Here is a 54,608-nt window from a genome sequence, read left to right as displayed (position 1 = left end):
CCTGGATCGTCCGACGCGCGGTCGCTACCTGCTAGAGGGCCAGGACGTCTCGCGTCTCCCGAACGACGCGCTCGCCGCCATCCGCAACCGCACGCTCGGCTTCGTGTTCCAGAACTTCAACCTGCTCGCGCGCACGAGCGCGCTCGAGAACGTCGAGCTGCCGCTCCTCTACGCCGGCATCTCGACCGCCGAGCGGCACGCGCGCGCGAAGGAGGCGCTCGCGCGCGTGGGGCTCTCCGACCGCGCGGACCACCTGCCGAACCAGCTCTCGGGCGGGCAGCAGCAGCGCGTCGCCATCGCCCGCGCGCTCGTCAACCGTCCGCGCGTGCTGCTCGCCGACGAGCCCACCGGAAACCTCGACTCCCGCACGAGCGTGGAGGTGATGGCGCTCCTGCAGGAGCTCGGGCGCGGCGGGATCACCGTGGTGCTCGTCACGCACGAGCACGACATCGCGGAGTACGCCGCGCGCGTGCTCGTCATGCGCGACGGGCGCGTCCGCTCCGACGAGCGGCGCACTCCGCGCCCGGCGGTGCCGCCGCCGCCGGGCCCGCACGAGGCGGTGGAGGGGAGGGTGGGGCCGTGAACCTCCTGCAGACGATCCGGGTCGCGCTGCGGGCGCTGCGGCGCTCGAAGATGCGCTCGTTCCTGACCACGCTCGGCGTGGTCATCGGCGTGTCCGCGGTCATCGCGATGGTCGCCATCGGCGACGGCGCGAACGCGCGGGTGCAGAAGACCTTCGAGGCGATGGGCTCGAACATGCTCATCATCCTCCCGGGCGCCTCGACCTCCGGCGGCGCGTTCGGCGGGTTCGGCAGCCTGCCCACGATCACCTGGGACGACGTCCGCGCGATCCAGACCGAGGTCCCGGCGGTGCGCGGGGCGGCGCCCATCCTCCGCTCCGTCGCCTCCGTCATCTCCGAGGACCTCAACTGGACCACCGCCGTGAACGGCACGACCCCGGACTACTTCGTCATCCGGAACTGGTCGGCCGTGCGCGGGCAGCTCTTCACCGCCTCGGACGTCGACGCGGGCACCAAGGTGCTCGTGCTCGGGAAGACCGTCGCCGACCGGCTGTTCGGGCCGGGGGCCGATCCGGTCGGCCAGCAGGTCCGCGTGAAGAACGTTCCGTTCCAGGTGGTCGGGGTGCTCGAGGCGAAGGGGCAGTCGGCGGGCGGGCAGGACCTCGACGACGCGGTGTTCCTGCCGTCCTCCACCTACCAGGCGAAGATCCAGGGCGGGCTCAAGAACGTCGTCTCGGGGGTGGTGTTCATCGGCGCGGCGAGCCAGGCCGACACGGTGCGCGCGGAGTCCCAGATCCGGGCGCTGCTGCGCGACCGTCACCGCCTGCAGCCCGGGGCGGACGACGACTTCTCCATCCGCAACCTCGCGGAGGCGGCGAGCGCGCAGCAGGAGGGGGCGCGCACGCTCACGACGCTCCTCGCGGCGATCGCGGCGGTGTCGCTCCTCGTCGGCGGGATCGGGATCATGAACATCATGCTCGTGTCGGTCACCGAGCGGACACGCGAGATCGGCGTGCGGATGGCGGTCGGCGCGCGCGCCCGCGACATCCTCCTGCAGTTCCTCGCCGAGGCGCTCACGCTGTCCATCGCCGGCGGCGTCATCGGCGTCGTGCTGGGGCTCGTCGTGGCGTGGCGGCTCGCGGTCAGCTTCGGCTGGCCGGTGCTCTTCCGCGCCGACATCGTGGTCGTGGCGGTGGCGTTCAGCGGGCTCGTCGGCGTCGGGTTCGGGCTCTATCCGGCGTTCCGCGCGTCGCGGCTCGATCCCATCCAGGCGCTGAGGTTCGAATGAGACCCGCCGCCCTCGCCCCGCTCCTCGCGCTCGTCGCGGCCACCCTGGCTCCTCCTGCGAGCGCTCAGGAGGCGCCCCTCGAGGCGCAGGCGGCCCCCGCCCAGGCGCCATCCGGCGCTCCCGGCGCGGCAGCGGCGCCGCGCGACGTGATCTCGCTCGACGGAGCGGTGCGCGCCGCGCTCGAGCACCAGCCGCGGCTGCGGCAGGCGCTGGCCACGACGGAGGCCGCCGGCGCGCGCACGGATCAGGCGCGCGCGCCGCTCCTGCCGCAGGTCGATCTCGAGGGGCAGGTCGGGCGGCGCGGCGGCAGCACGCGCTCGGCCGTCGGCGGCACCTCCTCGACGAGCGGGCTGGGCCTCTCGACGAGCACGACGACCTGGAGCGCCGGCGCCTCCGCTCGCCAGGCGCTCGTCGACGTGCAGCAGCTCGAGCGCTGGCGATCCGCGGGGGCGAGCGCCGAGGCGCAGCGGGCGACGGCGCGCGCGACGGAGCAGCAGATCGTGGCGCAGGTCCGGACCGCCTGGTTCGCCGCGCGAGCCGCCCGCGATCTGGTCCAGGTCTCCCAGGACTCGCTCGCCAACCAGGAGGCTCACCTCCGGCAGGTGGAGGCGTTCGTCGAGGTCGGCACACGCCCGGCGATCGACCTCGCCCAGGCCCGCGCGGATCGCGCCAACGCCCAGGTGGCGCTCATCCGCGCCGGGAACGACTACGTCGTGACCCGAGCGCAGCTCGTCCAGGCGATGGGGGTCGATCGCGCCGCCGACTTCGACCTCGGCGACGGCGCGCTTTCGCCCGTGCCCGGTGAGGAGGGGCCCGTCGATCCACTGCTCGCCGAGGCGCTCGCGGCGCGGCCGGAGCTCGCGGCCCTGGGGAGCCAGGCGCGCTCGGACGTGCTGTCGCGCGATGCGGCGCGGGCCGGCTGGCTCCCCACGCTGTCCGCGGGCGCCGCCGTGACCGGCGTGGGGCCCGCGGTCAACGAGCTCGACCGGGGCTGGAACGCCACCGTGACGCTCGGGTGGTCCATCTTCCAGGGGGGCCTCACCCGGGCGCAGACGCGCGAGGCCGAGGCGAACCTGGCCGCGACCGAGGCGCAGACCGACGCGCTCCGCCAGCAGGTCCGCGTCGAGGTCGAGCAGGCGCGCGCGGCGGTGCAGGCGGCGCGCGCCGCCCTCGACGCGGCCGGCGAGGCGCTCGTGAACGCGCGCGAGCGACTCAGGCTCGCCGAGGGACGCTACCAGGCCGGCGCGGGGAGCATCATCGAGCTCGGCGACGCGCAGGTGGCTGCGACCTCCGCGGCGGCGCAGCGAGTCCAGGCCGAGCAGTCGGTCTCCAGCGCGCGCGCGCAGCTCCTGCTCGCGCTCGGGCGCGCCGTGCGCTGACGGCGCGGGTCGGCGCCCGTGGCGGCCCGCCTCGCGGCGCGTGACGCGCTAGCTTTGATCGTGACGTCCAGAGCACAGGTGCCCGGCGCGGGGGTGCGAGCGCCCGCGGGGCTGGCGGCGGCCCGCTCGCCGGCGCGTCGCTGCCTCGTCATCCTCAACGCGCGCGCCGGAGGCGCCGGGACGGAGGACGTGGCCGGCCGGGTGCGCGCGGCCCTCGCCGCCGCGGGCGTCGACGCACGGGTCGTCGCGGCGGAGGGCGACATCGGCGCGACCGCCCGTGCCGCCGCCAGCGACGCAGAGGTGGATGCGGTGGTGGCCGCGGGCGGGGACGGCACCGTGAGCGCGGTGGCGGGCGGGCTCGCCGGTACGCCGAAGCCGCTCGGAGTCCTGCCGCTCGGCACCCTGAACCACTTCGCCAAGGATCTCGGGCTCCCGGCGGACCTCGAGGAGGCCGCGCGGGTGATCGCGTCGGGCGCGCAGCGGCGCGTGGACGTCGCCGAGGTGAACGGGCGGGTCTTCGTGAACAACTCGTCGATCGGGATCTACCCGCACGCCGTCCGCGAGCGCGAGCGCACGCGGCGCCGCCTCGGGAAGTGGATCGGCAAGTGGCTGGCGATGGCGTGGGCGGCGCTGCGCGTGCTCGTGAGGCTGCGCCCCCTGTCCGTGCGCATCCGGTGGGACGGCGGCGCGGGCCCGCGCCGCACGACGTTCGTCTTCGTCGGCAACAACCGCTACGACACGGCGCTCGTCGCGACGCAGCGGCGCGCCGCGCTCGATCGGGGGACGCTCGGCGTGTACGTGGCGACCGCGCCCACTCGCCTCGGCCTGCTCCGGCTCGGCGCTCGCGCCCTCGTGGGCCGGGTCGATCCGGGGCGCGACGTCGAGGCGCTCGAGGTCGCGAGCGTCGCGATCGAGTCGCACCACCGGCGGCTCGCCGTCTCGGTGGACGGCGAGGTGATCTCGCAGCGGCCGCCCATCCGCTACCGCATCCGGCCCGGCGCGCTCACTGTCCTCGCTCCGTGAAGACGATCGCCCACCTCTCCGACCTCCACTTCGGGCGCGAGGAGGCGCGCGTCGTAGAGGCGCTCGTCGCCGATCTCGCCGAGCTCCGCCCGACGGTCGTCGCGGTGAGCGGCGACCTCACCCAGCGCGCGCGCTCCGGCCAGTTCCGGGCCGCGCGCGCCTTCCTCGACCGGATCCCCGCGCCGCGGGTGGTGGTGCCCGGGAATCACGACGTGCCGCTCTACGACGTCGCGCGCCGCTTCCTCTCGCCCCTCGGCCGGTACACGCGCATCGTCACTCCGGACCTCTCGCCGGTGTACGCCGACGACGAGCTCTACGTGGCGGGGGTCTCCACGGCGCGGTCGCTCACGTGGAAGGAGGGGCGGATCTCGGTCGCGCAGATCGAGGACCTCCGCCGCCGCTTCTGCGGGGAGGGCGCAGGTCGGATGCACGTGCTCGTGGCCCATCACCCGTTCGCCCCGACGGCGGACCGCCCGCGCCTGCGCGTCGCCGGCCGGAGCGGCCGGGCGCTCCGCGCCCTCGCGGAGTGCCACCTCGAGGTCCTCCTCACCGGTCACCTGCACCGGCTCGCGAACGGCGAGGTCGAGCACCCCGTGGAGCGGCTCGCGCGGTCCATCCTCGCGTTCCACGCCGGGACCGCCACCTCGGTCCGCCTGCGCGACGAGCCCAACTCCTACAACTGGCTCGAGGTGGACGGCCCGCGGATCGTCCTGTCGGTGCGGAGCTTCGACGGCGCCGCCTTCCGTTCGGTCCAGCGGCGCGTGTTCGAGCGCCGCGACGACGGCTGGCGCGCCGCGGACGGCCGCGCCATCGAGACGCCCGCGCCGCTCCCGGCGCCAGCGGATGCGCAGCTCACGTGAGCGCCTAGAACCCGGCGGCCATCTCGCGCGCCTTCTCGCGCGCGAGCGGCAGGGCGGCCTCCACCTCGGGCGACAGCGCCTCGCCGAACGCGAAGTCCCGGCCGGCGATGGTGACGAGCGCGCCGGGCGGCGCGTGGCCGAAGAGCGCGCGGGCGAGGCCCAGGATCTCCTCCGGCGTGAGGGAGTGGAGAATCGCCTCCCGGGCGGGTCGCGGGACGAGCCGGGCGGCGCGCACGTCGCCCGGCGTGCCGGCCACGGACGCGTCGAGGAAGAGCACGCCGTCGACCGTCGCGACGGCCTCCGCGTGCTCGGGGCGGAGCTCCGGCACCTCGAGCACCTCGAGGCCGGGCACGAGCGCGTCGAGCCCGTGCGCAACGGCGAGCCCGGCGCCGTCGTCGGCGCGGATCGCGTGTCCCATCGCGAAGGCCAGGATCCTCACGGCACCCTCTCCAGGAGCGACGAGGTCTAGCACGTCTCCCCCGGACCCGTCGCGTCCGTCGGTCGGGGGGCGCAGGCGGGGGAGCGTCAGAGCGCCGGGTGCTCCCCGCCGAGGTGGAAGTGACACCCCTCGCAGTCCATCTTCGAGCGGGTGTCCTCGAGGGAGCCGTCCTTCTCGTGACACCTGGCGCAGCCCGCGCCCGCGGCGGCGGAGGTCACCGGCAGCGGTCGCTTCGCCGCCTGCGCGTTGAGCAGCTCCGCCGCGCGGCGCGCGACGCTCGCGGTCAGGATCCCGCAACGCTCCTTCCGCTCGTCGCTGAACGACCTCTTCCCTGAGGCCTCGCACCATCGGGACACGGAGGTGTGGCAGAGCGGCGAGCCCGCGATGGACTGCACGTTCGGATGCGCAGCGGCCGTGAGCACGAGATCGGGCAGCGGCTCGCGCTCGTACCAGGCGAACAGGGCGTCCACGAGCGGGCCCGGCTCCTTCGAGAGCAGCTCGAACGCGGCCGCCGATCCGTTCAGCGCGCCGCAGATCGTCGCCCAGCCGTTCACCCCGCCGGCGCCGTACTTCATGACGTCGAACGGGAAGCTCGCGTAGGGATCGCCCAGCGCGTCCGCCACCGAGCCCACGAGCGCGTCGAACGCGCCGAACATGCAGTGGCCCCGCGCGTACGCGGAGAACGCGCGCGAGGCGACGCGGTCCGGGGCGAGCGTGACGTAGGGCCAGGGGACCGTGGCGAGCTTGCGGTGCGCGTCGGCCGTGGCGTGCTTCACCGCCGCGGCGGCGCTCGCGCCTCCGCCGAGGACCGCCGTACCCGCGACGGCGCCGACCAGCGTCGCGAACCGTCTGCGCCCGGTGACCTTGTCGAACATGGCGAGCCTCCGAGGCCCCGCGCCGCGCGCGGTCCGCGCGTTCGCCGGACCTCCGGAAGAGCCTGGGCGTCTGGCCGCGCGCACGCCATCGGGCGGTGCGTCGCAGCCACACGCGGGCGCGGCGGCCCGCGCCAGGTCGCGGAACGCGCGGCGCGTGGCCGCTCCGGGAGCTCAGCGGGGGCGGCCGCCCTGGCCGTCTCGATCGCCCCCCGCGGCGAATGCGCGCGCCGCGGCCGCGAGCTCGGCGAGCCGGGCGGCGACGCGGCCGTTGAACGAATCGTGCGGGAACGCGCCGCTCGCGTCCGGGGCGCCGGCCGGCAGGCCCGAGAGGAGCTCGATGCCCTGGTCGATCGTGGCGACGGGGTACACCCGGAAGCTTCCCTCCTGGATGGCGGCGAGGACCTCGTCGCGGAGGACGAGGTGCGGCACGTTCGAGGCGGGCACGAGGACGCCCTCGTCGCCGCGGAGCCCGCGTGCACGGCACACCTCGAAGAAGCCCTCGACCTTCTCGGTGACGCCCCCGACCGCCTGGACGTTGCCGATCTGGTCCACGGAGCCGGTGACCGCGAGCGACTGGCGCAGCGGGACGCCCGAGATGGCCGAGAGCAGCGCGTACAGCTCCGCCGAGGAGGCGCTGTCGCCCTCGACGCCTCCGTACGACTGCTCGAACACGAGCGTGGCCGCGAGCGCGAGCGGCGCCGCGCTGCAATAGCGCCCGCCCAGGAATCCCGCCAGGATGAGCACGCCCTTCGAGTGGATCGGCCCGCCCAGCTCGACCTCGCGCTCGATGTCCACCACCTCGCCCCGCCCGAGGCGCATCCGCGCCGTGATCCGGCTCGGGCGACCGAAGGCGCGCCGGCCCGTCATCATGACGGAGAGGCCGTTCACCTGCCCGACGCGCGCGCCGGCGGTCTCGACGAGGAGCGTTCCGCGGCGGATCTCCTCGTCCACGCGATCGCGGAGGCGCCCGGCGCGGCGCTCCTGCGCGTCTATCGCGGCGCGCACGTCGCGGGCCGTCACGGTGGCGCGACCCTCGCCGGCTGCGGCGTGCGCCGCCTCGGTCACGAGGTCGTGGATCGCGCCGGCGTCGGCGGTGATCCGGGTCGAGTCGCCCGCGCGGCGCGTCGCCTCTTGCAGGACCCGCTCGACCGCGCCGCGGTCGAACGGCGGCAGCCGCTCGCGCCGGCCGATCGTCGCGACGAGCCGCGCGAAGTCGCGGTCGAGCTCGGGCGTGCGGGGGAGCTCGTCCTCGAAGTCCACCTCGACCTTGAAGAGCTGCGAGAACTCCGGGTCGAGGAGCGAGAGGAGCTGGTAGAGCACGCGATCGCCGAGGAGCACGATCTTCACGTGCAGCGGGATCGGCTCGGGCTCGAGCGTCGAGGTGCCCATCACGCCGAGCAGCCGCTCTGCCGGGTCGATCCGGATCTCGCGCGCCCGGATCGCGCGCTTGAGCGCGTCCCACGCGAACGGCTGCACGAGGAGCTTGCGGGCGTCGAGCACGAGGTAGCCGCCGTTCGCGCGGTGGAGCGCGCCGGCCCGCACGAGCGTGAAGTCGGTGACGAGCGTGCCCATGTGCACGTGGTGCTCCACGTGCCCCGAGAGGTTCGAGAGCGATGAAAGGTCCTCGTGGACGACGGGGGCGCCGCCGTGCGCGGCGTGCTCCACGAGGAGGTTCGCGACGTACCGCCGGAGCACGGGCGTGTCCGCGAGGAGCTTGCGCAGGGCGGCCGGGAGCTCGGCCGCGCCGTCGAGGGCCGCGAACAGCTCGTGCACCCGCTCGACGAGGTCCACCTGGACGGCGTCGAGGTGCTCGAGGACCGCCGGCACGTCCGCGTAGCGGCGCCGGAGCTCGTGGAGGAGCGCACCGGCCGCGCGGACCGTCACGTCGTCGTTCACCTCCTTCACGCGCTCGCGGTGCCGGCGCTCGAGGTCCGGCATCGTCCGGAGCACCTCGGCGAGCTGGTTCTGCAGCTCCCCGATGTCGCGCCGCAGGCGCTCCTGCACCTCCTCGGGCAAGGTCTGGAACGCGTCCGGCCCGATTATCTCGCCCTTGTTCGCGGGCGCGAACGCGAACCCGATCGGCCCGTGCAGCAGCGCGATGCCGCGCTCCTCGGCGCGCCGCCGGATCTCGTCGATCGGCGCCTCTCGCGCCTCGTCCCGCTCCTTCTCGAGGATCTGGACGCGGGCGTGGTAGTCGCGGCTCTCGAACGCGGAGGGCAGGGCGTCGCGGAGCTCCGCGACCAGGCGATCCAGATCGGCGCGCAGCTCGCGCCCGCGCCCGGGCGGCAGCTCGACGCGCCGGGGCCGGCGCGGGTCGGCGAAGCCGTTCAGGTAGCACCAGTCCGAGGGGGTGGGCGCGTCGAGCGCGGCGCGCCCGAGCATGCGCATCACGAACGTGCGCTTCCCCGCGCCGGGCGGGCCCATCACGTAGGCGTTGTAGCCCTCGCCGCCCACCGAGACGGCGAGGCGCAGCGCCTCGGTCGCGCGGGCCTGCCCGAGCGGTCCCTCCAGATCCTCGAGCTCGGCGGTGGTCTCGAACGCCATCTCGCGCGCGAGGCCGCGCGGCCGGAGGGACGCCGCGGACAGGGGGGCGTTCGGCATCACGCCTCCGCCCGGACGCGGAAGCGCTTCTCCAGCTCCCCGAGCTTCTCGACGATCCCCGTGTACTCGAGCTCGGACATCGGCAGCATCGCCGCGCCCACGAACCCCTGGCGGCGGATGCGGATGGCGGCCTCCGCCACCTCGCGGCGCACGGCGTCCCAGAACGGATGCGCGAACGCGTCCACCGGGCCGGCGAGCTTGCCGTTGCGGACCGAGAACGCCGCGCAGGTGACGATCGGCGGCCCGTCGAAGAAGCTCACCGGGGATCCGAGCGTCACGGGCATGAGCGGCATCTGGTGCGAGCCGCGCATCCCGCCCGCCACGAGGTGGCCGAGGTGGAAGGGCGCGAGCACCTCGCCCGTGGCGGGGAAGTCCATCTGGCAGCGGACGAGCATCACCGGGTCGTCCTTGCCCGTGTACTTACCGGCGATGTTGTGGAGCCGCGACGTCGCGACCGCGACCGCCTGCGCCCCGCTCGCCCGCGACCAGATCGACTCGACGACGAACCGCTCCGGGTCGCGGAGCAGCACCGCCAGGTCGTAGAGGTTCTCGGGGGCGTCGAGCTCGATGACGCGGTCCTGCATGGTGTGCTGCACGTCCATCACCACGAACCGGAACCCCTTCGTCATCCGCGGCGCGAGGAGGAGGCCGGGGGTGTTCATCGGGTCGGCGAAGGCGAGGTAGAGCGGGAGATCGAACGCTCCGGGGTCGGTCTTGTCGGCGGCGAAGAGGAGGAACGGCTCCGAGGCGCGCTCCTCGATCTCCAGCTCGGCGACGGCGGGTCCCATCCCGCGCACGTTCCCGCTGAACGAGTCCTTGAGGAGGTCCTGGCCGGCGCCGTAGAGCCCCTGCGCGCGCGCGACCTCGGTGCCCGCCACGAACGCATCCCAGGCCAGCCGGTGGATGCCGGAGTCGCCCGTGCCCTTCCGGTGGGTCATGAGGATCGCGATGTCGTCGCCGGTGTGGCCGACGTGGACGTCGAGGAGGAGCTCTCTCCCGGCCTCGCGGACGTGGCGCTCCACGGCGGCGACGAGCTCGGGCGAGGGCGCGAGGTGGCCTCCGATCGATCCGACGTCCGCCTTGATGACGCTGAGCGTGAGCTTCATGGCGACCTCCCGCGTCGCGTGCCCTGACGCCTTCGAGCCTCCCGCCACGGCGGGGGGCCGGCAATGCCGGACGTTGGGTTCGCCCGCTGGGGGCCGCGCCCTCGGGCGCGGGTGCCCGCCGTCCGCCGCCTCGCCCGCTTGGCGAGCGCGTCGACGGCGACCATCGCGGGGGCGCAGGCGGCGAGCCACGGCCACGCTCGGGCGGGGAGGGGAGCGGTGCCGAACATGGCCTGGAGGGGCGGCGCATACACGATCGCGAGGAGGAGGAGGAGCTCCGCGGCGATCCCGGCGACGAGGAGCGGCCCGGGACGGTGGGCGCGCAGGGCAGGCACCCGCTCGGATCGGCAGGCGAGGACGTTGCCGACCTGGCAGCAGACGATCGCGGCGAACGCGGCGGTGGTCGCGGTCCGCTCGGTGGCCGCGAGCGCGGCGGGCGCCGTGTGGCCGAGGAGCGCGGGCGTCGCCGCCTGGAGCTCGCCCAGCGAGAGGCCCGCGGCGTGCCAGACGGCCGCGAACGCGCCCATGCACGCCGCGGCCTCGGCGAGCCCAAGGACGCCGTAGGCGCGCACGAGGACCGCCGCGTCGAGGAGCCGGCGCGCGCGCGGCCGCGGCGGGACGCGCATGGCACCGGGCTCGGGCGGCTCCGCGCCGAGCGCGAGCGCGGGGAGCATGTCGGTGCCGAGGTCGATCGCGAGGATCTGGAGGATCCCGAGCGCGGGCGGGATGCGCAGCGCGGCCATGGCGAGGAACGGCACGATCTCGGGGACGTTGGAGGTGAGCACGTACGCGAGGAACTTGCGGGCGTTCGCGAAGGTCGCGCGGCCCTCCTCGACGGCCGCCACGATGCTCGAGAAGTCGTCGTCGAGCAGCACCACGTCGGCCGCGGCGCGCGCGACGTCGGTCCCGCCCTGGCCCATCGCCACGCCGACGTGCGCCGCATGGAGCGCAGGCGCGTCGTTCACGCCGTCGCCCGTGACCGCGACCACGCGGCCGAGCCGCTGGTACGCGCGGACGAGGCGCAGCTTCTGCTCCGGGTTCGCGCGCGCGAAGACGAGCGGGTCGCCGGTGGAGAGGAGCGCCTCGACGGCGCGGTCGTCGAGCGCGTCCAGCGCGGGCCCCTCGACGACGCGTGCCCCCTTGCGCCACAGCCCGACCTCCTCGGCGATCGCGCGCGCGGTGAGGGCGTGGTCGCCGGTGACAACGGTGACCGTGACTCCGGCGCGGCGGCACGTGGCGAGCGCCTCACGCACGCCGGGACGCGGTGGATCCTCGACGCGAAGAGGGCGAGGAGGGTGAGGTCCCGCTCGACCTCCTCGAGCGGGAGCGCCGCCAGCTCGGGGCCGCCCGCCCGCAGCGCGACCGCGACGACCCGGAGCCCGCGCGCGGCGAGCGCGTCCTCGGCGCCGACCGCGCGAGCCCGGGCGGCGTCGTCGAGCGGCCGTGCCGCGCCGCCGGCGAGCACGGCGGCGCAGCGCTCGAGCACCGCGCGCGGCGCACCCTTCGTGATCGCGACGCAGGCCGCGCCCGCGGCCGGGCCGAGCGCCGGGCCCGGGCCGGACGAGGACCGTCGCGCGGCGCCGGCTGGCGTCGAACGGCAGCTCCGCGACGCGCGGGCAACCGCGGGCGAGCGCGTCGGGGTCGAGCCCGGCGGCGCGCGCGCCCTCGAGGAGCGCGCGGTCGATCGGGTCGCCGCGGTGCGCGCCCGGTCCGCCCCGCGCGTCGCTCGCGAGCGCGGCCGCCGAGAGCGCGAGCGCCGCGGCGCCCCCGGCGCCGCCTTCGGGGAGCGCGCATGTCCCGTCCCAGGTCCAGAGCTCCCGCGCGGCGAGGACGTTCCGGGTGAGCGTCCCGGTCTTGTCGGTGCACACGACGTCCACCGCGCCGAGCGTCTCGACCGCGGAGAGCCGCCGCACCAGGGCGCGCCGGCGCGCCATCCGCTGGACGTTCGTCGCGAGCGTCACGGTGATGGTCGGCAGGAGCCCCTCCGGCACGTTCGCCACGAGGATGCCGATGGCGAAGAGGAGGCTCTCGCCCGGCGCGGCGCCGAGGAGGGCGAGGAGCGCGAACACGGCGCCCCCCATCCCCACCGCGATCACCGTCACGACGCGGACGAGCCGCGCGACCTGCACCTCGAGGGTGGACGGCTGGCGCCGCGTCGCGGTGGCGAGCCGGGCGAGGCGCCCGAGCTCGGTGCCGGGGCCGGTCGCGAACACCAGCGCTCGCGCCCGGCCGGTCGCGACCGTGGCGCCGGCCGGTGCGAGGCAGGTCGCGCCCGCGATCGACCTTCCGGGCGAGCAGGGCCGTGCGTCGCGCTCCACCGGGAGCGACTCGCCGGTGAGGAGCGAGACGTCCAGGCGCAGGAGCGTCGCCGAGAGGATGCGCGCGTCGGCGGCGATGCGATCCCCCTCCTCGAGGTCGAGGACGTCGCCCGGGACCACGGCCGCGGCCGGGATCTCGACGCGGTGCCCTGCCCGCACCACCCGGGCGCGCCTCGGCACGAGCTTCTCCAGGGCCTCGAGCGCCCGCTCGGCCCGGTGCTCCTGCCAGCCGCCGAACGCGCCGTTGACGAGCACCACCGCGAAGATCGCCCAGCCCAGCTCCGGCAGGCCCGCGAAGAACGAGAGCGCGCCCGCCGCCCAGAGGAGGAGCGCCATGAAGTGGGTGAGCTGCGCGACCATCCGCAGCGAGGCAGGCATCCGAGGCGCCGGCGGCAGCTCGTTCGGCCCGTGTGCGCGCAGGCGGCGCGCCGCCTCCTCCGGGGCGAGGCCGTCCTCGCCGGAGCCGAGCGCGACGGCGGCGTCGGAGGCGACGAGCGCGGCGGCTGCGCCGGCATCCATGCTCCTCTCCCGGCGGAACTCTGCTCCGACCTGCGCGCCCCGGCGCGCGCTCGGGTGGGCCGCGGCGCAGCTTCGCAGCTCCGGCGCGAGCGTGCGGCGCTGCGCGCCGCGGGTAGCCCGTCCCTGCCAGCGGGGCGACCCGACGCGGCGCGCGTGGCTCCGCGCGGGAGGCGTACGATCCCATCGGGTCGTCGTGGCCGACCCCGCCAGGCAGGCGAGGAGGAGGCAGGCGATGAGCGAGTGGAAGAAGATCGGCTGCGCGGTGGACTTTTCGGACCCGTCGCGCCTCGCGCTGGACGAGGCCGTGGAGCAGGCGCGCCGCACCGGCGCGGAGCTCGTGCTGGTCCACGTGCACGTGCCGCCGCCCGCGAACCCGGCCGACGTGATCGTCTCTCCGGCCGAGATCGCGCGGATGTCGGCCGACGAGATGGAGCGCACCCTCGCCGGCTGGCGCGTGGACGCGGAGAAGCTCCTCGGGCGGGCGGTGGGAGCGGCGGCCCTGGTCGGAGACCCGGCGGGAGAGGTCGTCCGCTGGGCTCGCGAGCACGGGCCGGATCTGCTCGTGCTCGGCACGCACGGCCGCACCGGGATTCGCCGGTTCATCCTCGGCTCCGTCGCGGAGCGCGTGCTTCGCGAGGCGCCCTGTCCCGTGCTCGTCGCGCGCGCGAGAGTCCCCGGTGACGCGCGGGACATCGCCGCTGAAGCGGAGATCTACGCGTAGGCCCGGACGCCGGCGCGCGGCGGCCCGGGCGGAGGGAGGTGACGACGATGGCTGCTCGCATCTGCTGCGCCATCGACTTCTCCGAGGCCTCGCTGCTCGCGCTCGTCGAGGCGGCCGAGCTCGCGCGCTGGAGCGGCGCCGAGCTGACGCTCATCCACGTTCATCCGGTCCCCGAGGGGGAGGTGCAGCCGGAGGCGTTCGCGATGGCCTCCGTGGACCTGCACCGCGACATGGGGGTCTGGAGCGCCGAGGCGGAGCGGAGGGTCGGCGCGCCGGTTCGAACGGAGGTGGTGGCGGGCGATCCTGCGACGGAGGTCCTGCGGCTCGCGCGGCGGGGCAGCGGGCTCCTCGTGCTGGGTGCGCGCGGGCGCGCGCCGGGCGGGCGCCGCCTCGGGTCGGTCGCCGCGCGCGTGGCGCGCGAGGCGCCGTGCCCCGTCATCGTCGTCCGCCCCCGCGTGCCGCTGCCGGACGAGGCGGAGACGTATCACGCCGCGTGAGCGGCGCGAGCCGTCACTGCCACGCGCCGCTGCGCGCGTACACGAGCGCGAGCGGGACCTCGTCGAGGTAGGCGCCGGCGGCCGGACGCGCCGTCCGGAACGCCGCCCAGGCCCGGTACTCGTCGTCGCGGCTCGCGCCGTCGAGCGCGACGACGGCGACGTCTGCGTCCTCGGGGCCGTCGGCCCGGCGCAGATCCGGCCGTAGCCGCCCGTCCCGCACCCACGCCTCCACGGCCTCCGGCGCAGTGCTCGGCCACCAGACGCGCGCGCCGGGCCGGGCCCGGGCGTTGAGCGGCTCGAGCACGGAGGCCGCCGCCTCGCCGCCGTCCTGGCGGCGGAGGCCGCGTGACGCGGCGCCGGGTGCGCCGCCCGCGAGCTCGTTCCAGGCGGACGCGCCCGACGGGAACGCGTGGACCGCCTGGCGGAGCGCCGGCCACAGGACGAGCACCGAGAGCGCCGCGAGGAGCGGCGCGCGGCGCGAGGGCCACGCCGACGCAGCGACCGCGACGAGCGCGCGCGCGCCGAGCAGCGCGAGGAACGGCATCGCCGGCAGGAAGGGGCGGACGCCGGGCGCGCCCGGAGCGAGCCCGGCCGCGGCGGCCGCAAACGGCGCGACCGCGCAGAGCACGAGCAGGAGCGCGTCCCGCGCGGCAGAGCCGCCCCCGCGCGCGTCCGGGACCCCGCCGCGGACCGCCTGCGCCGTCGCATGGAGGGCCCCGCCCGCAAAGACCCAGAGGATCGCGGCGGGCACGGTGAGCGCGGTGACGAGGAGCGCGTGGAGGCCCGCGGCGGGAGCGCCGGCGAGGTGCCAGCCGCCGCCCGGCGCGAACGCGGCGGCGAGCCGCCCGTGCAGGTCCGCCCGCAGCCAGGGCCAGGACAGGACGAGGATCGCCGGGCCGAGGAGCACCATCGCGGCGATCGCGAGTGGACCGCCTCGACGCGGAGGGGACGCGTCGAGGGCGACCGGCGCCCCCGGGCGCGGCGTGACCCGGGGCGCGGCGATCGCGTGCAGCGCGAGCGCGGCGAGGAGGATCCACGCGTCCGTGCGCGCGGTGAGCGCCGCGCCGAAGAGGATCCCCGCGGCTGCCGCCGCTCCGCGCCGCTCGGCGCTGCCCGCCGCGCGGTCCGCGCGCCGGTACGCCCATGCCGTCGCGAGCCAGAGGGCCGCCGCCGCGAGGTCGGGCGTGGCGACGAGGCCTGCGTGGAGGTGGCGCGGCGCGAGCCAGAAGAGGAGCGGCGCGAGCACCGCGCCGGACGCGCCCGCGAGGGCGTGACCGGCGAGGGCGAGGAGCGCGGAGAGCACGGCCGCGAAGGCCACCGTCCCGAGCCGGAACGCCCGCAGGTGGGACGCGCCGAGCCGCGAGAAGAGCCCGTGGGCGAGCCCGGCCGCCTCGCGCGCGAGCGGAGGCGACGTGGCCTCGGCCCGAGGCAGCGGCGCGGCCCCGGCGACGCGCTCGGCGGCGCCGAGCACGCGCGCCTCGTCGCGCGAGATCCCCGGGGCCCCCGCGAGCAGGCCGAGCACGGCGGCGGTCGCGACCGCGGCGAGGACGGCGCCCGCTCGCGGGCCGGGCCTGGCGAGGCGGCGCGCCGGGCTCACGGGAGCGTCTCCGCGTCGAGGCACAGGGCGCCCGGGGCGCCCGCCGAGGTGAGGACGAGCGTCACGTCGTGCAGACCGCCGGCGAGGTGACCGGTGCTCAGCTCGAAGGGCGCGAACCCCACCCCCGAGATCTCGGCCGCGCCCACCTCCTCGCCGTCGACCTGCACGGCGACCCGGAGCGGCGCCCCGAGGGCGCGGCTCCCTCCGCCGGCTGCGCCCGCGTGCCCGCGGAGGGCGTGGCCGATGGGGACCCCGGGGAACCGCAGCGCGAGCGGGGCGCCGGGGGGCGCGTCGATCGTGGCCGAGAGGCAGGGACGGGGGACGCCGTCCACCTCGCGCACCGTGCGCTCGACGCTTAACGCGGGGGTCGCCGCGCAGGAGAACGCGTTCCCCTCCGCGGTGCACGGGGCGTTGCCCAGCGAGACCTCGGCCTGGGCGAGGCGGTCCGGCAGGAACGCGAGCGGCAGGGTGGGGGAGGCGAGCTCGTGTCGGGTCACCTCGAGCGCGCCGAGCCGCTGGGCCGCGGTGGAGCGGGCCGCGCGCGAGATGAGGCCGAGCTCGGTCTGCCAGTCGTAGCCGGGCGCCCCGGGCAGCGACAGGAGCCACACGCGCCGGACGCCCGGGAGGTCCTCGCCGCGGCCGGTGCGGGCGAGCACCGGGAGCGCGGGCGGGATGACCTCGCGCGCCCGCTCGGCCCAGGCGGGCGCGAGCGCGACGGCGTCGCCCGGCCGCGCGTCGCGTTCGAGGAGCGCGCGCGCCGCCGCCCAGTCGATGCGCGCGGGCAGCCGCGCGGAGAGCCCGGCCTGGAAGAGGATGCCGTGCGCGCCGAGCGCGGCGGCGCCGGCGGCGAAGAGGATCGCGCCGGTGCGGGCGGGGGCGGGGCGTCGCGCCCAGGCGCGGGCGCCGAAGGCGCGGAGCCGAGCGGAGAGCGCGGCGAAGCTCCGCGCGGCGCTCTGCACGCCGGCGCGCGCGAGGCGGCGCGCGAGGCCGGCGCCGCCGCTGCCCGGCGTGTTCGGGTCCGGGGTCACGCCGGCGCTGGGCTACGTCTTCGCGAGGCGGATGCGGCGCTCGCTCTTCTCGCGGCAGAACGTGTCGAGATCCATCTCGGGGTTCGCCGGCAGCGCGGGCGACCACGACGGGTGCATCGCGCACTTCGCGTCGTAGCAGTGGTGCAGGTCCCAGAGGTGCCCGATGGCGTGGATGGCCTCGCGGGCGAGCCGACGGCGCCACGTCTCGATGGACGCCTCGGTGACGCCGCGCTCGGGCAGCTTGGAGGTGGTGATCACCGCGCGCTCACCGCCGTACTGGGAGAACCCCCAGCACGGGGGCTCGCCGAGCGGACCGGGCGGGAGCGCGAGCGGGGCGCTGGTGATGTACAGCACCTTGTCGTCCGCGAAGGTCCTGACCGGCGCCACGTCCTGCAGGAACTTCACGGCGTCGAGCCGGCCGTCGTCCATCTCGGCGTCGCGCGGCACGGGGCGATCCCCGGCGTGCTCGGTGCCGAGGCCGAAGGCCCGGTAGAGCGTGGCCGTGAGGAACGCCATGTCGGCGGGGTCGATCTTCTCGAGCGTGACGACGCGGATCACTTCTTCTTCCCTCCGCGCTTCGCCGCGGGCTTCGGGGCCGTCTTCTTCGCCGCCGGCTTCTCCGCCTTCTTCGCCGGCGCGGCGGCCTTCCGGGCGGCGGGCTTCTTCGAGGGCTTCTCGGCCTTGGCCGGCTTCTCCGCCTTCCGGCGCGGCTCCTTCGCGGCGGCGCGCTTCGCCTCGCGCTTCTCGGCCTTCGGCGCGGGCACCTTGGGCGCCGCCGCCTTGCGCGCCTTCCTCGGCGCGGCCTCCTCCTCGGTCTCCTCGGCCCCCGGCGTTGCCTCGGCCCCTTCAGCGGCGCCCTCCGCGGGCGCCTCGCCCTCGGCTTCGCCCTCCGCGCCCTCGGCACCTTCGGCGCCTTCGCCCTCGGCGGCCTCGCCCTCCGGGACGGCGGCGAGCGCCTCGCCGAGGTCGAGGTCCCCGAGCCCGAGATCGCCGAGCCCGAGATCCTCGATGCCTTCCTCCTCGGTCGCCGCGGGGCGGCGGCGCTTCGGGCGCGACGGCAGCAGGACCGGCGTGGGCGGCGGCTTCAGGTCGAACTTCACCCCCGCCGGCGGCATGAGGGCGTAGTCGATGTAGTCCTCCGCGAGCGCGGGCGGGACGCCGAGCGAGACGGCGACCTCGTGCACGAGCAGGTGGCGCGCGTTGTCGTACTGCTCGCGCTCCTTGGCGGGCAGGGGGCGGATGCGCGAGAGCGAGTGGAGCCCCTTCACGACCTCGGCCACGCCGAGCACGCCGCCGGCGATGAGCCGGTCCGCGTTGTCCCGATGGCGGACCTTCCAGTCGAGCTCGGGGTCCTCGAACTGCGCGGCCAGGAAGTGAAAGACGCCCTCGATCTGCTCGCCCGTGGCGACGCGGCGAAGCCCGATGGACGGGACCTTGTTCTTCGGGACGAGGACCGCGGCGCCGTCCTCCTCGCGCCGCATCCGCACGAGCTGCAGCTTCTGCCCGGCGATGTCCTTCTCCTCGACGCCCACGACCTCGCAGACCCCCTGGTTCGGGTAGACCACGCGGTTGCCGGGCTGGAGCTCGGCGGCGTCGGCGATCACGCCCTCCACGGCGGGGAGCTGCTCGCGCTGCTCGTCGGGGTGGCGGGGGGGCGGGCCTCTCACGGCTTCCCCTCCTACCATGCGACCCGGGGAGCGGCAATCGCCGCGCAGCGGGCATCCAAGGGTGTGAAATCGGAGGTCGGGCGCATCGAACGTGCGAGCGGCGCGCCTGCGGGCGGCGCCGACTCGTGCAGTCCGATCTTAACGACGCCGCGCGGCGACGGCCGTCAGCGAGGCGGGGGGGCTACCGCGCAGCCTTCTTGCGGCGAGCGCTCTCGAGGCCGAACACGTCGGCCAGCCGGAAGGGCGGCTTCGCGGGGGTGGGGTCCTGCACGCGCAGCGCGTGGTAGATGGACCACGTCCGGCGGATGGCGGTGAGCGTGGTGAGCACCGCGAGCACCGCGAGGGCCAGCGAGACGACCGTCCGGCCGGCGCCGGCGCCGAAGGAGAGGTCGAAGATCGGCGTGAGCGCGCACGGAATGCCGGTGAGCACGATCCGCTCCGGCCGCTGCATCCCGCCCACCTTGACCATGTCGCCGGCGTTCACCGCCTCGCCGCGCGCCCGCGCGTACGAGACGACGGTCGAGGCGCCCGCGGCGAGCAGCGCGGCGAAGAGCACCCAGGAGTCCCGGTAGGCGACCGCGAGGCCCCCGAAGAAGAACAGCTCTCCGACCCGATCGAGCGTGGAGTCGAGGAACGCGCCGGCCCGGCTCACCCGGCCGGTCGCCCGCGCGACGCGCCCGTCGATGAAGTCGAAGCTCGAGCCGAAGAGGAAGACCCAGCCGCCCAGGGAGAAGTGGCCGAACGCGATGAGCACCGCGGAGACGGCCACGACGACCGTGGCCGCGGTGGTGATCGCGTCGGGGGAGATCCGCAGCCGCAGGCAGAACCGCTCGATCGGCGTCCAGAGCCAGATCCACCACTCCTGGAAGAGCTTCGCGAGGATCGTTCGCTCGCGGTTCTCGATGTAGGCCTCGCGCTTGCGCCCGAAGATCGCCGCCTTGATCGAGTAGTAGACGAGCGTGGAGAACAGGAACGCGACGAGCCCCAGGAGCGGAGCGAGGGCCTCTACCGCGGAAGGCGTCACGGGCGACAATTTATCCACTGGAAGGAAACCTGCGTCGAGACCGCGAGGGGCGCGCAGTCTACCTCATTCCGGGTCGAGCTGGGCAGCGCGCATTCGCCGGGCCGCCAGGTCGATGTAGGTCGGGTCGCGCTCCAGGCCGAGAAAGCGGCAACCCGCCTGGACCGCGGCGACGCCGGTGGTGCCCGAGCCCGAGAACGGATCGAGGACCAGATCGCCGGGCGCGGCGCTCGAGGCGAGCACGCGCTCGAGGAGCGTGAGCGGCTTCTGCGTCGGGTGGCGGCCGTGCACCTTCTCGCGCGGGCCCGGCGTGGGGACGCTCCAGACGACCTGCTCGCCCTCGGGCTGCGGCATCTGCCAGAGGTCCCGCATCTGCTTGCCGCCGTTCTCCGCCTTCATGGCCTTGTAGTTGAAGCGGTGGCCGAGCGGGCGCGTCTTCATCGGGCTCGCCCAGAGGAGGATCTCGGTGGAGTGGGTGAAGAAGCGGCAGGCGAGGTTCGGCGAGGCGTTCGGCTTGTACCAGGTGATGGTGTTGAGCAGGTGGTAGCCGATCTCCTGCATCGCGAAGCCGATCGAGAAGATCACGTGCTGCGTGCCCGAGACCCACAGCGTGCCGCTGGGCTTGAGGACGCGGCGCACGGCGGTGAGCCAGCGCGTCTGGAAGGCGTGATCCTCGACGACTCCGCGCGAGGCGTCCCAGCCCCCCTTGTTCACGCTCGTCCGCCGCCCGCTCTGGCAGGTCGTCCCGCCGTTCGAGAGCATGTAGGGCGGATCGGCGAACACGACGTCCACCGAGTGCGGCGGCAGCGCCTCGAGCGCCTCGATGCAGTCCCCCTGCACGAGCGCCCACCCCTTCCCCTGCTCTGCCGTGTTCGGCAGACCGTCCCACGCATGAAGCGCCAGCCGTCGAGCCATATCCACGAATCGTAGGGCCGCCGATCGATATCGCCAGTTTTCGGCCACACCCAGGGTTGATCGGCGCGCGCCGTCACCGCGCCCCGACGTGGACGATCCGCCAGATGGTCCCGTTCCCGTCCTCGCTGACGAGGAGCGCGCCGTCCCGCGCGACCGCCACGCCGACGGGCCTGCCCCACACGCGCGCGTCGTCCACGACGAAGCCGGTGAGGAAGTCCTCGTACTCGCCGGCCGGCACGCCGTCCCGGAGCGGCACCCGCACGACCTTGTAGCCGGTGCGCTCGCGGCGGTTCCACGAACCGTGGAGCGCGACGAAGGCGTCTCCCGTCCACGCGTCCGGGAAGCGCGCCGCCGCGCCCTGCGGCGCCTCGTAGAACGCGAGCCCGAGCGCCGCGGAGTGCGCCTGGAGCAGGACGTCGGGCACCGTCGCCTTGCTCGCCAGGTCGGGGCGCGCGCCGCGGTGGCGCGGGTCCTCGTTCTGGCCGAGGTACAGCCAGGGCCAGCCGTAGAAGGCGCCCTCGCGGACGCGCGTCACGTAGTCGGGGACGAGGTCGTCGCCGAGGCCGTCCCGCTCGTTCACCGTGCACCAGAGATCCCCGGTGCGGGGGTGGACGGCGAGGCCGACGCAGTTGCGCAGCCCGGTCGCGAACGGCCGCCGGTTCCGGCCTTCCGCGTCGAAGGCGAGCACGTCGGCGCGCCACGTCTCCTCTCCCCACGCGGCGCCGAGCCCGTGCTCCGCCTCCCACGCGCGGAGCGCCTCCGGCGTCTTCCTCGGGAGGTCCTCCGCGACGTTCGACGCCGACCCCACGGACACGAACATGCGCCGCCCGTCCGGCGAGAACGCGACGTCGCGCGTCGTGTGCCCACCGTCCGTGTCCGCGAGGCGCGGCACGATGGTCTCCGGCCGGCCGCGCGCCGTGAGGTCGCCGCTCCGGTACGGGAACCGCACGACCGCGTTCTCGGTCGCGACGTACACCCAGCGCGGCTCCGCGCCGGGAGGGTGGAAGGCGATCCCGAAGGGACCGTCGAGATCCGACGCGAACACCTCGACGCGCTCCGGCCGCGCCGCGCCCTGCGCCGCGCGTATGACCCGCACGCGGCCCGCGGCGGTCTCCGCCACGAACAGGTCGCCGTTCGGCGCGACGCGCAGGAGGCGCGGGCCCTCGAGCCCCTCCGCGAACCGCTCCACGGCGAAGCCGGACGGTGCCCGCAGGCGCGCGTCCCGGGGCGGATCGACGACGCGGGGCGGCCGGCGCGCCGACGGGGTCGCGTTCGGGCGCGGCAGGCGGTCGGCCGTGAGGCGATGGCGGACGCCGGGCGCGTCGCCGCGCCAGTCGCCGCTCGGCGCCGCCTGCGGCGTCCGACCGGCGCCCGCGTCCGGAGGCGCTGGCGCGGGCGCGCCCGAGGCGGACTCCGCGGAGGGCGCGGCCCGTTCGCGGCGAGCCGAGAGGGTCGCGAGGTACGCCACGAGGTCGCGCCGGTCGCGCGCGCCCGGCGTCGCGAGCGACATGGTCGTCCCGCCGACGAGCTTTCCCGGCGCGGCGAGGTACCGGTCCAGGGTGCGCGCGCTCCAGGTGAGCCCGCGCGCGCCTGCGTCTCGCAGCCCGTGCGAGAACCCGAACCCGGGCGCGGAGCCCGCGCGGCGCCCGACGACGCCTTCGAGGTCGGGTCCCCGCCCGCCGCCCTCGCCGTGGCAGAGCGCGCAGCGCTCCCGGAAGAGCGTCGCCCCGCGCGCAGCATCCCCGGGCGGGCGCGCGCCGCGCGCCGCGAGCGGCACGGCGAGGAGGACGGCGAGGAGCGGGAGGGCGTGGCCCGGGCGCACGGAGCTCATGCCGAGCGTACTAACGGGAGGAGCAGGGGCGGCCAGGTTCGGGCGGGCCGCGCCGTCGAGGTGCCGATCGCGGAGGCGGCCGCGCGGCTGTCGAATCCGCGCCGTGAACGGGCTAAGAAGGACCCGCGTGAGCGCTCCCCTCGATGCAGCCGCGGTGAAGGAGGCCGCCCGCCGCTGCGGCTTCGCCGCCTGCGGGATCGCGCGCGCGGAGCGGCTCGATCCGGGGCCGCTCGACCGGCTGCTCGCCATGGGGGGCGAGGCCGACATGGCGTGGCTCGGGACGCAGCGGGAGGAGCGGCTCGACCCGTCGCGCCTGCTGCCCGGCGCACGGAGCGTCGTCGCGCTCGCGCTCGGCTACGACGGCGCAGGCGCCGAGCCGCCGCCGGGGGCGGGGGAGGTGGCACGCTACGCGCGCGGCCGCGACTACCACGCCGTCATGAAGAAGAAGCTCAAGCACCTCGTCGCGGAGCTGCGCGCGGCCGATCCCGACGTGCGCGCGTTCGCCGCGAGTGACGTCGCGCCCGTGATGGAGAAGGCCTGGGCGGAGCGGGCCGGGATCGGCTGGGTCGGCAAGAACGGCTGCCTCATCACCGAGCGGCACGGGAGCTGGGTGCTGCTCGCCACGGTGATCCTCGATCGTGAGCTCGCGCCCGACCCGCCGCACCCGGAGCGCTGCGGCACCTGCGAGGCGTGCCTCCCGGCCTGTCCCACGGAGGCGATCCCGCAGCCCGGGCTCGTGGACGCGCGCCGCTGCATCTCGTTCTGGACCATCGAGCGCCGCGGCGCGATCCCCGACGCGCTGGCCGGGCAGTTCGGGCGCTGGGTGTTCGGCTGCGACGCGTGCCAGACGGTGTGCCCGTGGAACCGCCACGCGCAGCCGGCGGTGGACCCGGACCTCGCGCCGCGGCCGGAGCAGGCCGCGCTCGCGATCGACGACCTCCTCGCGCTCACCGAGGAGGAGTACCGTCGCCGCTTCTACGGCACCTCCCTCGCGCGCGCCCGCCACGACGGCCTCGTGCGGAACGCGCTCCTCGCCGCCGGGCGTGAGGGCGACCCGCGCCGCCTCGGGGCCGTCCGGGCGTGGCTCTCGAGCCCGCACGAGGGCGTCCGCGCGGCGGCGCGCTGGGCGCTCGAGGCGCTCGGCGGGTGAGCGGCGTGCGGCCCGCGGCGGCCGGATGGTCGAGCCTCCGATGTGCTCGCGGGCGTCCTCCTGACCGTGCGCGGGCGAGCCGCCGCGCGACACCGCCCCGAGGGAACCCGAGTCGCCGTGTCACATGGCCCGCGGCAGAGCGTCGGGTACTGCAGGAGGGAAGGAACATGACGCTCTCACCGAAGCTCGCGCTCGCGGCGTTGCTGTACTCGGGAGTGGCCGCCGCGGCGCCGCAGATCTCGCTGTCTCGCCCCGTGGAGCAGCGCCCGGGCTGTCTCGCCGACGAGGTGCGCATCCCGAGGGGGCTCGTGGCCTTCCTGCCGGACCAGACCACGCTCGACTTCACCGTGACGCACGACGGGAAGATCGAGGGCGTCACGTCGGACGCGCGCGCCGGGCGCGAGGCGCTCGACACGCAGTTCCGCGGCGCGCTCTCGCGCTGCACCTGGACCCCCGCGACGGACCTCGCCGGCGTCCCGGTCACGCGCCGCGTGAGCGTGCCGATCCGCTTCGAGAGCCCGCAGGGCGGACCGCTCGTCGCGAGCGTCGGCGCCTTCACGCCGGTGGCCCTCGCCTCGCGCTGAGCGCCGCGTCCGCCCGCCCGGGGAGGGTTGCGAGGCCCGGCTTCGCGAAGGCCGCTCCGCGGGCGCGACGGGACTCGGCCTTGAGCGCCGCCCCCCGGGACGCTATTCGTTCGGGCGTGACGACGCTCTCAGAGAAGCTCCGGGCGGCCCGCGAGACGTGGGCGGTCGGGCCGGTCGAGGCGCGCGCGCTCGTGCGCGCGACCGGCAAGGACGCGAAGGACTACCTGCACCGGATGTCCACGCAGGACCTGAACCGGCTACGGCCGGGCGAGTCCGCGTACTCCACGTTCCTCAACGCGAAGGGCCACCTCCTCGCGGAGGGGCACGTGCTCGCGCAGGAGGAGGGGCTCCTCCTCGACCTCGCCCCGCAGGCGCTCCCCGACGCGCTCGCCCACCTCGAGCGGCTCGTCATCATGGACGAGGTCGTGTTCGAGGACCTCTCGTCGGCGCTGCGCGTCGTGCCGGTGCTCGGGCCGGAGGCGGCGCGCCGGGTCGAGGGGCGCGCGCCGGGAGCGCAGCGGCTCGCGCACGATCGGCGCGGCACGCCCGGCGTCGACGTGATCCTCCCGCCGCAGGAGGCCGAGGCGCTGCGCGCGGAGCTCGTCGCGGAGGGCGCGGTGGCGCTCGAGGACTCCGACCTCGAGGCGCTCCGCATCCTGGGCGGCGTCCCCCGGTTCGGCGCCGACGTGGACTCGACGCGCCTGCCGATGGAGGCCGGGCTCACGCGCGCGGCGATCTCGTTCACGAAGGGCTGCTACATCGGCCAGGAGGTCGTGCTCCGCGCGACCGCCCGCGGCCACCTCCAGCGCGGCCTCGTGCAGCTCGCCTTGCCGGCGGGCGCCGGCCCCGGCACGAGGCTCACCGCCGCGGGCCAGGAGGTCGGCGTCGTGACGAGCGCCGCGGACACGCCCGAGGGGCGCATCGGCCTCGGCTACCTGCGCCGCGCGCACTGGACGTGCGGTGCGGCCGTGGACGCCGGCGGCGAGCCGGCGACGGTGCGGCGGGTCCTCGTCGAGGAGCCGGAGCTGTAGTCCACGGGCCCCGTGCAGCTCGCGACGGTGCTGCGCGAACGGCGCTCGTCACGCCTCGGCGACGGGGATCTCGGGTCCGGCCGGGCGGTCCTGGCGCGAAGGCAGCGAGTCGATGTCCTTGCGGACGGCCTCGATCTCCTGCTTCAGCTCCGCGCGTACGGAGCGGATCTCCGAGCGCACGTCCTCGAAGGTGTAGCGGATCTCCTCGGGCGAGATGCCGAGGAGGCGGCGGCGGAGGTCGCGGACCAGCACGTCGAGGAGCTTCATCACGTCCCCTTCCTGAGCGGACAGGCCGCGATGGCGGCGGTCGGGTCGACGGCGTCGCCGCCCTCCACGATCTCCTTCACGGTGCCGTCCTGCCCGATGACGAAGTTGGCGCGGTTCGCGACGCCGATGACCGCCATGGTCCCGGCATACTGCTTCGCCACCTTGCCGCCCGCGTCCGAGAGGAGCGGGTAGGGCAGCTTCATCTCCGCCTTGAACCTGCGCTGCGTCTCGACGTCGTCGGTCGAGATGCCGACGACCTGGGCGCCCTTCGCGGAGACGTCCCCGTAGCGATCGCGGAAGTTCGCGTTCTGCTTCGTGCAGCCGGGCGTGAAGGCCTTCGGGTAGAAGGCCAGGATCACCGGTCCCTTCTCGAGCAGCTTCGACAGGCTGACCGGTAGGCCCTCGGTGTCGGGCAGGGTGAAGTCGGGGGCCTTGTCGCCGACCTTCAGGGCGGCGGAGCCGAGCAGCATCGCGAGGAGGGGGATCTTCATTCGGGGGTTCTCCGACGGCTTTCCTAGCGGTCCCCGGGCGGGCGGGCAATGCGCGCGCGGGGGCAGGCGCGCGGGCGCGCCGTTATGACCGCCGGGCGCGGAAGCGCCCCTGGAGGTCCGACCGCATGCCCGGCAAGCTTCTCCTGAGCGACGAGGAGTGGAAGAGGCGGCTCTCGCCCGAGGAGTACCAGGTGCTCCGGCACCACGGCACGGAGCGGCCGTTCACGGGCTGCTTCCTGGGCACGAAGGACCCCGGCACGTACGTGTGCGCCGCCTGCGGGAATCCGCTCTTCCGCTCGGGCGAGAAGTTCGAGTCCGGGACGGGCTGGCCGTCGTTCACGCGGCCGGTGGCCGACGACGCGCTCACCGAGGTCGAGGACCGCTCTTACGGCATGGTGCGCACCGAGGTCCGCTGCGCGCGCTGCGAGGGGCACCTCGGCCACGTCTTCCCCGATGGCCCTCCGCCGACGGGGCTCCGCTACTGCATGAACTCCGCCGCGATGAGGCACGTGCCGGAGGGTGAGCCGCTCCGGCTGGTCGAGCGCTGAAGCGAGGACGATTCGCGGAGCTTCACGCTTGGTCACCGCGACGTCACGGCGCCCCTCACAGCCCGGCGGACTTCCGGCTCGTCACCGCGGTGAACGTGGAGAGCCGCTTCTCGACGTCGGCCTTGCTGTGGCACTCCGGGCACTCGGCGACGCCGGCCTCGTGCTCCGACACGTGCATCACCTCGGTGAACGGCTTCTGGCACTTGCGGCAGAAGAACTCGTAGACGGGCATCGCGACCTCCTGGGCGGATGATCCGCTCCCGGTCCGAGGGCGCCATGCCCTTCGCAGGGCGACGCGCGGGCGAGCCGGCGCGCGGTCTGCTACCGCCCGGCGTTCAGGCGCGCAGCTTCTCGTAGCGCGCCACGAGCACGGCGACGTCGTCCCGATGCCAGAAGCCCACCTGGTCGGGCAGCTCGGGCAGCGTCCGCGCGGCGAACCCGGAGACGGTCGGGCCGAGCGCGGGCTCGCCGCCCGTCACGGCGCCCGCCACGGCGAGCGCGAGGTGGCGCGCGTCGCCCACCGGCGCGGATCGCGTGCCCACCACGACGGCGCCCTCGAGCTCGAGGCCCAGGTGCGCCTTGACGATGCGGCGGGCGGCGTCGCCGGGCTGCTCGTCCTCGCCGAGCAGGCCGGACGGGAGCCACCACCGGCCGAGCTGGGCCTGGCCGTGGTAGCCGCCGACGATCTCGGCGACGATCACGCGGCGCATCTCGAGGACGATCGGGACGACGTCGATGCGGACGATCACGCGGCGAATGTAGCGCGCGGGGGGAGCACGAGGGGGCGGGATCCCCACCCGGACCCACCGCCGCTCGCCTGCCCCCACGGGCGCGTGGCACCCGTGCGTGAGCCGTGTAATCGTGTGGAGATGCTTCCGCGCCGGCCCCTCGCCCTCGTGCTCGTCCTCGTCGCCGCGGCGTGCGGCTCGGGCCGCGAGGAGCGCGCGTTCGATCGCATCGCGGCGGACTGCAGGGGACTCGTCGGGGCCGGGGCGACCCTCCGCGACTCGAACCAGGCCTTCGACGTACGGAGCGGCAGCTACCCCGTCGTCGTCGGCCCGCTCTGCAACGCGGCGCTCGCGCCGATGGGCGGCAACGACACCTGCGCCGCCTCGAGCGCCGCAGACCCGCAGTGTCAGGTGCTCTACTACTGGTATCCCAACGACCCGGGCCTCTGCGGGCCGCTCGGGTGCTGGCTCGTGTGCGAGGCGCGGGTGATGCGGCAGGATCCGGCATGGACGTCGAGCGGCAGCGCGATCGACGCCAAGATCTGCGCGAGCCGCTTCCTGCGCGGGCAGCCCCCACCCTGACACCCCCGAGGACGACGACATGAAGGCGATCGCGATCCGCGAGCACGGCGGCCCGGAGGTGGTGAAGCTCGTCGAGCTGCCGGACCCGACCCCGGGGCCGGGGCAGGTGGTGCTGGCGGTGAAGGCGGCGGCGCTCAACCACCTCGACATCTGGGTGCGCAAGGGCTGGCAGGGCCTGAAGCTCGCGTTCCCGCACGTGCTCGGGTCCGACGTGGCGGGCGTCGTGGAGGCGGTCGGCCCCGGCGTCGAGGGCGTGAAGGCAGGCGACGCGGTGGTCGTGAACCCGAGCCTGGGCTGCGGGCACTGCGAACGCTGCCTCGCCGGCCACGAGAACCTCTGCCGCCGCTTCGCGATCCTGGGCGAGCACGTGTCGGGCGGGATGGCCGAGAAGTTCCTCCTGCCCGCGCGGAACGTCCTCCCGAAGCCCGAGAACCTCTCGTTCGTGGAGGCCGCCGCGGTCCCGCTCACCTTCATGACCGCCTGGCACGCGCTCGTCGCGCGGGCGCAGGTGAGGCTCGGGGAGACCGTGCTCGTGCACGCCGCAGGCTCGGGCGTGGGCGTCGCGGCGGTGCAGATCGCGAAGCTCCACGGGGCGCGCGTCATCGCGACGGCGGGCTCGGACGAGAAGCTGCGGCGCGCGAAGGAGCTCGGCGCGGACGAGGTGGTGAATTACGAGACCCAGGACTTCGTCCAGGAGGTGAGGCGGCTCACCGACAGGCGGGGCGTGGAGGTCGTGTTCGAGCACGTGGGCAAGAAGACGTGGGAAAAGTCGATCCTCTCCGCCGGGATCGGGGGCAGGATCGTGACCGTGGGGGCGACGACCGGGTACGACCCGCTCACCGACCTCCGCCACGTGTTCTTCCGGCAGCTCTCCATCCTGGGCTCCACGATGGGGACCGCGGCCGAGCTCGTGCAGGTGCTTCGCTTCGTGGGCGAGGGGAAGCTCCGGCCCGTGGTGGACCGGACCCTCGCGCTCGCGGACGCCGTGAAGGGACACGCGCTCCTCTCCGAGCGGGCGCAGTTCGGGAAGATCGTGCTCGAGCCGTGACGGCCGAGCCCAGGGAGGAACGGGACATGACGCTTCGACGCATCATCGCCATCGGCGCCTGCGCCGCCGCCGTCGGGCTCTCCGCCTGCGGCGAGAAGTGCCCCACCGAGACGCCGCGGGTGGACGCGGTCGCGGGCTGCACCGCCACGCCCGGCTCGACGGTGTCGGTGCCGCTCCGGCTCTGCCCGACGTGCAATCAGAGCGCCGCGAGCTGTGACGTGGACCTGTCGCAGGCGACCTCGAGCGGGACCATCCAGCTCGACCCGGTGGTGGAGGCCTGCGAGAACGCGAACTCGTGCCCGCCCGGCTGTGACCTCAACGCGATCAACTGCACCTTCGCCGCGCCCTCGCAGGTCGGGACCTACGAGATCCTCGTCTACAACCCGGCGACGAACACCACCATCTCGAGGAGGCTCGACGTCGTCGCGAGCGGGTCGACGAGCTGTGCCTTCTAGCGGGGGGCTGCCGGCCGGCGGCTAGGCATAACGGACGCCGCGCCGCATCTGGCGCAGCCTCTCCACGCGCGCCTCGATGGGCGGGTGCGTGGAGAAGAGCTGGAGCATCTTGCCGCCCGCGCCGCGGAACGGGTTCACGATGAACAGGTGCGCGGTGGCGGGGCCGCCGTAGGCGTAGGGCCGCACCTCGTTGCCGCGCTCCAGGGAGAGGAGGGCGTCGGCGAGCGCGTCGGGGTCGCCGGTGAGCTCCGCTCCGGAGGCGTCCGCGCCGAACTCCCGCGAGCGCGACACCGCGAGCTGCACGATCATCGCGATGATCGGCGCGAGCAGCGCCCAGGCGAGCGCGGCGAAGACGTTGCCGCCGCGGTCGTCGTCGGAGCGGCCGCCGAAGCCGCCCAGGATCGCGCCCCACTGGATCATGTGGCCGAGGGAGGCGATGAGGCCCGCCACCGCCGCGGCGATGGTGGCGATGAGCACGTCCCGGTTGCGCACGTGCGACAGCTCGTGCGCGAGCACGCCCTCGAGCTGGCGGCGGTCGAGGATGCTCAGGATGCCCTCGGTCACGGCGACCGCAGAGTGGCTCGGGTTCCTCCCGGTCGCGAACGCGTTCGGGGTAGGCGACGGGATCACGTAGACGGCCGGCATCGGGATGCCCGCCTTGCGCGTGAGCCGCTCCACGATCTCGTAGACGTCCGGGAGCTGCTCTCGCGTGACCGGCCGGGCGCGGTGCGCCATGAGCGCGATCCGGTCGGAGAACCAGTAGGAGAGGAAGTTGAACACCAGGCCGATCGCCCCGAAGAGGAGCATCCCGCCCGTGCCGCCCACCATCTGGCCGCCGATCGCGAGGATCGCGATGAGGAAGGCCATCAGCATGGCGGTCTTCAGGTAGTTGCGGCCGAATCCGCCCGTCGGTCGGTTCATTCCGCGCGGCGTCGTCGCTTCGTTCCAGGCCATATGGAGAGTAGGTAACCACCCGGGCGGCCGCGTCAAACGCGGCGGGCGGGCGGAGGCCCGCCGCGTCGATGCTTTCTCGCGCCCGTGGGGCTCCCGTGCTAAAGCCGGCCCAGGCGATATCGCGAGGTTAGCCCGGTCATGGCATCTCGGAAGGCGACAGCGGCGAAGGGGAAGGGGCGGCCCGCGGCGAGGGTCGAGAAGGCGCAGCTCGAGCTCGTCCAGGTCGAGCCGGCGCCCGCCCGGCGTGGGGGCGCGAGGACGACGAAGGCCGCGCCCGCGGCCGCTCCGCGCAGGGCGCGAGCCCGGCCGGAGCCCGAGCCGGAGCTCCTGCCGGCGATCGAGCCTGCGGCCGAGGCGGAGGAGGCGCCCGAGGCGCCCAAGGCGCCTCGCCGGCGGGCCACCGCCGAGCAGATGGCGTCGAAGCAGCGCGAGATCTCGATCTCCGAGTTCTTCACGAAGAACCGCCACCTCCTCGGCTTCGACAACCCCTCGAAGGCGCTCCTCACGACGATCAAGGAGGCGGTCGACAACTCCCTCGACGCCTGCGAGGAGGCCGGGATCCTCCCCGAGATCACGATCGAGGTCCGCGACCTCGGGCTCGAGAGCACCGAAGCGGAGGAGCCCGCCCCGAAGCGCGCGGGGGGTGCCGTTCCCCCCGCACCGAAGGCCGAGCTCACGAAGGGCGAGGGCCGCTTCGTGGTCGTCATCGAGGACAACGGCCCCGGCATCGTGAAGGCGCAGGCGCCGAAGATCTTCGGCAAGCTCCTCTACGGCTCGAAGTTCCACCGGCTGAAGCAGTCTCGCGGCCAGCAGGGCATCGGCATCAGCGCCGCGGCGATGTACGGCCAGCTCACCACCGGCCGACCGATCCGCGTCACGTCGCGCACCGGCAAGGGGAAGCCGGCGCACTTCTTCGAGATCCAGATCGACACGCGGAAGAACAACCCGGTCGTCACCGAGGACCGCCAGCTCGACGAGTGGCACCAGGAGCACGGCACCCGCGTCGAGCTCGAGATCGTCGCGAACTGGCAGGCCGGCCAGCGGTTCGTGAACCGCTACGTCGAGCACACCGCGCTCTCGAACCCGCACGCGACCGTGCACTACCTGCGCCCGCGCCAGCAGCTCCTCACGTTCCCGCGCGCGACCGAGGAGCTCCCCAAGGAGGCGGTGGAGATCAAGCCGCACCCGCACGGCGTCGAGCTGGGGGCGCTCATGCTGATGGCGGCCGAGTCGAAGGCGCGCGACGTGCGCGGGTTCCTGCAGAGCGGCTTCTCGCGCGTCTCGGGTCAGGTCGCGGACGAGATCGTGAAGCGCGCGGCGTTCAAGGGGCGCGTGCGCCCGCGCGACCTCGGCGAGGACCGAACGCTCGCGGAGAAGCTCCACCGGGCCATCGGCGCGACCAAGATCATGAATCCGCCGACGAACTGCCTGTCGCCCATCGGCGACGAGCTCATGAAGCGCGGGCTCATCTCGTTCCTGAACGTGGTCGAGACGGAGGGGCCCGAGGCGGACGAGCAGCTCGACCTCGACCAGGCCACGAAGAAGAAGGCCTCCCGGAAGGAGAAGGCGGCGAAGGCCGCCGCGCCGGAGGTGCCCGACGCGCCGCCCGAGGAGGGCGTCGAGAAGATCAAGGGGCACAACTACTTCATCGCGACGGTGACGCGGCCGCCCAAGGTCTACCGCGGCAACCCGTTCCAGGTGGAGGTCGGGCTCGCCTACGGCGGCTCCTGGCCGGCGGACAAGCCCATCGAGCTCTTCCGGTTCGCGAACCGCGTGCCGCTGCTCTTCCAGCGCGGCGCGTGCGGCACGACCGAGGCCATCGTCAAGACCGACTGGCGGAACTACCTGCTCTCGCAGCCGAAGGGCTCGCTCCCGGTCGGCCCCATGGCGCTCCTCGTCCACATCGCGTCGGTGTGGGTGCCGTTCACGAGCGAGGCGAAGGAGGCCGTCGCGCACTACCCGGAGATCATGCGGGAGATCCAGCTCGCGGCGCAGGAGTGCGGCCGCAAGCTCGCCGCGCACATCCGCAAGAAGCAGCACGCGGACTACCAGGCGCAGCGCCGCGGCATCTTCGAGCTCTACATCCAGGAGGTCGCGCAGGCGATCGGCAAGATCACCGGCAAGAGCCCGGAGCCCATCAAGCGCGAGTTCCTGCGGCTCGCCGACCGGGTCACGGAGGCGGAGCTCGCGGAGGTGGACGCGGCGCTCGAGGAGCAGTCGAAGAAGCTCACGAAGCGCCCGCGCCGGGCCGAGAACGAGGACGAGTAAGGAACGACCATGGCCAGGCTCGACGCCGTCTCCAAGCAGACCGCCCAGAAGATCGAGAAGCTCGCCGAGACGGTCGTCCGCTCGGTCAAGGGCGGCAAGAACCCCTTCGTCGAGATCCCCATCCGCTCGCTCGCGAACGTGAAGTTCAACGAGAAGCGGCGGCTCATCGAGCTCGGGTCGCAGCGCCAGAAGCGCTACTTCTTCAACGTCGCGATGGCGAAGAAGTTCATGCAGACGTTCCTCGTGTCGGACGCCTGCAAGGAGCTCATCGAGGGCGGCAAGACGACGAGCATCCGCGACCTCTACTACATCACCAAGCACACCATCGGCGACACGAAGCAGAACACCTTCGAGGAGCAGGACGAGTCCGACCCGATCATCGAGGACCTCGAGGTCGCGCTCGACGCGCTCCGCGAGGAGCTGCACCTGTTCGCCTCGCGGAAGGGCTCGATGGTCGGCCCCATCACCATCCGCGACACCGGGGACACCATCGATCTCCGCCGGATGGGCTCCGGCGGGTGGGCGGTCCCCTCGATCGTGGAGGAGAACGTCATCGAGTTCGTCCGCCACGAGGCGAAGTACATCCTCCTCATCGAGAAGGACGCCGTCTGGACGCGCTTCAACGAGGACAAGTTCTGGAAGCGGGAGAAGTGCATCATCCTGCAGGGCGGAGGCCAGCCGCCGCGCGGCGTCCGCCGCCTCGTGCAGCGCCTCCACTCCGAGCTGAAGCTCCCCGTCTACGTGCTCGTCGACAACGATCCGTGGGGCTTCTACATCTACTCGGTCATGAAGCAGGGCTCGATCAACCTCGCCTACGAGTCGATGCGCATGGCGGTGCCGGACGCCCGCTTCGTCGGGCTGTCGTCGTTCGACAAGGACAAGTACAAGCTGCCCGTGAACGTCGCGATCAGGATGGACGACGGCGACAACAACCGCGCGAAGCAGATGCTCGCCTACCCGTGGTTCCAGGCGAAGCAGTGGCAGCGGGAGATCCAGGAGATGGTGCGCTCCGGCCTCAAGTTCGAGCTCGAGGCGCTCTCCCGCCGCGGCATCAGCTTCATCACCGAGGAGTACCTGCCGCGGAAGCTGCGCGACCGCGACTGGCTCGAGTAGCCGCCGCCCGCTCCCCCGCGCCGCCGCGCGGAGTTGACGGCGCGCACGCTCGCGGCGACACTCCCGCGCTCACACGCCTCAAAAGGAGGGACGCATGCCCGCACAGAAGGGGAACCGCTCGAAGCGCAAGGTCGCGAACCGCTCGAAGACGAAGCGCGCCACCGCCACCCGCAAGCGCGCGCTGTCGGTGAAGCGCAAGCGCAAGGCGAAGCGCTCGCCCAAGTAGCGCCGAGCCGCGGAGACGACGGCGGGCAGGGCCTGGCGCACGACGCGATCGCGCTCTGGCCCGCTCGCTCCCGGCCGTCGAGTGGAGCGGGAGCTCAGCCCGCTCGCGCCGTGCTCGCCGGGATCCGGGGGCGAGCGTCATCGGGCCCCTCGCCGAAGTACCCCGCGCAGCGATCCAGGAAACCGTCGAGCGCCGACTGCTCCCCGAGCGGCAGCCGCCGCAGGAACAGCGGCGGGAGCGCGGTGCGCGCGAGCGCGGCGCTCTCGGCGTAGCCGTCGGGCGTGAGCGACCCCTCGACGAGCCGGTACCGCAGGAACAAGAGGAACGTCTGCACGACGTCGGTCATGCAGTACGCCGCGATGCGATCGAGCGCGCCCGCCGCATAGAGCGCCTGCACGTCCGCGCCGGCCACGTCCTCCTTGCCCGGCAGGCCGACGAGCTTCGCGTACAGGTCGAGCGGCGCCGCGCCGCCCGAGCCCTGCGCCGCGAGCAGCTCCTTCAGGTCGAAGTGATCGGCCGCGCCGAAGCGTCTCCCGCCGGTGAACCACGCCGGCGTCGGCACGGAGTGCTTGAGCGAGCGGAGCTCGAGCACGGGGAGATCGAACCCCTTGCCGTGGAACGTGACGAGCGCGGCGCCCTCGAGCCGCTCCCAGGTGCGCGCGAGGAAGGCCGCCTCGTCGCCGCGGCGATCCGTCCACGCGGAGACGTCCACGACCCGCACGATCCCGCCGTCCTCCACCGCCTCGAGCAGGCAGCCCGCCACGGGCCGGTGGTAGGGCAGGGGGAGGAAGTCGCTCCTGCCGCCGGTGCGGGCGCGGCGATCGGCGACCACGCGGCGGAGCTGCTCGGAGTACGGACGAGAAGGCTCGCCGTCCACCGCGCCGACGAGGGCTTCGTCGGGGACAGTCTCGAGATCCAGCGTCACGAAGCGCCGCACGCATCGAAGTGTGGCAAGCCGGTCTGACACCGCCTCGCCGGACTGCCGCGGCGCCGCTACTGCGGGAAGACCCCCGGCGCGACGTCGGCGTAGCCCTCGCCGTCGAGCGCCCGCAGGAACGCGACGAGCGCGGAGAGCTCGGCCCGCGTCATCGGCACCGGCACGATGCGCTCCGAGAGCCACGGGTTCGCGAACCCGCCGCGCCAGTAGTGCAGCACGGCCTCCTCCAGCGTCGCCATCGACCCGTCGTGCATGTAGGGCGCGTGCCTCGAGCAGTCGCGCAGGGTGGGTGTCTTGAACGCACCCACGTCCTTCACGTCGCGGGTGACCTCGTAGCGGCCCTTGTCCGCGAAGCCCTCGAGGAGCGGCTGGACCGCGTCCGCGGGCGGGCGCCAGCCGACGCCGAGGTTGTGGAACTGCGAGTCGGAGAGGTTCGGGCCGAGGTGGCACTGCGCGCACTGCGCGCGGCCGAAGAAGAGCTCCATCCCGCGCCGCGCCTCCGGCGAGAGCGCCGCCTCGTCCCCGGCGGCGAAGCGGTCGTAGGCGGAGTTCCCCGAGAGCCGCGTGGCCTCGTAGGCGGCGATCGCCTCGCTCACGCGCGCGACGTCGATGCGCGGATCGCCGAACGCCTCGCGGAAGTACGGCGCGTAGCCGGGGACGCGCGAGACGGTGAGCACCACGTGGTCGAGCGTGTTGCCCATCTCGACCGGGTTCGCGAGCGGCCCCTGCGCCTGCTCCGCCAGGGTCGCGGCCCGCCCGTCCCAGAAGTAGCGCGGGTACACGGGCCACGCGGCGTTCAGGATCGGCGGCGACTTGCGGCGGCCCTGCTGGCCGCGGATGCCGGTCGAGACCGCGGTGGGCTCCGAGAACGCGTGCTCCGGCCGGTGGCAGGTGGCGCAGGAGATCGTGCCGTCCGCGCTGAGGCGCCGGTCGTAGAAGAGCCAGCGCCCGAGCCGGACCTTCTGCGGGGTGACCCACGGCACCGTCGAGAAGTCCGCCGGGCTCCCGAGCGGAGGCGCCGGCAGCGGCCGGACCGGGTTGTCGGCCTCCCACGCGGGCGGCGATCCCGGCGCGGCGGCGGGCCGGACGTCGGCGGAGCGGCACGCGGAGAGCGCCAGGGCGAGGAGCGTGAGCGAGGCGAGGAGGGCGCGGTTCATCGGAGCCCCTACGAAAAGGCCCGCCCGCCCCGCGGTCAAGCAGAACGCCGTCGCATCCCCGTGCAGAGCCGCCCGCCGTGCACCCGCCCGCCCGCTCGCGGCGAACCGCTCCTCGACTCCGGGGCTCTCACGAGCGATGAACGCCCGAGCCATCGCGCGCGCCCACTGGCGGACCGCCGGTGGCGCGGCCGTGGGCGCCGCGGCAGGCGCCGCGTACGCCTACTTCATCGGCTGCAACACCGGGACGTGCCCGCTCACCTCGAGCGTCTGGACGGCCGCGCTCTTCTTCGGCTTCGCGGGCGGCGTGGTCGGGCTCCCCGGCCGGCGCGCAGGCAGCGACCGGGCCGACGCGTCCGCGCGCGAGCAGGGCCCCGGTGGCCCCGCCTAGGTGCGCGGCACCCCGGGGACTCTAGCGCCGTTCAGCCGGCGCGAGCCCCGACACCTCGGCGGGCGGAGCCCGCGTCCCGGCGCGCTCGCCACCGAGCAGCGCTCGCAGCGCGTGCCGCGCCGGGCGCTCGAGCGAGCGCGACACGATGATCGACACGGCGATCGCGAACCCCGCGAACCCGAGCACGAACGCGGCGCTCGGTGCCGCGCCCGGATCCTCCGGTACGAGCCGGCGCGCCCACCGCCAGAGCGGCTCCTGCAGCGCGTACAGCGCGAAGCTCGCGTCGCCGAGGGAGCGTGCCGCGGGCGACGCGAGGACGCGCGCCGGGCCGCTCCCGCCGGCCGCGAGCCCCAGCAGCGCGATCGCGAAGAGCGGCACCGCCAGCCCGTTGTGCACGAGCACGTAGGGCGCGCCGCCCCACGCGAGGAGGACGATCACGGCGCCGAGCGCAGCGGCGGCCGCCGCGCCCCCGAGCCGCCCGAGGCCCACCCCGCGGTGGTGGAGCAGGCCGAGCGCGACGCCGACGCCGAACTCGCCGGCGCGAGCGACGGGGTGGAACTTCAGCGCCTCCAGCCAGAGCGGCTCCTCCCAGGTGAGCGTGGCCGGCTCGACCTGACCGTCGGGCCGCAGCGCGAGGTAGAGGAGCGGGAAGGCGAGGCTCGCCGTCCAGGCGCCGAGCGCCGCGAGCGCGAGGCCGCGGCGCGACAGGCGCGAGAGCCGCGCCGCCACGAACGGGAACGCCGCGTAGAACGCCGCCACGACCGAGGTGGACCAGCCCGGCGGGTTCCAGAGCCGGGCGATGGGGGTCGCCCAGGCCTGCGCGAGCAGGAGGCACGCCGTCGCGACCGTCGCCGCCTTGGCGAGCGCCACGGGGCCGCCCCCCTGCCAGCGCTCGAGCGCGAACGGCGCGATGAGCAGGAACGCGAGCAGGTAGGCGGGGTAGAGCCGGGCGAAGCGCGCCACGTAGAACGTCCGCCGCTCGGCGGGCGCCATCGGCAGCGGATGGGCCCAGGCGAGCACGAATCCCGAGAGCACGTAGAAGAGCCCGACCCAGACGTGTCCGCCGACCCGGACGCGCTCCACCCACGCCGGGAGCCCCGCCACGAGCGGGGCGCCATAGTGGTAGAGGAGGATGCCGAGAGCCGCGGCGAAGCGGAGCCCGGTCAGGGGAGCGAGCCGGTCGCGCCGCGAGGCCTGCACGACCCGCAAGATGGGACCGTTCAGCCGGGGGCGGCAGCGCCGCGCGCGGGGGGTCCCGAGGGGAGCGCCGCGCCGGGGGGCTGATCTCGTCTCGGCTGGGGCTGGGCGAGCCATCCCAGACGCCGATGCCATCGCACGTCCGTGCGCGACCCGGCCGACGCGGGACGGCGTACGGCGGCGCGGCCCGTCGCGAGGGTGCGTACCGGCTTGGGGAAAAGGAGAGGGCCGGGGTCTCCCCCGGCCCTCGTCAGGCGCGCGCGAGGACGCGCGTCAAGGATGGCAGGCGGCGCAGTTCCAGCCCTGCACGCGAGCGTCGGCCACGACCGTGTGCGACAGGTCGGCGCCGATGATGACCTCGTTCACGTCGCGCACCCCGTTCACGTGCGTGTCCTTGTCCACGGAGGTGTTGGTGTAGCCGACGTGACACTCCGCGCAGGTCACCTTCGCGGCGTGGGTCGCGTGGTAGCCCGACGCCGGCGGGATGCCGTGGCAGGAGTCGCAGGAGGTGAGCGCCTGCGTCCAGCGAGGCGACGTCGCGGTGCCGCCCGCGAGCGTCGCGCCGTGGCAGTAGACGCTGCAGGTCTGCGTCCCCTTCGTGAACGCGGGCGTGGCGCCGCCGGCAGAGGCGAGCGGGAGGAACTCGAACGTCACCTCCGCCTTGCCCGTCAGGTGGTCGAGGCTGCCTCCCACCGGATGGCAGGTCTGGCACTGGAAGCCGTTCGAGAGGACGCTGCCGTTCCCGAGGTGCTTCTGGTGCGCGCCGACGCCGGGGTCGGTGGTGGCGGTGGCGCCGGCGACGCTTCCGGGCGGCGCGGCCTCGGCGAGGCGGTCGAGCGTGAAGGCCGTGTCACGCGTGCCGTGACAGAACGTGCAGTTCGACTGCCACCTCGCGAAGCCGATCACGCCGTGGCACCCGTTGCAGGACACCTGCGCGAAGCCGCCGTCGTAGCTCGCGCCGTGGCACTCGGCGCAGCGGCGGATGTCGCGGATCGCGTCGCTGCTGTGCTCCGCGAGGTAGTTCGCGGGGTGCCCGAAGCTCACGTCGGCCGGGTCGACCCGCCCGTTCTGGTGCGCGCCGCCGGGGATGATGTCGCTGTTCGCGTCGACCGTCTGCGGGTGGCAGACGAAGCAGCTCTGGGACTGGGGGTGCGGCGCGGGCGGCGGGAAGCCGTGGCACGCGGCACACGTCCCGGCGGTCGCGCCCTCCTCGCGGGCCTCGAGCGTCCGGGCGTCGTCGCAAGCGGCGAGCATGATGCCGCTCGCGGTGAGGGCGAGCAGGGCGAAGCGCGGGTTGACCATGTGTGTCGAACCTCGGGAGAGCGAGTCGCGGGCGCGATTGGCCCGGCGGATTGCCGGAGGATGCCGCGGGCGCGGACGAACCTCGTTGACCGCGCGCAAGAGTATACGCCGATGTACCCAGACGGCGTCGCTCTTCCGTGTCGCGTGCTCACGGGACCGCCGCGCCCTGGATTCACCCCGGGGCGCGGCGGTCCGTTCACCTGCCGAGGACTACCAGCTCTTCTGACCGTGACATCCCGTGGCGAGGCTCGAGCAGGAGCGCGAGGCGGAGGACCAGGTTCCCTTGACCGAGACCGTGCCCCAGGTTCCCCCGAACTGGACCTCCTTCGTGCCGTTCACGTGGAGCGCCGGGGCCGTGATCGCCCTCGCCGCGTCCACCACGCTCGCGTGGCAGTTGGCGCACTGGAGTCCCAAGCCGCCGACGTGGAACGTGTGCTTTCCGGTATCGGGCGGGCTGCCGTGACAGGAGGTGCAGGTCATCGGCGTCGTGCTCGTCCAGCTCGTCGTGGCGACCGTGCCGCCGCTGAAGTTGCCGTGGCAGTACGTGGACGCGCAGCTCGCGCTCGTCGCGCTCGCCCGCGAGTACACGGGCGTCTTGCCGCCCGTCTTCGCGAGCGCGCCGAACTGAACCTCGGCGACGCCGTCACCGTCCACGTGCGCCGCGTCGGTCCGGACGTCGCTCCCCACCCGCGAGGGGTGGCACGCCTCGCAGGCCACCGGGCTCGAGAGCGTCGCCCCCACGTGCGCGTCGTGGGCGCCGACCGAGACGTTCGTGACGAGGGAGAGCCCGTGGGTGTCCACGGGGGGCGACGCGCGTCCGCTCGCGCGGTCGCCGTGACAGAAGGTGCACTCCGTCGCCCAGCCCGCGTGGCCGGCGGCGGCGTGGCACGCGGTGCAGGAGATGCCGCTCGTCCCGCCCGCGTAGTCCGCGCCGTGGCAGGCGGCGCAGCCGGCGAGCCCCGTCATCGCGGCCTGCCCGTGCCGGGCCGGATCGCTCCAGCCGGTCGGATGCATCCCGCCCGCCTCGATCTCGCCGTCGAGGTGGAGCTTCGCCTCGCGGTTGAGCTCGCCCGTCGCGAGGACGGTGCCCGGATGGCAGACGGAGCAGTCCTGCTTCGAGGGATCGTGCGGCGCGGAGGCCGGCGGGTGACCGTGGCAGCTCGTGCAGTCGAGCGTCACGTCCGCCGTCCAGGCCGGCGAGGGCGCCGCCCCGTGGCACGCGTTGGTGCAGGTGCCGCTCGCCGGGTCGTACGACGGCGTCGCGCCCCGCGCGCTGGCGAGCGGTCCCCAGGCGAAGTCCACGGTCTGGTTCGAGTGCGCGGCGCTGGTCGTCACCGGGTGGCACTCGGCGCAGGCGATGGGATCACGGAACGTGGAGCCCTGCAGGTGGGCGAGGTGGGCGCCGGTCGCCGGCGCGGCCTTCACGAGCGGTGAGTCCGTCACGCGCGTCGCGTCGCCGTGGCAGGTCGTGCAGCCCTCGCCCGAGCCGGGCTGGCCGTCGACGGGGCGGGCCGCGCCGTCGCAGCCGGTGGCGGCGAGAACGGCGAGGGCGACGCAGAGGATCAGGCGCTTCGGGTGGGCCATCGACTCTCCGGGCGGCGAGGCGCGCAGGACGACGGTCCGGACGCGCGGGGAGCTTCACTGCTAGCAACCGTTGTGCCCCGAAGGGGTGAGGCGTTGTGGGCGCTCAGGAGGTCGCAGATGTCGCACCCTCCTCGTGACGGGCACGTACGCTCGTTCTGGTCGCGAGCTGTCCACCGAGGTGCGCCAGGCGAGCGTGCGCCCGCGCGCAGGCTCCGCGCGAGGTGGAGCCCTCACGCAACCCTTGCGTGCAGCGCCGGGGTCCAGCGCCGAGGTCCATTTGGCCGCATGTCGCCGGCTACCCCGCTGGCGTACACTCGCCCTTCACCCTATCGGAGGCACGCCGTGACTCAGACGGAACGGCTGGCCCGCCGCGACGAGCTGCGGGCCGAGATCGCCAAGCACGAGGGCATGCTCGCCGCGCTGCGCGCGGAAGAGGCCAAGCTCCTCGACGAGTGCGATCACAACTACGCGGACGGCCGGCACGCCACGACCGGCGCGCGGGTGAAGATCTGCGCCATCTGCGGCCGCGTGCTGCCGACGCGCGACGACAAGCTCTGGGGCTAGGCCCGCGGCGTCCCGAGCGCGACGGCCGGCGTTCTGCTAGAACGACCGGCCTCGCCGGAGGACCGCATGGCCACCATGAAGCCGTTCCGGGCGCTGCGCCCGCCCGCCGATCTCGCCGCCCGCGTCGCCTCGCCCCCCTACGACGTCGTCTCGACGCGGGAGGCGCGCGCGCTCGCGAAGGGCAACCCCGACAGCTACCTGCGCGTCTCGCGCCCCGAGATCGACCTGCCCGAGGGCACGGACGAGCACGCGGACGCGGTGTACGCGAAGGGCGCCGAGAACCTCGCGGAGCTCGTCCAGCGCGGCGTGCTGCGCGCCGATCCCGAGCCGCGCTTCTACGTGTACGCGCAGCGGATGGGCGCGCACCGGCAGACCGGCCTCGTCGCCTGCGCCTCCGTCGAGGAGTACGACCGGGACGTCATCAAGAAGCACGAGAAGACGCGCGCGGACAAGGAGGACGACCGCGTCCGCCACATCGACACGCTCTCCGCGCACGACGAGCCGGTGTTCCTCACCTACCGGGCCGCGCCGGAGATCGACAGCGCGATCGAGGAGGTGAAGCGCGCCGCGCCCGAGGTGGACCTCGTGACGCCGGACGGCGTGGGCCACCAGCTCTGGGTCGTGCCCGCCGCCATCGGGGCGCGCCTCGAGGCGCTCTTCGCGGGCGTGCCGGCGCTCTACGTCGCCGACGGCCACCACCGCTCCGCCGCCGCCTCGCGCGTCCACGCGAAGCGCGCTGGTCAGCCCGGCGAGCACGGCGCCTTCCTCGCCGTCGTGTTCCCCCACGACCAGATGCAGATCCTCGCCTACAACCGGCTCGTGCGGGACCCGCGCGGCCGGACCGCGGGCGAGCTGCTCGGCGAGATCGGCAAGGTGATGGACGTCTCGCCGGCGAGCGACCCGCGGCCGCCCGGCCCGCTCGCCTTCGGCATCTACGCGGCGGGCCGCTGGTACCTCGCCCGTGTGCGGCCGGGCTCGTACCCGGCGCAGGACCCCGTCGCCTCGCTGGACTGCGCGATCGCGCAGGACCAGATCCTGGCGCCCATCTTCGGCATCGCCGACCCCCGCACCTCGAAGGACGTCGACTTCGTCGGCGGCATCCGCGGCCACGAGGAGCTCGAGCGGCGCGTGAAGGAGGAGGGCTGGTCGCTCGCGCTGCACCTCTTCCCCACGCGCATCGAGCAGCTCATCGCGGTGTCCGACGCCGGCAAGCTCATGCCGCCGAAGAGCACCTGGTTCGAGCCGAAGCTGAGGTCGGGGCTGTTCGTGCACCGGTTCTAGCCGTCCTCTTCTCGCCGTCGAGCCCGCCCCTCGCGGGGGCGTTGACGTCGGACGATCGTTCTCAATATTCTGAACGCACGATGCCGGCGGCGACTCCCGAGACAGTGCAGCGCTTCGTCGAGGCCTGGGGCGCGATGGGCTCGCTCTGGGGCATCAACCGGTCGGTGGCGCGCGTGCACGCGCTGCTCATGGCGACCGAGGAGCCCCTCGCGCTCGAGGAGATCGCCGAGCGGCTCCAGATCTCCAAGGGCAACGCCTCGATGTCGCTGCGCGAGCTGCGGACGTTCGGCGTGGTGCGGCAGGTCGAGGTGGCCGGCGAACGCAGGGACTTCTACGTCACCGAGCCGGACGTCTGGCTCATGTTCTTCCGCATCCTGAAGGAGCGAAAGCGGCGGGAGTTCGATCCGGCCCTGGAGGCGATCCACGCGCTCGTGGACGCGCCGGGCGCGACCGGTGCGGTCCGCGGTCGGCTCGAGCAGATGGCGGACCTCCTCACCACCGTGGAGGGCGTCGTGAACCGGTTCCTCCAGGACCCGCAGTCGTCCCGCTCGGCCCTGGCGTTCATCGCCGGGATGCCGTTCGGCCGAAGGCAGAACGGGAAGGGGTAGCTCGGGCCGCCTCGCGGGCGCGGAAGGGAATCGGCGTACCCACGACGTTCATAAAATTCTGAACCTTGATGGTCGATGAGGAGGAAAGCCCATGAGCCGCCCACACGTCCACGCGATCACCGGCGCCTTCGGCTACAGCGGGAGGGAGATCGCGCGGCTCCTCCTCGCGCGCGGCGAGCGCGTGAGGACGCTCACCGGGCACCCGGACCGCCCCGATCCCTTCGGCGGACGCGTCGAGGTGGAGCCCTTCCGCTTCGACGATCCGTCCAGGATGCGCGAGGCGCTCGCGGGCGTGAGGGTCCTCTACAACACCTACTGGGTCCGCTTCGATCACGGCGCGTCGACGTTCGCGCGGGCGGTCGAGAACAGCCGCGCGCTCTTCCGCGCGGCGGCGGAGGCCGGCGTCGAGCGCGTCGTCCACGTCTCCATCACGAACCCCGCGTCGGGCTCGCCCCTGCCGTACTTCCGCGGCAAGGCCGAAGTCGAGCGGGCGCTCCGCGAGTCGGGGCTCTCCCACGCCATCCTTCGCCCCGCGGTGTTCTTCGGCGGCAGGGACGTGCTCATCAACAACATCGCGTGGCTGCTGCGACGGCTCCCCGTGTTCGGGGTGGCGCGCGGTGCCTACGGCATCCAGCCGGTGCACGTCGAGGACGTGGCGCGGCTCGCCGTGGAGCAGGGAGAGCGCGGCGGGGACGTGGTCCTCGACGCGGTCGGCCCCGAGGTGTTCGCGTTCGACGAGCTCGTCCGGCTCGTCCGCGCGGCCGTACGTTCGCGGGCCGCGATCGTGCCGGTCCCGCGGTGGCTGCTCCTCGGCGCGGCCCGCGCGCTCCGCGCGCCGCTCGGCGACGTCGTGCTCACGAAGGACGAGGTCGAGGGGCTCACCGCGAACCTGCTCGTCTCCGGCGGGCCGCCCACCGCCGTCACGAGCTTCACGGAGTGGCTCGCCGCGCACGCGGACGGGCTCGGGATCGAGTGGGCGTCCGAGCTCGGCAGGCACTACCGGTGAGCGAATCGACCGGCGTGCGGCAGGGAGAGGGGAGGAGAGGATGACTTCTGCGTCGATGTTCTCGATCGAGGTGCTGACGGCACTGCTCTGCAGCGTGGGCATCACCGCGGTGCTCACGCGCCCGCTGCGCGCCGTGCTCACCGACGTGTGCGGGACGCCCGAGCGCGCGGGGTTCTGGGTCCGCTATGCGAACGTGATGCTGTTCCTCGCGCCGCTCGTGGGGATCGTGGTGTTCGGACGGTCCGGCTCCCTCGCTGAACCGACCCTGGGTTTCTACAAGGCGGCGCTCGGCTCGGCGCTGTCCGGCGCATTCGTCGCGCTCGCGGCGATCGGCCTGCAGGTCTCGCGGTTCCTCCCGCGGCGCAACGACGGCGCACCGCCCGCGGGGTGACGGCCGCGGGACCCGCCGCTTCGTCGTTTCCCCGCCTGGCCTCGCGCCGCACGCGCTCGGGGCGACCCGCGCGCCTTCGACGCGCCTCGGTCGCGGCTCGAGCCGCGGGTCTCGTCAGAGGAGGAGCCGCAGCAGCATCCCGACCGTCGTGGTGTAGCCGGCGGCGGAGCGCTTCACGCGGCCCTGCGCGTCGAGGAAGTAGTACGTCGGGAACGAGTCGACGCGAAAGGCGCGCAGCGCCCCGTCGTCCGCGAGGAGCACGGGGAGCTCGACGCCCTGCTCGCGCACGTAGGCCCGTACGTCGGCGAGGTCCTCGTAGGCCGCCGCGATCGTGACGACGCGGGCGCGAGCGCCGGCGAGGCGGCTCACCCAGGACAGGTTGCCGGAGGCGGCCTTGCAGACCGGGCACCACGGCGCCCAGAAGGCCACGAGGACCGGCTTGCCGCGCAGGGAGTCGAGCGCGACGCGCTCCCCGGTGAGCGACGGGAGGACGATCGAAGGCGCGGTTCCGCGCTCGAGGTGGCCGCGCGTCTGCCACGCTCCCACGAGCAGCACGGCCGCGAGCACGAAGGCGAGATCGACGGCCCACCTCGCAGCGCGGGTCCCGCGGAGGCGCCGGTAGGCGCCCGCGAGGCGCGAGGCTGCTGGGTCTGGAGAGCTCATGCGCCGGTGGGAGCCGCGGCGGGCGGGAGGGATGCGCCGCGCCTCATGCGGTCAGGCCGCGCAGCGCCGCGAGCAGCTCCTCCACGCCGAACGGCTTCGGCAGGAACGCGTCGAACTCGATCCCCTGCCGCATCCGCGAGGAGGTGTGGCCGCTCGACATGACGATGCGCACGCCGGCGAGGCGTGGGTTTTCGCGGATCCGGGCGACGAGCTCGCGCCCGTCCATGCCGGGCATGACGAGATCGAGGAGCACGATGGCGGGAGGCGGCCCTTCGGCGAGCGTCTCGAGCGCGCGCGCGCCGTCCTCGGCCAGCGTGACGAGGTAGCCCTCGAGCTCGAGGCACTCCTGCAGGTTCTCGCGCAGGGCGGCGCTGTCGTCGACGACGAGGATCCTGGCTGGCTCGGGGCTCATCCGCTCGCCCGGTTGGATAACGCTCGCCCCCGCGAGGGGCAAGCTCGACGAGGTCCCAGGATCGCGGGGCTCACCCCGCCGGGCGAGCGCCGGCTACGGGGCGTTTCGCCGGACGATGCTCGCGTTGAGGACGAGCGCGAAGCCGGACCAGCCGAGGTACGGCAGCATCAGCACCGCGGCGGCCCGGTCGACGCGGCGCGCCTTCCAGGCGTACGCGCCGACGACCGGGAGGAGCGCGGCGAGCACCCCCAGCGCCGCGCGCGGCCGGCGCGCGCCGAAGAAGACCGGCGACCATGCCCCGTTCAGCGCGAGCTGCGCGCTCCACAGCGCGAGGGCGCGGCGGCGGACGGGCGACCTGCTCCGCCACACGCGGTACCCGGACGTCGCCATGAGCGCGTAGAGCGCGGTCCAGACCGGCGGGAAGGCGGCAGAGGGCGGCTGGTACCGCGGCTTCTCGAGGCGCCGGTACCAACGGCTCTGCACGGAGCGCCGCGTCGCTGCCGCGCCGAGCGCCGACACCGCTGCGGTCGCGCCGGCGAAGGTCCCGAAGGCGAGGAGCCGCGCGCCGGGGCCCGGCGGGGTGAGGTGGCGGATGTCGAGCTCGGTCATGCCTCGAACGTGCGCACGCGGGCGTCGCCGCGGCTGCGCCCGCTTGCGCGCGCCCGTTCGCCGGGCTACGAATGGCGCGCGCCGCTCGCGCGGCGCGTCCATGCTCGCCTAGCTCCGGAACCCGAGGCCTCTCTCCTCCCCGCGACGCGGTCACCCCCGCGCGCCCCGGTCCCTCCTGGAGCACGATCATGCCCTCCGTCCGCCTCGAGCGGCTCTCGTTCGCCTACGCGGACTCGAGCCCCATCCTCTCCGACGTCGATCTGCTGCTGCCGTCCGGCTTCACCGCCCTCGTGGGCGAGAACGGCGCGGGGAAGTCCACGCTGCTCGCGCTCCTCGCCGGCGCGCTCGCGCCGGGCCAGGGCCGCGTGCGCGCGGACCCGGAGGGTGCGCTCGTCGCGCTCTGCCCGCAGGAGGTGCACCTGCCGGGCGAGGCGGTCCTCGCGCTCGCCGGGCGCGACGACGGCGAGTCCCGCCGGCTGCGCGCGTCGCTCGCGCTGGCCCCGGAGGAGCTCGGGCGCTGGGGATCGCTCTCGCCCGGCGAGCGCAAGCGCTGGCAGGTCGCCGGTGCCCTCGCGGCGGAGCCCGACGTGCTGCTCCTCGACGAGCCGACGAACCACGCGGACGCGGACGCCCGCGCGCTCCTCGTCGCGGCGCTCCGGCGCTTCCGCGGAGTGGGCGTGGTCGTCTCGCACGATCGCGCGCTCCTCGAGGCGATCGCGCCGCGCACGCTCCGGCTCCACCGCGGCGAGGCGCGGCTGTGGCCGCTCCCGTACGGCGCGGCGCGCGCAGGGTGGGAGGAGGAGCTCCGCGCGGCCTGGGACCGCCGCGGCGCGGCGCAGGAGGCGGCGCGGAGGGGCGCGCGGAAGCTCGACGAGGCGCGCCGGGAGCGCGAGGCGGCGGAGCGCGCGATGAGCGGGAGAGGGCGCGATCCGAAGGATCGCGACGCGCGCACGCTCGGCGCGAAGACGCGGCGCGCGTGGGCGGAGGACGGGCTCGGCGCCCACGTGAACCGGCTCCGCTCGGCGGCGGAGCGCGCGGACGCGGCCGTCCCGGACGCGCCGGGCGCCGCGGTGCTCGGCGGGGCGATCTCCCTCGGGTTCGAGCGAGCGCCGCGCCCGGTGCTCCTCGCGCTCGACGCGGACGTCGTGCGGGCCGGGCCCGCGCCCGTGCTGCGCGACGTGCACGTGCGGCTCCGGCGCGAGGCGCGCGTTCGCGTCGAAGGGCCGAACGGCGCCGGCAAGACGACGCTCGTCGAGGCGCTCCTCACCGGCTCGACGCTCCCGCCGGAGAAGCTCCTCCACCTGCCGCAGGAGCTCCCTCCCGGCGCGCGGGCGCGCCTCCTCGAGGAGGTCCGCGCGCTCGCGCCGGAGCCGAAGGGGAGGGTGCTCTCGCTCGTCGCCGCGCTCGGGAGCGACCCGGCGCGGCTCCTCGCGTCGCGCGATCCGTCGCCGGGCGAGGCGCGCAAGCTCCTCCTCGCGCTCGGGCTCGGGCGGCACGCCTGGGCGCTCGTGCTCGACGAGCCGACCAACCACCTCGACCTGCCCACCGTGGAGCGGCTCGAGGCCGCGCTCGAGGCGTACCCGGGCGCCATCCTGCTCGTCACGCACGACGACGCGTTCGCGGCGCGCGTGCTGGGCGAGCGCGCCGGCGCGCCGGGCGCGGACGCGCGAGCGGAGCGGTGGCGCATCGCGGGAGGACGGGTCGCGCCGGAGTAGCGCGCCGGGGAGGGGCCGCTCAGGCGCGGCGGCAGAGCGCCTCGAGGTAGCGCGACCGCACCTGCTCGGTCGCGAGGAGGCGCTTCGCGGGAGGGAGTCGGAGGACCACGCCGAGGAGCGCGGCGAGGGCCCGGTGGCTGAAGAGCACCCGGTCGTCGAAGACGAGCTCCTGCAGCTTGCCGCGCTCGATTGCCATGAGGACCGCGCGGTGCGCGCCGTTGAGCGGCGTGAGCCGCCGGCGGGCGCGCGGGCGCAGCGCGATGGCCCCGGGAGTGCAGGCGCGGACGCACACGCCGCAGCCGAGGCAGCGCTCCTCGTCGAGCCGCGCCACCGTCCGCTTCGGGTGGCGCGCGTCGTTCGCCGACACCGCCGAGAGCGCCTCCACCGGGCAGGCGCGGACGCATTTCTCGCAGCCGTTGCAGGCCCGCTCGTCCACGGCCGGGAGGAACGCGGTCGTGTGGATGGGGTGCATCACCGCGAACTTCCGCGCTGCGATCATCGCCTCGCAGCAGCAGCCGCAGCAGTTGCAGATGAAGTTCACCGACTCGCGCACGTTCTCGCCGAACTGCACGAGGCCGCGGTCGCGGGCCTGCTGGAGGAGGTCGAGCCCCTCCGCCACGTCCACGGCCCGGGCGTGGCCGTGCCGGACGAGCGAGGCCGCGGAGACGTTGAACGTCATGCAGATGTCCTGCGGCGCGTCGCAGGCGCGGCCGAGGTGCTGCATCTTGTGGCGGCAGTAACAGAGGCCGACGGCGCGGTGCCTCGCGGTCCGGATCACCTCGCTCGCGCGCTCGTAGTCGAGCACGTGCAGGGCGTCGTCCTCCGCGACCGCCTCCTCGTTCACGAACGTCCGCCCGAGCTGCGTCTCGCCGCCGGCGAACAGCGCCCGGACGAAGTCCTCCTCCACGTTGAGGTACTGGTAGAAGAGCTCCGCGAGCGCCTTCTGGTCCAGGTCGCCCCGCACGCGCATCATCGAGAACTCGAAGAACCCCGCCATCGGCGGGGGCAGCACGTAGCGGAAGCCGTCCTTGCCCTCGATGTCCACGAGCAGCGCGCGCGCCGCGAGCGCCTCGAGGACCTTGCGCGCCTCCGCCTCGGTGGTCTTCCAGACGGCCGCGGCCTTCGCCACGGTGAACGGCTTCAGGGGGAGGACGGACACGAGCTCCGCCTCCCGCTCGCTGAACAGGAGCCTCAGGATCTCGAAGAGGCTCCGAGAGGGCGGCGCCCCCTGCGGGGAGCGGTTCAGCCGCTCCGTGAGGCGCTCGTAGACGGATCGCGATGCGTGGTGGGCCATGGGCTCTGGTCTCCGGTCTCTCGCGCCGTGCCTGCCGGGGCAGCACAGCAGAATCGCGGCTCCTCCGGAGCGCTCGAACGGGGGTCGCGACGTTTGGCGCATCGCGTCGGGCCGATTCCGGGGAGGTTCTCGCGCGGGAGGACCTGGCGCCCGGCGGTCCGCCCGTTAATCGAGAGGCGCCGCGCGTGGCCCGTGCGCCCTACCGGCGAGGGGGCTGCAGTCGCAACGTTTCCACGGGAGCGAGACCATGACCCCCAGCGAGCGCGCCATCGCGAGCCTCCCGCCGCACCTGCGCCGGTTCGTCGTCTCGCAGGAGTACGACGCGTACACGCCGCGGGACCACGCCGTCTGGCGCCACGTCCTGCGCCGGCTCACGGCCCACCTCCGCGAGCGCGCCCACCCGCGCTACCTCGCGGGGCTCGACGCCACCGGCATCGAGGTGGAGCGCATCCCCAGGCTCGACGAGATGAACGTGAAGCTCGAGCGGGTGGGCTGGTCGGCGGTGGCGGTGCGCGGGTTCATCCCGCCGGCGGTGTTCACCGAGCTCCAGAGCCGGCGCGTCCTCGCCATCGCCGCGGACGTCCGCACCCACGAGCACATCGAGTACACGCCGGCGCCGGACATCGTGCACGAGAGCGCCGGCCACGCCCCCTTCGTCGCGGACCCGACCTACGCCGAGTACCTGCAGCGCTGCGGCGAGGTGGGCTTCCGCGCGATCGCCTCGGTCGAGGACCAGGCGGTGTTCGAGGCGATCCGGAACCTCTCCGTCGTGAAGGAGGACCCGACGGCGGGGCCGGAGGAGGTCGCCCTCGCCGAGCGGCGGCTGGCGGAGGCCGCGGCGAGCGTCCGCTACGTGTCCGAGTCCACGCGGGCGAGCCGCCTGTACTGGTGGACCGCCGAGTACGGGCTCGTCGGGGCGCTCGACGCCCCGCGGCTCTACGGCGCCGGCCTCCTCTCCTCGATCGGCGAGGCCGTCCACTGTCTCACGCCCGCGGTGAAGAAGGTCCCGCTCACGGCGGCGTGCGCCGACGTCGCCTACGACATCACGCGCATGCAGCCCCAGCTCTTCGTGGCGCGCGACTTCGACCAGCTCTTCGAGGTGCTCGACGAGTTCTCGAAGACGCTCTCGTGGCGGCGCGGCGGCGATCACGGCCTCGAGGAGGCGCGGCGCGCCCGCTCCGTGAACCACCTCGTCCTCTCCGGTGGGCGCGAGCTGTCGGGTCGGGTGGTGGGGCGCGTCGAGGCGCTCGCGAGGGTCGGGCCCGGCCTCCGCAGCGCGCTCGCGCGGCTCGACGGCCCGGTGCTCGTGTCGCGGGGCGGCATCGCGCAGGGGAAGCCCTGGCCCGGCGACGTCGTGGTCGCCTTCGGGCGCGCGGAGCTCCCGGAGCGCGGGGCGTTCGGCGTGACCTTCCCCTCCGGCCTCTCGCTCCAGGGGTTCGCGGTCGGCGGCGGCGAGGTGGTGAACCTGCGCGGCGCGATCGCGGGGCGGCCGCTCGACCTGCCCTCGTGGTCGCTCCTCTTCGTCTCGGAGGACCTCAGCTCGGTCGCGGGCGGCCCCGCGGATCCGGGCACGTGGGACCGCTGGTTCGGCGAGCTGGCGTCGTTCACCGAGGGAGAGGGCGAGGCGCGGGCGCGCGCGCGGAAGGCCGAGGCGCTCCCTGCGCCGCTCGCCGCGCTCTACGCCGAGGTGCGGCGCCTGCGGGAGGCGGGCGCGCCGTCACGCGAGCGGCTCGCGGAGATCCGCGAGGCCGCGGCGGCGTTCACGGAGGACTGGCTCCTGCGCGCGGAGGTGGACGAGCTCCTCGGCGTGCCCGCGCCCGCTTGAGCGGGGGAGCGCTCAGGAGACGTGGTGCGTGCCGGTGCGGTGCCAGCGCGCGACCCCCGGCTCGCCGGGGCGGCGCCGCGCCAGGTGCACGGCGAGCTTCGAGTCGTTCACGCGGATGTGGAAGCGCAGCCACTCCGGGAGGCGCGTGCCGAGCCAGACCGCGACGAGGGGCGTCGGGCCCTTCTCGCGGAGCTCGTCGCGCATGCTCGCGAAGTCCGCCATGAACAGCTCGTGCGCGGCCCGGTGGCGGGAGCGATCCGGGTAGAGCGTCTCGTCCATGAGCCGCTCCTCCGATGCGAGGTTCTCCACGATGGCGTCGGCGAGCCGGCTCACGGCGCGCTCGGCGCCCTCGCGCGTGCCGGCGAGCGATCGCGCGGCGTCCTCCAGCCGGCGGAAGATCTCGACGTGCTCCTCGTCGAGCTGGGTGTGGTTCACCGTGAGCTCTGGCGTCCAGTCCGCGGACATGATCGCCTCCGGTGGACCGACGATCTCGCGCCGCGCGGCGACGGACAAGTACCGCGAGCGCCTCACCCGTGAGTGCGGGACCGGCGCCTCGCCGCTCCGCCGGCGCCTCCGGGATTCACCCGATGACCGAGCGGGACGGATCCCCGTTCGAGGCGCGCGGTCGCACGCGATCGGGCGGTGTGGCCGGCGATCGCGTCGCTCACCGGCCCTCCGCCCGGATCCCGGCCGCGTCCCGGCAGCTCTGCTCCTCGCCGAGCGCGCACGACTCCTCGAGGTAGGCGAGGCCGCGGGCGGCGTCCGCCGGACGGCCGTCGCCGGTGGCGTGGCGGTAACCGAGCATCCGCGCGACGCGGGCAGCGGAGCGGCGGACGTCGTCGCGGAGCGGCGCGCCCGCCGAGGTCGCGAGCTCTCGCAGCGCCTGCAGCGCCCCCTCGAGATCTCCCTCGTGCGCCCGGACGAGCGCGCGGAAGTAGGCGAGCGTGGGCGAGCGCTGGCCGCGTGCCTCCGCGATCGAGAGGAGGCGGCGCGCCTCGGCGCCGTCCTCGCGCCCGAGCGCCGCGTGGACCTCGCGCTCGAGCTCCTCGGCCTGGAACTGGGTGGTCCCGGATCGTGGCCAGACGGCGAGGAGCACCAGCGCCACGAGGGCGAGGCCGAGCGCCGGCCACGGCCAGGCGCCGCTCGAGGCGGGCCGCGTGAGGAGCCACGCGGCCGCGACCCCGGCGGCGAGCCCGCCGGCGTGAGCGAAGTCGTCCGCCGGGAGGCGTCCCGGGTAGAGCCGCGAGGCGACGAAGCCGAGCGCGAGCGCGCCCAGGACGAGCACGACGTGCGGCGCGGCGAGGAAGCGCCGCACGCTCCCTGCCCGGCGCAGCTCCAGCACGAGCAGGGCGCCGACCATCCCGAACACCCCGCCGGAAGCGCCCGCCACGACCGCGTCGTGGCCGAGGAGCGAAGCGGCCGAGGCGGCGACGAGGCTCGCGAGATAGAGGGCGAGGAAGCGCACCCGCCCGAGCCGCCGCTCGACGATGGGACCGGCGAGGAGGAGCGCGCCCAGGTTCATGGCGAGGTGCTGCCAGCCGCCGTGCAGGAACCCGGCGGTCACGAGCCGCCACGCCTCGCCCGCCCACACGCGGCTCCGCTCCAGCGCGCCGAGGCGGACGAGCAGCGCGGGGTCGCTCGGGTCGCCGCGCGACAGGACGAGCGCGAAGAGGGCGGCATTCACCGCCGCGAGCGCCCAGGTGACGGCTGGCGCGGTGCGCGTACGAGGAGGCGGGGGAGGGGAGGCGAAGCCGTGCATCGGCGACGAGCATAGCGGGCGCCGCCGTGCGTGCACATCGCACAGGGGTAGGCGCGACCCTTCGGCGCGCCCGCGTGGAAGGCCGAGCTGCACCTCCAGTGATCTCGGCGCGTTGACTCGTCGTGCAATGCGAGCTGTGCGCCGGTGTGCGTTTGCGCCCCTGGTCGAGCGTCAGACGAGTGCCGCGCACCGGGAGTGACTGGAACCCAGGGTGATCCAACCGGTTGCGATGAAGATCGAATCCGGCGTTGACATCGAGTGAAATGAGCGCGCAGTCTATTCCCCGACGGCACGACAATAGCGACCTCGTCGAAAGGCGAGCAGGCAAAAGCCCGGACCCACGCGGTCCCAGGGCCGACCGAATGCCGGTGAGTGCGTGATCGCGCACCCCCGGATGCGATTTCAGGGGTGGGCATGGTTCGCGCAACGCGTGGGTACCTGATCGTCCTCGGCGGCATCGTCGCCGCGGCGTGCAGCGGCGGCTCGACGCGCGAGTCCGTGCCGTACACCGCGACGGCGGCGCTCGGCGCCTACGAGGACGGGTCGGGGCGTCTCGGCCTCGCGGTGCTCACCACGATCCGGAGCGACACGGGCGCGGGGCCGGAATCGGACTGGCTGCTCGAGCTCGGGCGCGACGGTGCGGCGCTCGGGAGGCCCGCCGCGTACGCAGCCGGCGCCGGCTACGCGGTCTCCCTCTGGCCGGACGTCGCGCCGGTCGAAGGTGCGGCCTTCCAGATCGTCGCATCCAGCGGCGGGCAGACGCTGGCGACGGCCGCGACGCTGGCTGACGCGATCCCGCTCGCGGTGCCCGGCGCCGCGCTCTCTCTCGACGGGACGCGCCTGGAGTGGGGCGACGTCGCCGGCGCGGAGGCGTACGCGTGCGTCCTGACCGCGAACGGGGCGATCCAGGAGCAGCAGGTCTCGGCGGCTGCCGGCTGCGACGTCTCGGCGCTCCCCGACGGCTCTTACCTCGCGTCGATCCAGGCGCTCGGCGCCGATCCGACGGCGCTGGCGCCTGGAGTCGCTCCAGCGATGCCGCGGAGCTTCCGCGTCTCGCAGGCACGGCTGGGGTTGCTCCTGCGTGCCTCTGGAGCGCCGCTCGTGCTTCGCGCCGCCGGCGGGCGCATCGACTACGGCCTCGTCCCCGGGCTGGCGATCTGGGTCGGTCTCTCGGCGCCGGACGAAGCGCCGGACGGGGGCGTCTGGTCGATCACCGTGACCGGTCCCGACCTGCCGGAGTCGGATCCCCTGCGCTTCGAGCTGCCGGTCAACTTCACGAAGCGGCTGGTCTGGGCCTACGGCCTGCCGCCGACCCCCGGGCTCTACACGCTGGTCGCGAGCGACGGGGTCGAGTCGATCACGACGCAGTTCGCCATCGCGCCGCCGCTCCCGCTGCCGCTCCCCGAGGGCGTGTCCGCCAGCGGCGACGTGAAGGGCGGCGCCCACGTGACCTGGGCCCGCGTCCCGGGCGCCCAGAGCTACTTCGCTTCCGTGTGGCTCGGGAGCTCCTACGTCGCCGGGCAGTGGGTGACGGGCACGTCCGCGGATTTCCTGGCCGGCACGTTCACCTCGGGGCTCACCTACGAGGTCTACGTCGCGGCGGCCGACTTCGACGTCACGGCGGGTCCTCCGCCGACGCGCGTCTCCGCATCCGAGAACAGCTACACCCCGGCGCGCTTCGCCGCGCCGTGAATCGGGGGCATGGAAGCATGGTCCGCACGAATCGAAATCTCCCGGCCGCGTGCCTCATCGCCCTCGCCGCCTTCGCCGGCTGCAGCCGGTCGTCAGCCCCGGAGCACATCGTCGGTCCGACGATGCGCCTGTCGCCCGTCAGCGTGCAGGGCGGCGCGGGGACCGATCTCTTCGCCGTCGCGGACCGGGACACGACGACGGGGACGCCCGTCAGCGGGCTGCTCGACGTCGTGGTGCGCTTCGACCACGCCGTCGAGATCCGGGCCGTGAAGGTGCGCGGCGACGGCCTCTCCGTAGCCGTCCCGGGGCAGGGCGAGCTCCCGCTCACGGGCAGCTGGGGGGCGATCTCGTTCCCCGCGCCCGTCGTGGCCAAGGAGCTGACCGTTCGCGTGAGCGGCGCGGGGACCGCGGCGATCCTCCAGGAGCTCGAGGTCTGGGGCGCCGGTCGGAAGCGCTCGCCGCGGAGCGTCGCGGCGATGGCGGAGGCGACCCGCGCCGACGCGACCGCCTTCGAGGACGTGCGCGTCCTCGGCGCCACGCCTGCCGCGGCGACGCTCGATCCCACCGAGAGCAACG

Annotated in this window: 55 protein-coding genes (2 of these 55 only partly in view); 27 read left to right on the top strand and 28 right to left on the bottom strand. The window is 74.7% G+C overall.

What is annotated here, in order from left to right:
• The 5 genes in view from MLV88_RS05085 to MLV88_RS05065 are tightly spaced (at most 60 nt apart) and all read left to right on the top strand, a layout consistent with a single transcriptional unit that may run on beyond the window.
• A protein-coding gene (locus MLV88_RS05085) for an ABC transporter ATP-binding protein (RefSeq protein WP_308197192.1) crosses the window boundary here: on the top strand, window positions 1-583 show its 3' portion. It extends 173 nt beyond the left edge of the window; only the last 583 of its 756 coding nucleotides appear in the window; its start codon lies off the left edge, out of view; the stop codon is at window positions 581-583.
• Complete coding sequence (locus MLV88_RS05080; protein ID WP_243336968.1) at window positions 580-1,809, top strand: ABC transporter permease; 1,230 nt, start codon at window positions 580-582, stop codon at window positions 1,807-1,809. The genes MLV88_RS05085 and MLV88_RS05080 overlap by 4 nt, the downstream gene beginning before the upstream one ends.
• Window positions 1,806-3,188 (top strand): TolC family protein, encoded by a 1,383-nt coding sequence (locus tag MLV88_RS05075; protein WP_242338433.1) that lies wholly within the window; start codon window positions 1,806-1,808, stop codon window positions 3,186-3,188. The genes MLV88_RS05080 and MLV88_RS05075 overlap by 4 nt, the downstream gene beginning before the upstream one ends.
• A gap of 60 nt (window positions 3,189-3,248) precedes the next feature.
• The gene (locus MLV88_RS05070; RefSeq protein WP_242338431.1) at window positions 3,249-4,211 is read left to right on the top strand and encodes a diacylglycerol/lipid kinase family protein; all 963 of its coding nucleotides are present in this window, start codon (window positions 3,249-3,251) and stop codon (window positions 4,209-4,211) included.
• Window positions 4,208-5,071: a metallophosphoesterase family protein gene (locus MLV88_RS05065; RefSeq protein ID WP_243336967.1), complete on the top strand. Its 864-nt coding sequence runs from the start codon at window positions 4,208-4,210 to the stop codon at window positions 5,069-5,071. The genes MLV88_RS05070 and MLV88_RS05065 overlap by 4 nt, the downstream gene beginning before the upstream one ends.
• Before the next feature lie 4 nt (window positions 5,072-5,075).
• On the opposite strand, the gene MLV88_RS05060 is transcribed toward MLV88_RS05065, so the two are convergent.
• The 5 genes from MLV88_RS05060 to MLV88_RS05040 all read right to left on the bottom strand — a co-directional run bounded on the left by MLV88_RS05060 (window position 5,076) and on the right by MLV88_RS05040 (window position 12,926).
• Window positions 5,076-5,510: a hydrogenase maturation protease gene (locus MLV88_RS05060; protein WP_242338427.1), complete on the bottom strand. Its 435-nt coding sequence runs from the start codon at window positions 5,508-5,510 to the stop codon at window positions 5,076-5,078.
• 86 nt (window positions 5,511-5,596) lie between these two features.
• Window positions 5,597-6,385, bottom strand: coding sequence for a C-GCAxxG-C-C family protein (locus MLV88_RS05055; RefSeq protein ID WP_242338425.1), 789 nt, complete (start codon window positions 6,383-6,385; stop codon window positions 5,597-5,599).
• A gap of 171 nt (window positions 6,386-6,556) precedes the next feature.
• Window positions 6,557-8,986 carry a Lon protease family protein gene (locus MLV88_RS05050; protein WP_243336966.1) on the bottom strand — a complete coding sequence of 810 codons (2,430 nt, stop codon included), beginning with the start codon at window positions 8,984-8,986 and terminating at the stop codon, window positions 6,557-6,559.
• Entirely contained in the window at window positions 8,986-10,092 is a 1,107-nt protein-coding gene (gene fbp, locus MLV88_RS05045; RefSeq protein ID WP_242360048.1) for a fructose-1,6-bisphosphate aldolase/phosphatase, read from the bottom strand. Before fbp ends, MLV88_RS05050 begins: the two co-directional genes overlap by 1 nt.
• On the bottom strand, window positions 10,089-12,926 hold the full coding sequence (locus MLV88_RS05040; protein WP_243336964.1) for a cation-translocating P-type ATPase: 2,838 nt from the start codon (window positions 12,924-12,926) through the stop codon (window positions 10,089-10,091). Before MLV88_RS05040 ends, fbp begins: the two co-directional genes overlap by 4 nt.
• 232 nt (window positions 12,927-13,158) lie before the next feature.
• On the opposite strand from MLV88_RS05040, the gene MLV88_RS05035 reads away from it, so the two are divergent.
• Window positions 13,159-13,647, top strand: a complete 489-nt coding sequence (locus MLV88_RS05035) for a universal stress protein (protein WP_242338420.1) — start codon at window positions 13,159-13,161, stop codon at window positions 13,645-13,647.
• A gap of 47 nt (window positions 13,648-13,694) precedes the next feature.
• A complete protein-coding gene (locus tag MLV88_RS05030) occupies window positions 13,695-14,144 on the top strand; it encodes a universal stress protein (protein ID WP_242360241.1) in 450 nt (149 codons plus the stop codon).
• A gap of 13 nt (window positions 14,145-14,157) precedes the next feature.
• On the opposite strand, the gene MLV88_RS05025 is transcribed toward MLV88_RS05030, so the two are convergent.
• From MLV88_RS05025 to MLV88_RS04995, 7 genes are all read right to left on the bottom strand, one after another.
• Window positions 14,158-15,741 carry a glycosyltransferase family 39 protein gene (locus MLV88_RS05025; protein ID WP_242360242.1) on the bottom strand — a complete coding sequence of 528 codons (1,584 nt, stop codon included), beginning with the start codon at window positions 15,739-15,741 and terminating at the stop codon, window positions 14,158-14,160.
• Window positions 15,738-16,769, bottom strand: a complete 1,032-nt coding sequence (locus tag MLV88_RS05020; RefSeq protein ID WP_242360243.1) for a hypothetical protein — start codon at window positions 16,767-16,769, stop codon at window positions 15,738-15,740. Before MLV88_RS05020 ends, MLV88_RS05025 begins: the two co-directional genes overlap by 4 nt.
• Window positions 16,770-16,781: 12 nt before the next feature.
• On the bottom strand, window positions 16,782-17,327 hold the full coding sequence (locus tag MLV88_RS05015) for a zinc metalloprotease (protein ID WP_242360244.1): 546 nt from the start codon (window positions 17,325-17,327) through the stop codon (window positions 16,782-16,784).
• Complete coding sequence (locus MLV88_RS05010; protein WP_242360245.1) at window positions 17,324-18,436, bottom strand: CarD family transcriptional regulator; 1,113 nt, start codon at window positions 18,434-18,436, stop codon at window positions 17,324-17,326. Before MLV88_RS05010 ends, MLV88_RS05015 begins: the two co-directional genes overlap by 4 nt.
• A gap of 181 nt (window positions 18,437-18,617) precedes the next feature.
• Entirely contained in the window at window positions 18,618-19,460 is an 843-nt protein-coding gene (locus tag MLV88_RS05005; RefSeq protein WP_242337401.1) for a CDP-alcohol phosphatidyltransferase family protein, read from the bottom strand.
• A gap of 63 nt (window positions 19,461-19,523) precedes the next feature.
• Window positions 19,524-20,372, bottom strand: a complete 849-nt coding sequence (locus MLV88_RS05000) for a DNA-methyltransferase (RefSeq protein WP_242337403.1) — start codon at window positions 20,370-20,372, stop codon at window positions 19,524-19,526.
• A 73-nt stretch (window positions 20,373-20,445) separates the two neighbouring features.
• Entirely contained in the window at window positions 20,446-22,203 is a 1,758-nt protein-coding gene (locus MLV88_RS04995) for a PQQ-dependent sugar dehydrogenase (protein ID WP_242360246.1), read from the bottom strand.
• 127 nt (window positions 22,204-22,330) lie between these two features.
• Between MLV88_RS04995 and queG the strand changes: the two genes are divergently transcribed.
• The 3 genes from queG to ygfZ all read left to right on the top strand — a co-directional run bounded on the left by queG (window position 22,331) and on the right by ygfZ (window position 24,968).
• Window positions 22,331-23,353, top strand: a complete 1,023-nt coding sequence (gene queG, locus MLV88_RS04990; RefSeq protein ID WP_242337407.1) for a tRNA epoxyqueuosine(34) reductase QueG — start codon at window positions 22,331-22,333, stop codon at window positions 23,351-23,353.
• A gap of 167 nt (window positions 23,354-23,520) precedes the next feature.
• The gene (locus MLV88_RS04985) at window positions 23,521-23,937 is read left to right on the top strand and encodes an energy transducer TonB (protein ID WP_242337409.1); all 417 of its coding nucleotides are present in this window, start codon (window positions 23,521-23,523) and stop codon (window positions 23,935-23,937) included.
• 116 nt (window positions 23,938-24,053) lie between these two features.
• The gene (gene ygfZ, locus MLV88_RS04980; protein ID WP_242337411.1) at window positions 24,054-24,968 is read left to right on the top strand and encodes a CAF17-like 4Fe-4S cluster assembly/insertion protein YgfZ; all 915 of its coding nucleotides are present in this window, start codon (window positions 24,054-24,056) and stop codon (window positions 24,966-24,968) included.
• A gap of 48 nt (window positions 24,969-25,016) precedes the next feature.
• Here ygfZ and MLV88_RS04975 read toward each other — a convergent pair whose 3' ends face one another.
• Entirely contained in the window at window positions 25,017-25,235 is a 219-nt protein-coding gene (locus MLV88_RS04975) for a hypothetical protein (RefSeq protein ID WP_242337413.1), read from the bottom strand.
• A complete protein-coding gene (locus tag MLV88_RS04970; protein ID WP_242337415.1) occupies window positions 25,235-25,726 on the bottom strand; it encodes a peroxiredoxin in 492 nt (163 codons plus the stop codon). The genes MLV88_RS04975 and MLV88_RS04970 overlap by 1 nt, the downstream gene beginning before the upstream one ends.
• A 125-nt stretch (window positions 25,727-25,851) precedes the next feature.
• Here MLV88_RS04970 and msrB point away from each other — a divergent pair, with 125 nt between their 5' ends.
• Window positions 25,852-26,274, top strand: coding sequence for a peptide-methionine (R)-S-oxide reductase MsrB (gene msrB / locus MLV88_RS04965; RefSeq protein ID WP_242337417.1), 423 nt, complete (start codon window positions 25,852-25,854; stop codon window positions 26,272-26,274).
• 55 nt (window positions 26,275-26,329) lie between these two features.
• On the opposite strand, the gene MLV88_RS04960 is transcribed toward msrB, so the two are convergent.
• Window positions 26,330-26,506, bottom strand: a complete 177-nt coding sequence (locus MLV88_RS04960; RefSeq protein WP_242337419.1) for an FmdB family zinc ribbon protein — start codon at window positions 26,504-26,506, stop codon at window positions 26,330-26,332.
• Window positions 26,507-26,609: 103 nt separating this feature from the next.
• The gene (locus MLV88_RS04955; RefSeq protein ID WP_242337420.1) at window positions 26,610-27,023 is read right to left on the bottom strand and encodes an NUDIX hydrolase; all 414 of its coding nucleotides are present in this window, start codon (window positions 27,021-27,023) and stop codon (window positions 26,610-26,612) included.
• A gap of 120 nt (window positions 27,024-27,143) precedes the next feature.
• Between MLV88_RS04955 and MLV88_RS04950 the strand changes: the two genes are divergently transcribed.
• The 3 genes from MLV88_RS04950 to MLV88_RS04940 are packed head-to-tail and all read left to right on the top strand — an operon-like array spanning window position 27,144 to window position 29,087.
• Entirely contained in the window at window positions 27,144-27,584 is a 441-nt protein-coding gene (locus tag MLV88_RS04950; RefSeq protein WP_242337422.1) for a hypothetical protein, read from the top strand.
• Window positions 27,585-27,603: 19 nt separating this feature from the next.
• Entirely contained in the window at window positions 27,604-28,632 is a 1,029-nt protein-coding gene (locus tag MLV88_RS04945) for a zinc-binding dehydrogenase (protein ID WP_242337424.1), read from the top strand.
• 26 nt (window positions 28,633-28,658) lie between these two features.
• On the top strand, window positions 28,659-29,087 hold the full coding sequence (locus MLV88_RS04940) for a hypothetical protein (RefSeq protein WP_242337426.1): 429 nt from the start codon (window positions 28,659-28,661) through the stop codon (window positions 29,085-29,087).
• Between the two features lie 21 nt (window positions 29,088-29,108).
• On the opposite strand, the gene MLV88_RS04935 is transcribed toward MLV88_RS04940, so the two are convergent.
• Complete coding sequence (locus MLV88_RS04935; RefSeq protein ID WP_242337428.1) at window positions 29,109-30,041, bottom strand: zinc metalloprotease HtpX; 933 nt, start codon at window positions 30,039-30,041, stop codon at window positions 29,109-29,111.
• 138 nt (window positions 30,042-30,179) lie between these two features.
• Between MLV88_RS04935 and MLV88_RS04930 the strand changes: the two genes are divergently transcribed.
• The 3 genes from MLV88_RS04930 to MLV88_RS23970 all read left to right on the top strand — a co-directional run bounded on the left by MLV88_RS04930 (window position 30,180) and on the right by MLV88_RS23970 (window position 33,648).
• Window positions 30,180-32,309 (top strand): DNA topoisomerase VI subunit B, encoded by a 2,130-nt coding sequence (locus MLV88_RS04930; protein ID WP_242337430.1) that lies wholly within the window; start codon window positions 30,180-30,182, stop codon window positions 32,307-32,309.
• 9 nt (window positions 32,310-32,318) lie between these two features.
• Window positions 32,319-33,422, top strand: coding sequence for a DNA topoisomerase IV subunit A (locus MLV88_RS04925; RefSeq protein ID WP_242337432.1), 1,104 nt, complete (start codon window positions 32,319-32,321; stop codon window positions 33,420-33,422).
• 94 nt (window positions 33,423-33,516) lie between these two features.
• On the top strand, window positions 33,517-33,648 hold the full coding sequence (locus MLV88_RS23970; protein ID WP_255821210.1) for a hypothetical protein: 132 nt from the start codon (window positions 33,517-33,519) through the stop codon (window positions 33,646-33,648).
• A gap of 94 nt (window positions 33,649-33,742) precedes the next feature.
• On the opposite strand, the gene MLV88_RS04920 is transcribed toward MLV88_RS23970, so the two are convergent.
• Together MLV88_RS04920 and MLV88_RS04915 are read right to left on the bottom strand one after the other, a co-directional pair.
• Window positions 33,743-34,573 (bottom strand): 3'-5' exonuclease, encoded by an 831-nt coding sequence (locus MLV88_RS04920; protein ID WP_242360249.1) that lies wholly within the window; start codon window positions 34,571-34,573, stop codon window positions 33,743-33,745.
• Window positions 34,574-34,641: 68 nt separating this feature from the next.
• Complete coding sequence (locus tag MLV88_RS04915) at window positions 34,642-35,742, bottom strand: cytochrome-c peroxidase (RefSeq protein WP_242337436.1); 1,101 nt, start codon at window positions 35,740-35,742, stop codon at window positions 34,642-34,644.
• Window positions 35,743-35,878: 136 nt separating this feature from the next.
• Here MLV88_RS04915 and MLV88_RS04910 point away from each other — a divergent pair, with 136 nt between their 5' ends.
• Window positions 35,879-36,130 (top strand): DUF6132 family protein, encoded by a 252-nt coding sequence (locus MLV88_RS04910; protein WP_242337438.1) that lies wholly within the window; start codon window positions 35,879-35,881, stop codon window positions 36,128-36,130.
• A 21-nt stretch (window positions 36,131-36,151) separates the two neighbouring features.
• Here MLV88_RS04910 and MLV88_RS04905 read toward each other — a convergent pair whose 3' ends face one another.
• The 3 genes from MLV88_RS04905 to MLV88_RS04895 form a co-directional block, all read right to left on the bottom strand.
• On the bottom strand, window positions 36,152-37,330 hold the full coding sequence (locus MLV88_RS04905; protein ID WP_242337483.1) for an acyltransferase family protein: 1,179 nt from the start codon (window positions 37,328-37,330) through the stop codon (window positions 36,152-36,154).
• Window positions 37,331-37,600: 270 nt separating this feature from the next.
• A complete protein-coding gene (locus MLV88_RS04900; protein ID WP_242337440.1) occupies window positions 37,601-38,629 on the bottom strand; it encodes a CxxxxCH/CxxCH domain c-type cytochrome in 1,029 nt (342 codons plus the stop codon).
• Window positions 38,630-38,839: 210 nt separating this feature from the next.
• Window positions 38,840-40,213, bottom strand: a complete 1,374-nt coding sequence (locus tag MLV88_RS04895; protein ID WP_242354838.1) for a CxxxxCH/CxxCH domain c-type cytochrome — start codon at window positions 40,211-40,213, stop codon at window positions 38,840-38,842.
• Window positions 40,214-40,555: 342 nt separating this feature from the next.
• Between MLV88_RS04895 and MLV88_RS04890 the strand changes: the two genes are divergently transcribed.
• The 5 genes from MLV88_RS04890 to MLV88_RS04870 all read left to right on the top strand — a co-directional run bounded on the left by MLV88_RS04890 (window position 40,556) and on the right by MLV88_RS04870 (window position 44,063).
• Window positions 40,556-40,777 carry a hypothetical protein gene (locus tag MLV88_RS04890; RefSeq protein WP_242337444.1) on the top strand — a complete coding sequence of 74 codons (222 nt, stop codon included), beginning with the start codon at window positions 40,556-40,558 and terminating at the stop codon, window positions 40,775-40,777.
• Window positions 40,778-40,843: 66 nt separating this feature from the next.
• Entirely contained in the window at window positions 40,844-42,058 is a 1,215-nt protein-coding gene (locus MLV88_RS04885) for a DUF1015 domain-containing protein (RefSeq protein ID WP_242354836.1), read from the top strand.
• Window positions 42,059-42,138: 80 nt separating this feature from the next.
• On the top strand, window positions 42,139-42,666 hold the full coding sequence (locus MLV88_RS04880; RefSeq protein WP_242337448.1) for a GbsR/MarR family transcriptional regulator: 528 nt from the start codon (window positions 42,139-42,141) through the stop codon (window positions 42,664-42,666).
• 91 nt (window positions 42,667-42,757) lie between these two features.
• Window positions 42,758-43,672 (top strand): SDR family oxidoreductase, encoded by a 915-nt coding sequence (locus MLV88_RS04875; RefSeq protein WP_242354834.1) that lies wholly within the window; start codon window positions 42,758-42,760, stop codon window positions 43,670-43,672.
• A 40-nt stretch (window positions 43,673-43,712) separates the two neighbouring features.
• Entirely contained in the window at window positions 43,713-44,063 is a 351-nt protein-coding gene (locus tag MLV88_RS04870) for a hypothetical protein (RefSeq protein ID WP_242337452.1), read from the top strand.
• A 114-nt stretch (window positions 44,064-44,177) separates the two neighbouring features.
• Here MLV88_RS04870 and MLV88_RS04865 read toward each other — a convergent pair whose 3' ends face one another.
• The 3 genes from MLV88_RS04865 to MLV88_RS04855 form a co-directional block, all read right to left on the bottom strand.
• Complete coding sequence (locus tag MLV88_RS04865; RefSeq protein ID WP_242354832.1) at window positions 44,178-44,726, bottom strand: TlpA disulfide reductase family protein; 549 nt, start codon at window positions 44,724-44,726, stop codon at window positions 44,178-44,180.
• 43 nt (window positions 44,727-44,769) lie between these two features.
• Window positions 44,770-45,138, bottom strand: coding sequence for a response regulator (locus tag MLV88_RS04860; protein ID WP_242337455.1), 369 nt, complete (start codon window positions 45,136-45,138; stop codon window positions 44,770-44,772).
• 93 nt (window positions 45,139-45,231) lie between these two features.
• A complete protein-coding gene (locus tag MLV88_RS04855; protein ID WP_242360252.1) occupies window positions 45,232-45,747 on the bottom strand; it encodes a TspO/MBR family protein in 516 nt (171 codons plus the stop codon).
• A 188-nt stretch (window positions 45,748-45,935) separates the two neighbouring features.
• Between MLV88_RS04855 and MLV88_RS04850 the strand changes: the two genes are divergently transcribed.
• Window positions 45,936-47,462, top strand: coding sequence for an ATP-binding cassette domain-containing protein (locus tag MLV88_RS04850; RefSeq protein WP_242354824.1), 1,527 nt, complete (start codon window positions 45,936-45,938; stop codon window positions 47,460-47,462).
• 19 nt (window positions 47,463-47,481) lie between these two features.
• Here the strand turns inward: MLV88_RS04850 and MLV88_RS04845 are convergent, their stop codons facing one another.
• Window positions 47,482-48,756, bottom strand: coding sequence for a 4Fe-4S dicluster domain-containing protein (locus tag MLV88_RS04845; RefSeq protein ID WP_242337461.1), 1,275 nt, complete (start codon window positions 48,754-48,756; stop codon window positions 47,482-47,484).
• Between the two features lie 247 nt (window positions 48,757-49,003).
• On the opposite strand from MLV88_RS04845, the gene MLV88_RS04840 reads away from it, so the two are divergent.
• A complete protein-coding gene (locus tag MLV88_RS04840) occupies window positions 49,004-50,581 on the top strand; it encodes an aromatic amino acid hydroxylase (RefSeq protein WP_242337463.1) in 1,578 nt (525 codons plus the stop codon).
• Window positions 50,582-50,593: 12 nt separating this feature from the next.
• Here the strand turns inward: MLV88_RS04840 and MLV88_RS04835 are convergent, their stop codons facing one another.
• Complete coding sequence (locus MLV88_RS04835; RefSeq protein WP_242337465.1) at window positions 50,594-51,094, bottom strand: bacteriohemerythrin; 501 nt, start codon at window positions 51,092-51,094, stop codon at window positions 50,594-50,596.
• Window positions 51,095-51,245: 151 nt separating this feature from the next.
• A complete protein-coding gene (locus MLV88_RS04830) occupies window positions 51,246-52,340 on the bottom strand; it encodes a rhomboid family intramembrane serine protease (RefSeq protein WP_242337467.1) in 1,095 nt (364 codons plus the stop codon).
• A 414-nt stretch (window positions 52,341-52,754) separates the two neighbouring features.
• On the opposite strand from MLV88_RS04830, the gene MLV88_RS04825 reads away from it, so the two are divergent.
• Both MLV88_RS04825 and MLV88_RS04820 read left to right on the top strand, forming a co-directional pair.
• Window positions 52,755-54,032, top strand: a complete 1,278-nt coding sequence (locus MLV88_RS04825) for a hypothetical protein (protein WP_242337469.1) — start codon at window positions 52,755-52,757, stop codon at window positions 54,030-54,032.
• A gap of 17 nt (window positions 54,033-54,049) precedes the next feature.
• Window positions 54,050-54,608: the 5' portion of a SpvB/TcaC N-terminal domain-containing protein gene (locus MLV88_RS04820; RefSeq protein ID WP_243336961.1), read on the top strand. The gene runs 10,358 nt beyond the window's last position; the window shows 559 of its 10,917 coding nt (coding positions 1-559); it begins with the start codon at window positions 54,050-54,052; the stop codon falls past the right edge of the window.

Source organism: Anaeromyxobacter soli, from assembly GCF_022808855.1.
GTDB lineage: Bacteria > Myxococcota > Myxococcia > Myxococcales > Anaeromyxobacteraceae > Anaeromyxobacter > Anaeromyxobacter soli.
Note: the sequence above shows the minus strand (reverse complement) of the source record. Positions and strands in the feature narration are given on the sequence as shown.

What these genes read in the sequence shown, in the direction of transcription:
- MLV88_RS05075 (WP_242338433.1), top strand. Translation starts at nt 1,806, where the DNA reads ATGAGACCCGCCGCCCTCGCCCCGCTCCTCGCGCTCGTCGCGGCCACC.
- MLV88_RS05055 (WP_242338425.1), bottom strand. Translation starts at nt 6,385, where the DNA reads ATGTTCGACAAGGTCACCGGGCGCAGACGGTTCGCGACGCTGGTCGGC.
- MLV88_RS05050 (WP_243336966.1), bottom strand. Translation starts at nt 8,986, where the DNA reads ATGCCGAACGCCCCCCTGTCCGCGGCGTCCCTCCGGCCGCGCGGCCTC.
- fbp (WP_242360048.1), bottom strand. Translation starts at nt 10,092, where the DNA reads ATGAAGCTCACGCTCAGCGTCATCAAGGCGGACGTCGGATCGATCGGA.
- MLV88_RS05040 (WP_243336964.1), bottom strand. Translation starts at nt 12,926, where the DNA reads ATGGATGCCGGCGCAGCCGCCGCGCTCGTCGCCTCCGACGCCGCCGTC.
- MLV88_RS05035 (WP_242338420.1), top strand. Translation starts at nt 13,159, where the DNA reads ATGAGCGAGTGGAAGAAGATCGGCTGCGCGGTGGACTTTTCGGACCCG.
- MLV88_RS05030 (WP_242360241.1), top strand. Translation starts at nt 13,695, where the DNA reads ATGGCTGCTCGCATCTGCTGCGCCATCGACTTCTCCGAGGCCTCGCTG.
- MLV88_RS05000 (WP_242337403.1), bottom strand. Translation starts at nt 20,372, where the DNA reads ATGGCTCGACGGCTGGCGCTTCATGCGTGGGACGGTCTGCCGAACACG.
- MLV88_RS04995 (WP_242360246.1), bottom strand. Translation starts at nt 22,203, where the DNA reads ATGAGCTCCGTGCGCCCGGGCCACGCCCTCCCGCTCCTCGCCGTCCTC.
- MLV88_RS04985 (WP_242337409.1), top strand. Translation starts at nt 23,521, where the DNA reads ATGACGCTCTCACCGAAGCTCGCGCTCGCGGCGTTGCTGTACTCGGGA.
- MLV88_RS04975 (WP_242337413.1), bottom strand. Translation starts at nt 25,235, where the DNA reads ATGAAGCTCCTCGACGTGCTGGTCCGCGACCTCCGCCGCCGCCTCCTC.
- MLV88_RS04970 (WP_242337415.1), bottom strand. Translation starts at nt 25,726, where the DNA reads ATGAAGATCCCCCTCCTCGCGATGCTGCTCGGCTCCGCCGCCCTGAAG.
- msrB (WP_242337417.1), top strand. Translation starts at nt 25,852, where the DNA reads ATGCCCGGCAAGCTTCTCCTGAGCGACGAGGAGTGGAAGAGGCGGCTC.
- MLV88_RS04960 (WP_242337419.1), bottom strand. Translation starts at nt 26,506, where the DNA reads ATGCCCGTCTACGAGTTCTTCTGCCGCAAGTGCCAGAAGCCGTTCACC.
- MLV88_RS04950 (WP_242337422.1), top strand. Translation starts at nt 27,144, where the DNA reads ATGCTTCCGCGCCGGCCCCTCGCCCTCGTGCTCGTCCTCGTCGCCGCG.
- MLV88_RS04945 (WP_242337424.1), top strand. Translation starts at nt 27,604, where the DNA reads ATGAAGGCGATCGCGATCCGCGAGCACGGCGGCCCGGAGGTGGTGAAG.
- MLV88_RS04940 (WP_242337426.1), top strand. Translation starts at nt 28,659, where the DNA reads ATGACGCTTCGACGCATCATCGCCATCGGCGCCTGCGCCGCCGCCGTC.
- MLV88_RS04935 (WP_242337428.1), bottom strand. Translation starts at nt 30,041, where the DNA reads ATGGCCTGGAACGAAGCGACGACGCCGCGCGGAATGAACCGACCGACG.
- MLV88_RS04930 (WP_242337430.1), top strand. Translation starts at nt 30,180, where the DNA reads ATGGCATCTCGGAAGGCGACAGCGGCGAAGGGGAAGGGGCGGCCCGCG.
- MLV88_RS04925 (WP_242337432.1), top strand. Translation starts at nt 32,319, where the DNA reads ATGGCCAGGCTCGACGCCGTCTCCAAGCAGACCGCCCAGAAGATCGAG.
- MLV88_RS23970 (WP_255821210.1), top strand. Translation starts at nt 33,517, where the DNA reads ATGCCCGCACAGAAGGGGAACCGCTCGAAGCGCAAGGTCGCGAACCGC.
- MLV88_RS04915 (WP_242337436.1), bottom strand. Translation starts at nt 35,742, where the DNA reads ATGAACCGCGCCCTCCTCGCCTCGCTCACGCTCCTCGCCCTGGCGCTC.
- MLV88_RS04910 (WP_242337438.1), top strand. Translation starts at nt 35,879, where the DNA reads ATGAACGCCCGAGCCATCGCGCGCGCCCACTGGCGGACCGCCGGTGGC.
- MLV88_RS04900 (WP_242337440.1), bottom strand. Translation starts at nt 38,629, where the DNA reads ATGGTCAACCCGCGCTTCGCCCTGCTCGCCCTCACCGCGAGCGGCATC.
- MLV88_RS04895 (WP_242354838.1), bottom strand. Translation starts at nt 40,213, where the DNA reads ATGGCCCACCCGAAGCGCCTGATCCTCTGCGTCGCCCTCGCCGTTCTC.
- MLV88_RS04885 (WP_242354836.1), top strand. Translation starts at nt 40,844, where the DNA reads ATGGCCACCATGAAGCCGTTCCGGGCGCTGCGCCCGCCCGCCGATCTC.
- MLV88_RS04880 (WP_242337448.1), top strand. Translation starts at nt 42,139, where the DNA reads ATGCCGGCGGCGACTCCCGAGACAGTGCAGCGCTTCGTCGAGGCCTGG.
- MLV88_RS04875 (WP_242354834.1), top strand. Translation starts at nt 42,758, where the DNA reads ATGAGCCGCCCACACGTCCACGCGATCACCGGCGCCTTCGGCTACAGC.
- MLV88_RS04870 (WP_242337452.1), top strand. Translation starts at nt 43,713, where the DNA reads ATGACTTCTGCGTCGATGTTCTCGATCGAGGTGCTGACGGCACTGCTC.
- MLV88_RS04865 (WP_242354832.1), bottom strand. Translation starts at nt 44,726, where the DNA reads ATGAGCTCTCCAGACCCAGCAGCCTCGCGCCTCGCGGGCGCCTACCGG.
- MLV88_RS04860 (WP_242337455.1), bottom strand. Translation starts at nt 45,138, where the DNA reads ATGAGCCCCGAGCCAGCCAGGATCCTCGTCGTCGACGACAGCGCCGCC.
- MLV88_RS04855 (WP_242360252.1), bottom strand. Translation starts at nt 45,747, where the DNA reads ATGACCGAGCTCGACATCCGCCACCTCACCCCGCCGGGCCCCGGCGCG.
- MLV88_RS04850 (WP_242354824.1), top strand. Translation starts at nt 45,936, where the DNA reads ATGCCCTCCGTCCGCCTCGAGCGGCTCTCGTTCGCCTACGCGGACTCG.
- MLV88_RS04845 (WP_242337461.1), bottom strand. Translation starts at nt 48,756, where the DNA reads ATGGCCCACCACGCATCGCGATCCGTCTACGAGCGCCTCACGGAGCGG.
- MLV88_RS04840 (WP_242337463.1), top strand. Translation starts at nt 49,004, where the DNA reads ATGACCCCCAGCGAGCGCGCCATCGCGAGCCTCCCGCCGCACCTGCGC.
- MLV88_RS04830 (WP_242337467.1), bottom strand. Translation starts at nt 52,340, where the DNA reads ATGCACGGCTTCGCCTCCCCTCCCCCGCCTCCTCGTACGCGCACCGCG.
- MLV88_RS04825 (WP_242337469.1), top strand. Translation starts at nt 52,755, where the DNA reads ATGGTTCGCGCAACGCGTGGGTACCTGATCGTCCTCGGCGGCATCGTC.